The organism is Arsukibacterium indicum, from assembly GCF_019100565.1.
Lineage (GTDB): Bacteria > Pseudomonadota > Gammaproteobacteria > Enterobacterales > Alteromonadaceae > Alishewanella > Alishewanella indicum.
The window spans coordinates 518,039-560,383 of the sequence record NZ_JAHRID010000003.1 but is presented as its reverse complement, the minus strand read 5'-3'; the positions used below and the strand labels follow the sequence as shown (position 1 = coordinate 560,383).

At 49.4% G+C, this 42,345-nt stretch carries 40 protein-coding genes (1 of these 40 running past the window's edge); 14 read left to right on the top strand and 26 right to left on the bottom strand.

Annotated features, from left to right (window positions below; genetic code table 11):
• Positions 1 to 61 precede the first annotated feature (61 nt).
• The 5 genes from KQY15_RS09765 to KQY15_RS09745 all read right to left on the bottom strand — a co-directional run bounded on the left by KQY15_RS09765 (position 62) and on the right by KQY15_RS09745 (position 4,379).
• A complete protein-coding gene (locus KQY15_RS09765) occupies positions 62 to 919 on the bottom strand; it encodes an AAA family ATPase (RefSeq protein ID WP_217668993.1) in 858 nt (285 codons plus the stop codon).
• Positions 920 to 973: 54 nt separating this feature from the next.
• Complete coding sequence (locus tag KQY15_RS09760; protein WP_217668992.1) at positions 974 to 1,507, bottom strand: HEPN domain-containing protein; 534 nt, start codon at positions 1,505 to 1,507, stop codon at positions 974 to 976.
• A 152-nt stretch (positions 1,508 to 1,659) separates the two neighbouring features.
• Entirely contained in the window at positions 1,660 to 2,496 is an 837-nt protein-coding gene (locus KQY15_RS09755) for a DUF3037 domain-containing protein (RefSeq protein ID WP_217668991.1), read from the bottom strand.
• The gene (locus KQY15_RS09750) at positions 2,493 to 3,212 is read right to left on the bottom strand and encodes a HipA family kinase (protein WP_217668990.1); all 720 of its coding nucleotides are present in this window, start codon (positions 3,210 to 3,212) and stop codon (positions 2,493 to 2,495) included. The genes KQY15_RS09755 and KQY15_RS09750 overlap by 4 nt, the downstream gene beginning before the upstream one ends.
• Positions 3,213 to 3,341: 129 nt before the next feature.
• On the bottom strand, positions 3,342 to 4,379 hold the full coding sequence (locus tag KQY15_RS09745; protein ID WP_254795584.1) for an alpha/beta fold hydrolase: 1,038 nt from the start codon (positions 4,377 to 4,379) through the stop codon (positions 3,342 to 3,344).
• A gap of 245 nt (positions 4,380 to 4,624) precedes the next feature.
• Between KQY15_RS09745 and KQY15_RS09740 the strand changes: the two genes are divergently transcribed.
• From KQY15_RS09740 to yjjX, 3 genes are all read left to right on the top strand, one after another.
• Complete coding sequence (locus tag KQY15_RS09740; protein ID WP_217668989.1) at positions 4,625 to 5,536, top strand: hypothetical protein; 912 nt, start codon at positions 4,625 to 4,627, stop codon at positions 5,534 to 5,536.
• Positions 5,533 to 6,132: a DUF1240 domain-containing protein gene (locus tag KQY15_RS09735; RefSeq protein ID WP_217668988.1), complete on the top strand. Its 600-nt coding sequence runs from the start codon at positions 5,533 to 5,535 to the stop codon at positions 6,130 to 6,132. Before KQY15_RS09740 ends, KQY15_RS09735 begins: the two co-directional genes overlap by 4 nt.
• Before the next feature lie 74 nt (positions 6,133 to 6,206).
• On the top strand, positions 6,207 to 6,719 hold the full coding sequence (yjjX, locus tag KQY15_RS09730) for an inosine/xanthosine triphosphatase (RefSeq protein ID WP_217668987.1): 513 nt from the start codon (positions 6,207 to 6,209) through the stop codon (positions 6,717 to 6,719).
• Here the strand turns inward: yjjX and KQY15_RS09725 are convergent.
• From KQY15_RS09725 to KQY15_RS09705, 5 genes are all read right to left on the bottom strand, one after another.
• Positions 6,716 to 7,585, bottom strand: a complete 870-nt coding sequence (locus KQY15_RS09725; protein WP_217668986.1) for a DUF6999 family protein — start codon at positions 7,583 to 7,585, stop codon at positions 6,716 to 6,718. The genes yjjX and KQY15_RS09725 overlap by 4 nt on opposite strands.
• A complete protein-coding gene (locus KQY15_RS09720) occupies positions 7,575 to 8,261 on the bottom strand; it encodes an iron-containing redox enzyme family protein (RefSeq protein ID WP_217668985.1) in 687 nt (228 codons plus the stop codon). The genes KQY15_RS09725 and KQY15_RS09720 overlap by 11 nt, the downstream gene beginning before the upstream one ends.
• The gene (locus KQY15_RS09715; protein ID WP_217668984.1) at positions 8,262 to 9,368 is read right to left on the bottom strand and encodes a beta-ketoacyl-ACP synthase III; all 1,107 of its coding nucleotides are present in this window, start codon (positions 9,366 to 9,368) and stop codon (positions 8,262 to 8,264) included.
• The gene (locus KQY15_RS09710) at positions 9,365 to 9,937 is read right to left on the bottom strand and encodes a diguanylate cyclase (RefSeq protein ID WP_217668983.1); all 573 of its coding nucleotides are present in this window, start codon (positions 9,935 to 9,937) and stop codon (positions 9,365 to 9,367) included. The genes KQY15_RS09715 and KQY15_RS09710 overlap by 4 nt, the downstream gene beginning before the upstream one ends.
• A 95-nt stretch (positions 9,938 to 10,032) precedes the next feature.
• Complete coding sequence (locus tag KQY15_RS09705; protein WP_217668982.1) at positions 10,033 to 11,349, bottom strand: APC family permease; 1,317 nt, start codon at positions 11,347 to 11,349, stop codon at positions 10,033 to 10,035.
• A gap of 173 nt (positions 11,350 to 11,522) precedes the next feature.
• Here KQY15_RS09705 and KQY15_RS09700 point away from each other — a divergent pair, with 173 nt between their 5' ends.
• Positions 11,523 to 11,897 (top strand): hypothetical protein, encoded by a 375-nt coding sequence (locus tag KQY15_RS09700; RefSeq protein ID WP_217668981.1) that lies wholly within the window; start codon positions 11,523 to 11,525, stop codon positions 11,895 to 11,897.
• A 73-nt stretch (positions 11,898 to 11,970) separates the two neighbouring features.
• On the opposite strand, the gene KQY15_RS09695 is transcribed toward KQY15_RS09700, so the two are convergent.
• The 3 genes from KQY15_RS09695 to KQY15_RS09685 form a co-directional block, all read right to left on the bottom strand.
• Positions 11,971 to 13,914: a S9 family peptidase gene (locus KQY15_RS09695; protein WP_217668980.1), complete on the bottom strand. Its 1,944-nt coding sequence runs from the start codon at positions 13,912 to 13,914 to the stop codon at positions 11,971 to 11,973.
• 102 nt (positions 13,915 to 14,016) lie between these two features.
• A complete protein-coding gene (locus KQY15_RS09690) occupies positions 14,017 to 14,265 on the bottom strand; it encodes a GNAT family N-acetyltransferase (RefSeq protein ID WP_217668979.1) in 249 nt (82 codons plus the stop codon).
• A 5-nt stretch (positions 14,266 to 14,270) separates the two neighbouring features.
• A complete protein-coding gene (locus KQY15_RS09685; protein ID WP_254795582.1) occupies positions 14,271 to 14,582 on the bottom strand; it encodes a hypothetical protein in 312 nt (103 codons plus the stop codon).
• A gap of 54 nt (positions 14,583 to 14,636) precedes the next feature.
• On the opposite strand from KQY15_RS09685, the gene KQY15_RS09680 reads away from it, so the two are divergent.
• On the top strand, positions 14,637 to 15,884 hold the full coding sequence (locus tag KQY15_RS09680; RefSeq protein WP_217668978.1) for an NRAMP family divalent metal transporter: 1,248 nt from the start codon (positions 14,637 to 14,639) through the stop codon (positions 15,882 to 15,884).
• A 14-nt stretch (positions 15,885 to 15,898) separates the two neighbouring features.
• On the opposite strand, the gene KQY15_RS09675 is transcribed toward KQY15_RS09680, so the two are convergent.
• The 3 genes from KQY15_RS09675 to KQY15_RS09665 are packed head-to-tail and all read right to left on the bottom strand — an operon-like array spanning position 15,899 to position 19,582.
• A complete protein-coding gene (locus KQY15_RS09675; RefSeq protein ID WP_217668977.1) occupies positions 15,899 to 17,320 on the bottom strand; it encodes a hypothetical protein in 1,422 nt (473 codons plus the stop codon).
• Positions 17,321 to 17,349: 29 nt separating this feature from the next.
• The gene (ilvN, locus tag KQY15_RS09670; RefSeq protein ID WP_217668976.1) at positions 17,350 to 17,841 is read right to left on the bottom strand and encodes an acetolactate synthase small subunit; all 492 of its coding nucleotides are present in this window, start codon (positions 17,839 to 17,841) and stop codon (positions 17,350 to 17,352) included.
• Between the two features lies 1 nt (position 17,842).
• Positions 17,843 to 19,582 (bottom strand): acetolactate synthase 3 large subunit, encoded by a 1,740-nt coding sequence (locus tag KQY15_RS09665; protein ID WP_217668975.1) that lies wholly within the window; start codon positions 19,580 to 19,582, stop codon positions 17,843 to 17,845.
• Positions 19,583 to 19,898: 316 nt separating this feature from the next.
• Between KQY15_RS09665 and KQY15_RS09660 the strand changes: the two genes are divergently transcribed.
• Positions 19,899 to 20,744 carry a tetratricopeptide repeat protein gene (locus KQY15_RS09660; protein WP_217668974.1) on the top strand — a complete coding sequence of 282 codons (846 nt, stop codon included), beginning with the start codon at positions 19,899 to 19,901 and terminating at the stop codon, positions 20,742 to 20,744.
• A 9-nt stretch (positions 20,745 to 20,753) separates the two neighbouring features.
• Positions 20,754 to 21,956 carry a methyltransferase gene (locus KQY15_RS09655; protein WP_217668973.1) on the top strand — a complete coding sequence of 401 codons (1,203 nt, stop codon included), beginning with the start codon at positions 20,754 to 20,756 and terminating at the stop codon, positions 21,954 to 21,956.
• Here KQY15_RS09655 and yihG (KQY15_RS09650) read toward each other — a convergent pair.
• The 3 genes from yihG (KQY15_RS09650) to speA form a co-directional block, all read right to left on the bottom strand.
• Complete coding sequence (yihG, locus tag KQY15_RS09650; RefSeq protein ID WP_217668972.1) at positions 21,953 to 22,900, bottom strand: 1-acylglycerol-3-phosphate O-acyltransferase, YihG family; 948 nt, start codon at positions 22,898 to 22,900, stop codon at positions 21,953 to 21,955. The two genes, KQY15_RS09655 and yihG (KQY15_RS09650), sit on opposite strands and share 4 nt — an antisense overlap.
• A complete protein-coding gene (yihG, locus tag KQY15_RS09645; RefSeq protein WP_217668971.1) occupies positions 22,900 to 23,793 on the bottom strand; it encodes a 1-acylglycerol-3-phosphate O-acyltransferase, YihG family in 894 nt (297 codons plus the stop codon). Before yihG (KQY15_RS09645) ends, yihG (KQY15_RS09650) begins: the two co-directional genes overlap by 1 nt.
• Before the next feature lie 110 nt (positions 23,794 to 23,903).
• Positions 23,904 to 25,790 carry a biosynthetic arginine decarboxylase gene (speA, locus tag KQY15_RS09640; protein ID WP_217668970.1) on the bottom strand — a complete coding sequence of 629 codons (1,887 nt, stop codon included), beginning with the start codon at positions 25,788 to 25,790 and terminating at the stop codon, positions 23,904 to 23,906.
• Between the two features lie 135 nt (positions 25,791 to 25,925).
• Between speA and speE the strand changes: the two genes are divergently transcribed.
• The 3 genes from speE (at position 25,926) to KQY15_RS09625 (ending at position 30,164) form a co-directional block, all read left to right on the top strand.
• Positions 25,926 to 26,789 (top strand): polyamine aminopropyltransferase, encoded by an 864-nt coding sequence (gene speE, locus KQY15_RS09635; protein WP_217668969.1) that lies wholly within the window; start codon positions 25,926 to 25,928, stop codon positions 26,787 to 26,789.
• Positions 26,790 to 26,912: 123 nt separating this feature from the next.
• Complete coding sequence (locus tag KQY15_RS09630) at positions 26,913 to 27,365, top strand: DUF4124 domain-containing protein (RefSeq protein WP_217668968.1); 453 nt, start codon at positions 26,913 to 26,915, stop codon at positions 27,363 to 27,365.
• A 213-nt stretch (positions 27,366 to 27,578) separates the two neighbouring features.
• Positions 27,579 to 30,164, top strand: a complete 2,586-nt coding sequence (locus tag KQY15_RS09625; RefSeq protein WP_217668967.1) for a TonB-dependent receptor plug domain-containing protein — start codon at positions 27,579 to 27,581, stop codon at positions 30,162 to 30,164.
• Positions 30,165 to 30,243: 79 nt separating this feature from the next.
• Here KQY15_RS09625 and KQY15_RS09620 read toward each other — a convergent pair whose 3' ends face one another.
• Positions 30,244 to 30,876: a YiaD family glycine zipper/OmpA-like lipoprotein gene (locus tag KQY15_RS09620; protein ID WP_217668966.1), complete on the bottom strand. Its 633-nt coding sequence runs from the start codon at positions 30,874 to 30,876 to the stop codon at positions 30,244 to 30,246.
• Between the two features lie 277 nt (positions 30,877 to 31,153).
• Between KQY15_RS09620 and KQY15_RS09615 the strand changes: the two genes are divergently transcribed.
• Together KQY15_RS09615 and proB are read left to right on the top strand one after the other, a co-directional pair.
• A complete protein-coding gene (locus tag KQY15_RS09615) occupies positions 31,154 to 31,615 on the top strand; it encodes a DUF4124 domain-containing protein (protein ID WP_254795581.1) in 462 nt (153 codons plus the stop codon).
• Between the two features lie 76 nt (positions 31,616 to 31,691).
• Positions 31,692 to 32,798 (top strand): glutamate 5-kinase, encoded by a 1,107-nt coding sequence (gene proB / locus KQY15_RS09610; RefSeq protein ID WP_217668964.1) that lies wholly within the window; start codon positions 31,692 to 31,694, stop codon positions 32,796 to 32,798.
• Here the strand turns inward: proB and KQY15_RS09605 are convergent.
• Positions 32,795 to 34,117, bottom strand: a complete 1,323-nt coding sequence (locus KQY15_RS09605; protein ID WP_217668963.1) for a coiled-coil domain-containing protein — start codon at positions 34,115 to 34,117, stop codon at positions 32,795 to 32,797. The two genes, proB and KQY15_RS09605, sit on opposite strands and share 4 nt — an antisense overlap.
• 178 nt (positions 34,118 to 34,295) lie before the next feature.
• On the opposite strand from KQY15_RS09605, the gene KQY15_RS09600 reads away from it, so the two are divergent.
• Together KQY15_RS09600 and KQY15_RS09595 are read left to right on the top strand one after the other, a co-directional pair.
• Positions 34,296 to 35,372, top strand: coding sequence for a glycerol-3-phosphate dehydrogenase/oxidase (locus KQY15_RS09600; RefSeq protein WP_217668962.1), 1,077 nt, complete (start codon positions 34,296 to 34,298; stop codon positions 35,370 to 35,372).
• Positions 35,373 to 35,462: 90 nt separating this feature from the next.
• On the top strand, positions 35,463 to 37,373 hold the full coding sequence (locus KQY15_RS09595; protein WP_217668961.1) for a methyl-accepting chemotaxis protein: 1,911 nt from the start codon (positions 35,463 to 35,465) through the stop codon (positions 37,371 to 37,373).
• 18 nt (positions 37,374 to 37,391) lie between these two features.
• Here KQY15_RS09595 and argA read toward each other — a convergent pair whose 3' ends face one another.
• The 5 genes from argA to KQY15_RS09570 form a co-directional block, all read right to left on the bottom strand.
• Positions 37,392 to 38,711 (bottom strand): amino-acid N-acetyltransferase, encoded by a 1,320-nt coding sequence (gene argA, locus KQY15_RS09590; protein WP_217668960.1) that lies wholly within the window; start codon positions 38,709 to 38,711, stop codon positions 37,392 to 37,394.
• A 140-nt stretch (positions 38,712 to 38,851) separates the two neighbouring features.
• On the bottom strand, positions 38,852 to 40,249 hold the full coding sequence (locus tag KQY15_RS09585; protein WP_217668959.1) for a glycoside hydrolase family 18 protein: 1,398 nt from the start codon (positions 40,247 to 40,249) through the stop codon (positions 38,852 to 38,854).
• Positions 40,250 to 40,441: 192 nt separating this feature from the next.
• Positions 40,442 to 41,590 carry a glutathionylspermidine synthase family protein gene (locus KQY15_RS09580; RefSeq protein ID WP_217668958.1) on the bottom strand — a complete coding sequence of 383 codons (1,149 nt, stop codon included), beginning with the start codon at positions 41,588 to 41,590 and terminating at the stop codon, positions 40,442 to 40,444.
• Positions 41,591 to 41,595: 5 nt separating this feature from the next.
• Positions 41,596 to 42,210, bottom strand: a complete 615-nt coding sequence (locus KQY15_RS09575; RefSeq protein ID WP_217668957.1) for a DUF1190 domain-containing protein — start codon at positions 42,208 to 42,210, stop codon at positions 41,596 to 41,598.
• Between the two features lie 10 nt (positions 42,211 to 42,220).
• Positions 42,221 to 42,345, bottom strand: partial view of a DUF350 domain-containing protein gene (locus KQY15_RS09570; RefSeq protein WP_254795580.1) — the final stretch only. The gene runs 304 nt beyond the window's last position; 125 of the gene's 429 nt are visible here — the last part of the coding sequence; its start codon lies off the right edge, out of view; it ends in the stop codon at positions 42,221 to 42,223.

The window sequence follows — 42,345 nt, the reverse complement described above, 5'->3', positions numbered from 1 at the left end:
TCATAGTGTCACCTAATCATCTATGAGGTGTATGATAACACCTCTAATCAGGTGGCCAAATTTAGTGTGCCACTACAAAAGCTATTTCAGGTTCTTCAAATCCCCAAATGAAGAAAGCTGATTTTTTAGATGCATAATAATGAAGTGCAGATGCAATATATCTTGCTTGCAAGCCATCCCCTCTGAATCTCAATGGGATATCGCCGTGTGAAGTAGTTGTTGAAATAATAAATGATTGAAACAGCGCACTTATGGAACTGGGCGGTCTAATATTGGTATCTACACTAGTAGCTCTTTCGAAGTCGCTTTTCAAATCATAAATTTGATCACTAATGCTTGAAGCCAGACTCGATGCGCTTCCGGTTAATCCTTCGTCATCACTAACCGAATTATGTAGCAAATTTTCTTGGAGTTTTACGAGTAAGTTTTTGAAGTAGTTTCTGTCTTTTATAGCAGGAACGTATTCAAATACTATTTTATTAAGAAATTTCGTTAAATTGCTTTGAGCTGAAGATAGTGTATTAGGGATTTTTTTCTGCTTTTCTAAAGCAGCCAGGTTGTCTTTTTGGTCATGTGTCTTACTCTCCCGATGCCATTTTCTCTCGACCGTAAAAAACTCAGGGAGGCTGTTTTTATAAGATTTTGGTCTTATAAACTCTATGGATATGCTTATGAATTGTTTGCCTTTTATACTCTCTGATCGTACTTCAGAAAGTCTTTTGTTTGAGAAGTTCTCATAGAAATCGAAACCGGAGTCATAATCAGTAATTCCATTAAAAAATAAATTTAGAGCTTTGATAACATTTGATTTGCCGACATCATTCCTTCCGGAGAAAATGTTTAAGTTTCTACAGTCAATAACTTTGGTTGAATGTATTGATCTGAAGTACTTTATTTCGATCTTTTTTATCAATTTCAATTTATTAGATCTCTATAATAAGAAAAAAACATATTCAAAATACGAAGTGATTATCTAAAAACAAATTAAATCAGTAACTTTAACTAATTCCCTAAAAAATCTAACCGCCTTATCCAAATCATCTTTCTTTACCAAGTGCGCTTTCTGTGGGTTACCACTTTCACATGCGCTGTGCACTGCGTCGCCGCGTTTAGACAACCAATGATTGAGCTGCTGCCGGGCTTGTGCGGGTTCGGTATTGGCCCATTTCCAATGTTCGGTAATATCACACCGCAAAAATTCCTTGGAAAGTTGGCGCACCTTATCGCCACTGGGGTTATTCAGCCTTTTAATCTCAGCTTCAAATTTCTGCTGAATAAAATCACCGGCAAAGCTACCTTGAATACCGTTAATCTTTTTAATCAGTAACTCATGCAGGTAGGTCTCGATATAGCTTTCCCACGCGGTGGTGGTCATGACTAAAGCTGCACGTTTCAGCACTTCATATTGCTGACGGTGTTCTTGTGATTCAAGATTGTCAAACAGCTGAATCAGCTTGGCGACATCCTGCATTCCGGTTTCAAAAATGGCATAAGCTCGGCTGGTCATAACTTCCTTTTACTACTGCAGGCAGGTAGTCCTTTATTGTTTAATTACCTTAACCTAAGCGAAGTAAGAAATAATTCAAAGCATTTTTTGGTACATTGGTAAGCAAGATGTAGCAAGGCCCCAAATTTCGGGGCCCACGAACTGGAGGGGGATTATTGAAGTTTAAAACTATCGGCTACTAAAGCTTGTTTGGCAAAGCGGCTGATACCGGCTTTGTCTTTATGATCCAGGGTTTGTGCGCCAAAAGCTGCCAGTTCGCGCTCTACTTCTTTAAAGGCGCCAAGCAGTTTGCTGTCGTTTAGGTTTGGACCTTGTAAAGGCAACAAAATATTGTCTGTTTGCAGCACATTATGATTTACCAGGCGCCGGAATCGACCAAGCCATTGTTCAGCATGGTCAAACACGCGAATAGCGGTTTGGTGGCGAAAGGCTAATGGCCTAATCACAAAAATATCGTTGGTTTTTGCTACCAGCGGCAATGTAACTTCGATAAAGTTATCGTGAATTTTACCCTGCTTAAAATGCGTTAGCTTTTCAGCTTTTAACTGCTGGCGTATAACTTTAACCATCAGGCTTTCCTGATACTCTTCGGTAATGAAGGTACGATGCACCAGGCGCTCAAATAATTGCTCAATAACAGCTGCAGGTTTTTGTTCCAGATATAAAGAGCGCAGCTCTGAGTAGCGCACCAGCGTTTCTCTTGGCCGAACTACTTCCTGCATCTGCTGTGCTAGCTCTTTTGGTGTGAGACGTGTTACGTAGGTTTGTAACCGCAGCAACTCTTGTTCTACCGTTTGCAGCGTCGCTTTGTAAAGTTTGCCTTCAAGATCTTCAAAAAAATCGGTAACGCGGGCAAAGCAGCCAGGTGCCAGTCGAAAATCGAATAAGCCTAATTCAGGAGCGCACAGTACTATGCCGACGTTAGCAAACTCGCCCGTCTCAACATGCGGTAAAAACCGTACAATTGCATACTGATAAAGTGTTTTCATATCAGTACCTCCCAAAATTCATCGCTATTAAACAAAGATAGTGCGTTGTTTATTTCTGCCAGATGCCCCGGCGCTTCTTCCAACCATGCGGCCGGTAAAGTCGCAGCATACTGGGCAAGCCCTTGCAACGCAATCGCTAGTTTCGCGCTGTAATGCGTGCGCCAAAGCGCATCATGTTGTTCACTGAACCAGGCATTGTAAGCCAAATGGACGTTCGCATTACTATTAAAATTATAGCTGCTGTCAAATGCAAGGTTGTGGTCCAGCACCACATATTGATTGGAACTTGCCCGATAAAATAAGTTCGGGTTGCCACCGTTTTCTGTCATGGCGCGGTCTTCATTTCTAATCCAGTAATCAAACAAAAAAAGATCTCGGGCGTAATGCGCTGGTATGTTAAGCACACTGGTTGGTGTTACTTCTAGCAAGTCAGGTATCAGTTCTGAAGCAAATACCATGCTATCACTTGCGCCTAAAACACGGCTGGCCGCGTCGTCAAAGCGCAGTATAGCTTGTGGCAAGAAAGCGCAGCAATGCGGTGGCAAGCTCAACTGTAAAGCTCTACCCAGAAATGCACAAACGGCTTCATTGATCAGACCTTTAGCCCCAGCCTGTGGTCCCTTTATATAATAACGCTTGTCGTCAGATAAGCGACATAAATAGGGTTCAGTTCTGCCCTGACTGGCTTTTTGCTGAATTTCGATCACTTCAAGCACCGGAACCCTCCATGCGAATTATTCTGAATTCCTGGACTAAAAAACAGCTTTTAACTTAGTCAGTTAGTGTTGCTATAGCAAGTGGTTTGAGTTTTAGCCAAACGAGTTCAGTTAAGGAGGCCAGCTGATTTATTGCGTTTCCGCTGCCAACGCCTGCAACAACGTCTGATGAAAACGCTCGGGTGCCTGAATATGGGGCGAATGGCCTAAATCGGCAAAGCGGATAAGGTTTGCGTTAGGAATGGCCGCGGCAGCAACCGGGCCGAGTTTGGCGTAATTACCCAGGGTAGATCGTAACGCTTCTGGTGCTGCATCTTTGCCTATCGCAGTATTGTCTTGATCGCCGATCAGCAATATCACCGGCATTTTCAGTTGCGGGAATTCGTAAACTACCGGCTGGGTAAAGATCATATCGGCGGTAAGTGCTGAGTTCCAGGCGACCTGCTCGCGGCCTTCGCCGCGGAACATACCGGCCTGCATTTGTACCCAGGGCTCAAAATCATCGCGCCACTGACCGGCATAGTAGGTATTACGCTGGTAATTGCGAATGCCATTGGCAGAGGTGTTCAATGCGCGCTGATACCACTCGTCAATGGTCCGATAAGGCACACCCAGTGCTTTCCAGTCTTCCAGGCCAATACGGTTCACCATAACCAGCGTGTCTGTGATGTCCGGATATTGTAGTGCAAAACGGGTGGCCAGCATGCCGCCCATTGAGTGGCCCATTACCGCGACGTTATTAATTTTCAGCTGGTCCAGCAGTGCTTTGGTATTCGCCGCCAACTGATGGAAACTAAACTGATACTGCTGGGGTTTAGACGATTTACAAAAGCCTATCTGATCAGGTGCTATAACCCGGTAGCCCGCTGCACTCAGCGCTTTAATGCTGCCACCCCAGGTCGCGGCGCAAAAGTTTTTGCCGTGCATGAGTACAATGGTTTTACCATTAGCCGTACCTGCCGCGGCAGGCACATCTAAAAAAGCCATTTCCAGTTTTTGTTGCTGGCTCTGCAATTCAAAATATTGCACCGGGTAAGGATAAGTGAAACCCTCCAGCCGCGGGCCATAAACAGGCTGCCCGCTTGCCTCTGGCTTAGCGCCGTTAACCGGCCAGGCGCTGACAAATAGTAAGGCGATAAAACCTAATAAAAAGCTGCAGTATTTCAAACCAAACTCCTGTTAATTAGCTCTGTTTAAACGGGCATACCAAACATCAACCATAGTTCAATTTACTAACCTCTTCTGGCAACAACAGACACAACGCCGATAGTAAGCGGTGAACTGTTGCAAAAATGGTTATAACTTTGCGGCTGCAATACCTGACGAAGCTTAATTTTAGTATTGCGAAATCTAAAATGAGATGCTTTAATAACGTTTTATTAATATATGCAACGATCAGGGACGACACTATCATGATGCGACCACACCCGCATACCAGCCGCACTCAGCTTGAAACGGCTTTTAATGAAAATCAACATGATATTTATGTACAGGATTGCCGTGAGTTAGTTGAACTTTGGGTGGCTGAGCAAAGAAGTAAAGGGAAGAGCCAACAACAGATTGAATCTTCTTTCGAGCAAATTACTGGCGTCAAACTAATTGAAGCTCTTGAACAAGCGGGCCGAGCATTTGGCTCAAATATGATTTCTGCTGCAACAGATAGCAAAATGTTGGTAGCGCTGGCGGGTGAAATGAAACGCTCTGGTAGTATACTTGGCCGATACTACATCGATACTCGTGGTGGCAAACAATATGTTATTTTCAAAGGTAGGCCAGGACTTCGGAGAATTCTTACCGGTACCCGCTATTTGGCTACAAATACTAAAGTGATGAAGATTGGTGTTGGCGGTCAGGCACTACGCGCATCAGCCAGAGGCGGTTTCATCGTCTCTGTGATTTTCTCTGTTACACTCAACTCAGTAGATTGGGTGCTGAATGATGAATTTCGTTGGACTAATTGGATTGCAAATGTCAGCACAGATATCGTCAAAGCGGTTATCTCCGGTGCTGCGGGCTATGCTGCAGGAATGTATTTTGCGGGTAGTGCAGCCACCATTGCTATTCTGCCGCTGGGTGCAGCAATAGTGGCGGGTATTCTAGTAGCCGGGGCGTTATATGCGTTAGACAACCATTTTGGCATCACCAAAGCAATTATTGACCATTTGGAGCGTGCAGAAAGGAATGTAAAGAACGATTTCCGTGACGGTGTTTATTACATTATTCAATCAACAGGTCATGCTGTGCGTCGGCAATTAGAATCACATGTTCGTAGCTATATCTCTGGCTTACTGCGCAGGTTTAATGGCATTCCGGTAGTACGATGAATCAACAATCTATATTTAAAGACATTATTGCCTTGTTTTTTTTCGGCATTCTGCTGATTGCGTGCACTTGGACACTACTTTACTCGCTGCAAACCCAATTAGCTGAGATTAGTAGCATCAAGCCCCTTATCGTACTAAGTAGCTTTCATGGTTATTTACCAGGTGCTCTGCTGGCTCTGGTGTTTATGCTTGGCTATGCCGCAAACCGACTGTGGCGCGCACTTAGGCAGCAACGGTTATCTGCTGACAATGGTAAGATCACTGCAATAGGCGTGTTAGCGGGTTTAGGCTTAGCATTTATTGGTAGTTTCGTTATTAACGCGTATTGGGATAGTAGGGCAGAATATGCAGGTTACCAGCCTTGCCCTTCGCTTACGTTGTTAACCAATCGGGTCACGATGCAAGCCTGGACTAAGAACGAAGCCTTATGTTTCGATAACGATGTAAGGCGGATTATCGTTCGCGGCACTGCAGATGAGACAGCGCAAGTAGCACAACATCTAAACGCAAGGGAAAAACAGCGAGACGCTAAAATGCAGTTTTTGCAAAAGGAGAATGAATTGAAGCAGCGTAAGGCTTCAGCAAAAGGTAGTTGAGTTGGTTTGAATAGTTGAGTTAGCCACACTGGCATGTTACATAACGGCTATCTTAACCAAAACATACTTTTATTATGTGGACTATTGCTGTGGCGTCGGCCAACCCGGCCAAAATTAATGCGGTAAAACAATGCTTTAAAAGCAACTTTCCCGAGCAAACTATTAAAGTCAGCGGCTATGCGGTGGCCTCGGGTGTTGCCGAGCAACCGCTAACCAGTGCTGAAACCTTACTTGGTGCGCAAAACCGCTTACAGGCACTGAAGCTGCAAATCGCAGCTGATTATTATGTGGCAATTGAAGCCGGCCTGGATATTGATATGACCTTTGCCTGGATGCTGATTGAGCATAACGGCAAACTTGGTAAAGCACGGTCAGCCAGTCTGATGTTGCCGCCGGAGGCGCTGCATTTGCTGGCAGAGGGCTTGCAACTGGGTGATGCCATGGACCAGCTATTTGGTACCACTAATATTAAGCAAGCCGGTGGTGCTATTGGCCTGCTGACCCACAACCACTTAAGCAGGGCCAGCGTGTATCAGCAAGCGCTGACCCTGGCGCTGATCCCGTTTTTAAACCCACAGCGTTTTTAATTTTCTGAAGAAGCAAGCTGATTGTGAGCTTTCAGCCGGCGTTGTTCCAGATAGGCATACAACTGTTCAGTGAAAAAACCGTGCATTAAAAAGCGCTGGCCTAAATTCCATGGCCCGACCAAATAATGCGGGTATTTGTTATAGGCCATTTCGGCCAGTTTGGGCTCGCCGATTAAATCGCCAATCCTAATGGCAATAGACTGATCAAGGTTAAAGCCATTAATGGCATCGCGGTATTGTTCACGGGTTAACAATAAACAGAATAAACACATAAACAACGCATGGGCACTTTCGAAATCGAGCCATTGGCTGCGTTTTTCTTTTAGCTGAAACTGTTCCATATCAACCGGTTGCCAGTGCTGCCAGTTAAGCTCGTCTGCTTTTAACGGCTGTGCCGGATGGTGCCAGCTGCCCAGCTCGCCAAATAAGCGGAACAGCTCCTGATCATGCTCAACAAAGCTGGCTTGTTGCATATCACTAATGCTTTTCGGATAAAGTTGTACCGGGTTGAATTCGGTATTGGGGCTGTTGGCCGCCAGAAAATTTAATACATTCGATTCGGTTGCGTAATGGCGCAGGATCAGCAAATTCGCTTCTTTACTGACAAAATGGGTGCAAAACCAGCAAATCAGCTTTTGTAAGCTAGTGTGGGCGCTGAATTGCGGTAACGGCAGCCGTTTAAAAAACCAGATAATATGCAGCAAAATGCCGAAAATAAACTGCAGTAACGGCCGCACTCCCCAGCGCAGAGGGTTTTGTAAGTCTTTCAGCCATAAATCCAGCGCTGCCTGCTCAATTGGCAACGAATTATCGTTGGCAATGGCCTTGAGGTAAGCGCTGGGCTCAGATTTTCGGCTAGTATTCATTATCAACCTCTTCCAGTTGCAGGCAATACAGCCTGGCAGTAACCCGGGCGGTGCGCACTATGGCGGCAAGTTGCGACGGATTCTGGCAAAGCCTGTCGAGCAACTGATACAGTTTTTGTAAGTGATCATCATCATTGGCACCGTGGTAACGCATAAAGCGGGTAAAGCTGCCATCACCACCGGTACTTTTGTCGATTTGGGCTGCCCAGTCGCTGGCCATTTTCTGGCCTAAGCCTTCAATTATCCACATGGCGCCCACTAAATCGACCGGGTTGCTCTGACTGGCCCGGTACATAAGAAAACCATGTAAGGCTTCGGTACCAATATTACGCGCTGCTTTTTGAATATCGGTAAGCGCGCCACCAGCAGCAACATAGTCCTGCTCCAGCATTTCATAGTCGCGGTGCTCTTCGCGGGCGTGGCCGATAATGACTGAGCGCACATCGCTATAGTCGCGATCAAAACTGGATGCGCAGCGGCTGATCCAACGTGAGCCTTCAATTACCTGCTGACGCCAGTTTATTAGTAACTGGCAATAATCGGCTTTACTGAACTGGCCCCGGTCTAATCGCTGCAACAAAGGCACCCGGCCAAGCTGGCGTTCAAATTCAAACCAGACCCGCATTAATGCCTGTAAGCATTGCTGGCCCTGCGGGCTTAATACCTGCTCTGTCATTTACGCCTCCACCACGGTTAACTGCATATAGGCATTATTAAAACGACCACTTTCCGGCACCATACACAAGATAGTGTCACCCACCTGATGTGGCTGGCTGCGGCGAAACTCGTCCAGCATAATAAAAATAGACGCGCAGCCGGTGTTACCACGGCTATACAGGTTGCTGTACCATTTATCTTCAGCAATTCCAACGCCGGCGCGTTGCATCATATCGAAAATTTTGCCGCGAAAATAATGCGACGAATAATGACACAATACATGGTCAACCTGAGCAGGTTGCACCCGGCCTTCGCTGATCAAGCGCAAATAGCCATCGACCCCCAGCTTAACGATATTTTCTAGCAGTCGCACATCCTGCCGGATAAGCAAAGCACCAGCCGCTTCGGCCTCAGCATAGGTGGCATAATCCTGCCAGCTACGGCTATCGCTGCTGTTGCCGGGGTAACCCACGCTCATACAAACCGGGTAGGCATCGGCATGGGAAAAACTGCGGATCCAATCTACCCGGAAACATTTGCCCCGGGGTTGGTTCTCCAGTAGCAGCGCACCGGCGCCGTCAGACAGCATCCAGCGTAAAAACTCGGCATTAAAATCCAGCTCGCTACCGGCAGCCTCATAGCGGCTCGCTTTAAACAGGCGCGAGGTTAGCTCGCTGGCCACCACTAAGGCGTTAGTCTGTTCACCAGCTAACAGATTGGTATAGGCGGCTTTTAACGCCATCATGCTGCTGGAGCAAATGCCATGGCTGCTATGCAGTTCAATATCGCTCAGGCCAAGCTCGGCCTGCAGCATCGAGCCAAAACCGGGCAACACCACATCGCCCTGACTGGTAGCGGCGCTAAGCATTTTTATCTGTCGTTTACCGAGAAAGCTCTCACTTAAGCAATGCTCGGCCGCTTTCGCTGCCATGCCGGCATTGGAAATAGTGGTGTTGTGGTTGGCATCAATAGCATAGTGGCGGGTTTTAATACCATTTGACTGCAGAATACGCCGCTTTAAACGACTGGGTTTGCCGTGCACTAAACCCAGTAGTGGCTCCATCTGATCATTAGTTATCGGCGGGCCAGGTAAAAAATGGCCGCTACAGGTAATAAACACGCTCATAGTTTTACCTGCGGATGCTTTAACGCAGTAAATAAACAGCGCAGGTTTTCTTCCAGATACGGCAGTACACAGACCACCGCCATAAAGCCCAGATAATAAGGCAGGTAAGTATCACCACCATGAGCATAGGGCATTCGTTGCAGGGTGAACTCACCCTGCCAGTCAAAGCTTATCAGCTTTATAAAAACCGGGTAGTTAATAACAATGATCAGCAGCAACATATACAACGGCAGGGTCGCCAGATAGTTATGAGCATGCATTTCCCATACACTGATATGACGCTTGGGCGCTGCATAATGCACATCGTAATGGGCTACGGCTTCATGTGCCAGCCAGGCCACAATGCAAATCAACATAATCAGCACATTAACCTGAAATAGCAGGCATAACAGGATCGGCACCGCCATCTGAATACCCATTAATGAGTGGATAAGCGATTCACGCAGGCCTGAAGTGTATTCAATGCGGGTGGCCCGGTGGCAGCACCAGTCAACAAAACCGGCAATACCCCACAGCGGTAAAAACACATACAGCATAAGCTGAATTAATAACTGGCTGGTTTGCAACACCACACTCCTGTTGCTGTGAAAGACTGCCGGTTACTATATCTTAAGGTTAATGGTTTGTAGATTACTTTATAAAGCCGCTACCTAACCTGTAGAGGCTATTTTCCGGGCTTGGCCTGCCAGCGCGCCAGAAAGTAAAGCGCGGTGCCCAGTAGCACAAACAATGCTGTCGCCAGCAACGAAGACACACTCACCTGTAACGCCAGCCAGCCACAGGCGGCCAGGCCCAGCAGCGGAATGGTATAGCCCAGTGGCAGCACAAAGCTGTCGCTTGCAGCCAGTTTTGGCCGCAGCACCGGCACGGCGGCGCAGGTAAGACCGTATAACAGTATGCGCGACACCACAGTCGCGGCAGCCAGCCATAAAAACGAGCCATATAAGGTTAACAACATCGCTAGCACGCCAAAAAATATAATGGAATTAGCCGGGGTTAAAAAACGGGGCTGGACGGCAGCAAACCAGCGTGGCAGGCTGCCATCTTCAGCCAGCGCGAAGCTGGCACGGGGGGTTGAGAATATGGCGCCGAGTAAGTTAGCGGCCACCGACGCCACCACTCCCAGCATCAACACAACCGCACCCGCCTGTCCGTAAAAACTGGCGGCGACATCCAGCAGTGGGCTGCTGGAGTCGGCAATATTGGGTACCGCCGCTACACTGACCAGCTGAATGCCAACATAGAGTAAGGTAACCAGCAGCAAGCCCAGGAGCAGCGCCCTTGGCATATCACGCGCCGGGTTTTTTGCTTCCCCGGCCGGCACCACAACTGATTCAAAGCCGACAAAAGCGTAAATCAGCAGTAAGGTCGCGCCGCCGATATCATAGGGGCTACTGAACACATTGGCCGGATTAAAGGTTGGCAATATCTGACCGCCCAGATAAGCCGTGCCGGCCACTACCAGTAACAGTAAAACAGCAAATTTTAGCACGGTCAGCAGTGCTAACGAGCGCATCGCGCGCACCGAGCCGATAACATTTAGCAGGGTCAGGCAGCTGATGATAATAACGAGCAGAATGCTGCGATTAATACCGGCCGTGGCGGCCGGCCAGAAGTAAGCAATACTGTCGACCAACAAAACCGTATTGGCAGCAAAAGACACCAGCCGGGCAATGTAATACAACCATCCCGCCTGAAACCCAATAAATGGGCCGAAGGCCGCAGTGCCATATCGCACCGGGCCACCACTACCGCGAAAGTAACTGGCCAGTTCGGCCATACAAAGCAGAATGGGCAGAATAAGCAGGGCACAGAACAGATAAATCAGCGGGCTGTATTCGCCGGCTAGTTTTGCGGCGCCACCTGGTAAGCCGAAAATGCCGGCGCCGATTAAGCCATTTACCACCAGCAGCCAAAGGCCGACCAGGCTCAGGTGACGGGGCAGGGTATTGGCAATGGCAGCTGTTTTCAGATCAGGCATAGCATTTATCCAATGTGGGTAAGCCCCTACTATAAAGTGATTAAACGCATACTGCACAGTTTTGTTTGCTATGCGCGCCAGCGCATCGATCAGACCAAATACCAGACGTCGTCTATACTTAGTAATCCGACAGCGCCGTTCAAACCACTATTGAGTTTACCAACGGAGGTAATATGGACTTTTTTTCAAACCAGAATACAAGTAAAGATACCGTTCGCCGTGGCTTAAAAACGGCCAGAGGCACCTGGCATAACGCAATCGATAACGTAACAGACAAAGCCGCACCCGCGTTCAGAAGGATGTCTGGCAGAGCATCTAATGTTGCTGACAAAATGGCAGATGGCGCCCATCATGCTGTTGACGTTATCTCTCATAAGGGCGAGCAGTTGCACGGTCTGCAACAGCAGCTGGTTTCAGGCACCCGCAACACAATAAGAAACCGGCCATTACTGGCGGTGGGTATTGCCGTTGCCGGTGGCGTGCTTCTAAGCTGGTGGTTAAGCCGTCGACAGCATCAACACCAGGAAAAGTACACAGATGAGCAATAATGAAGGTATTGGATGCTGTGAATCAGGCCGCAATAATGCGGCCTGTTTTATAAAAATACCTCCCCAGAGTTTGTTACAGATATTGTTTTAAAAATGCCAGATAGGCTTTTTGTGCTTTGATTCTGTTGCTCTTTTTCAAAAAGCCGTGGCCTTCATCATCAAATAACACATATTCTACCGGCACATTATTGGCGCGAATGGCCGCAACCATTTCATCGCTTTCCACCTGCAGTACCCGCGGGTCGTTGGCGCCTTGCACCACCAGAACCGGCTTTTTCACCTTGTCACCATGAAATACCGGCGATATCCGGCGCAGCCGCTCGCCATCTACTGCCGGGTCACCAAGTTCAGCATAAAGCGCTTCGCGAAATGACTCCCACCACGGCGGAATGCTTTCCAGAGTGCGAACCCAGTTGGTTACCCCGAATATGTTAATTCCTGCTTCAAACTCATCGGTAAAAGCCATCGCCGCCATGGTCAGGTAGCCGCCGTAGCTGCCGCCTATCACGCCAATACGCTCGCCGGCAACCCAATCAAGCTGTTGCAGGTATTTTTTGCCATACACAATATCTTGTAAATCATCTTCGCCATGGCGCAGGTCGTCCAGGTGATAAAAGGTTTTACCGTAGCCTGATGAGCCCCGGTTATTAACTGATAACACCGCATAACCATGGTTAACCAGATGCTGAATCATCGGACTGTAGCCGGTGCGTGACTGGCCACCCGGGCCACCGTGGATCCAGATTAATGCCGGCACTTTGGCATCAGCGCTCGCCTGATGAGGCTTATATAACAAGGCCGGTATGGTCAAATCATCAAAGCTGTTGAACCGTACTACCTCACTTTGCACCAGATGTTGCTCGTTAATACTGCTGGCCAGGGCCTGAGTTAACCGCCTGGCCTCTGGGCTGCCCAATTGCCAGACATAGAGATTTGACGGGCTGTTATCGGCATTTAAATAAAAGCTCATATATTTACTGTCATCAGAGAACGACACGCCGCGTAAGTCACCGGCCGGTAGTTTGGGTAGTTTCAGGGCTTTACCATTTTTAAGGTTGGTAATATTAATTACCGTAGAGGCATCGGCATTAACGCCTTGTACCCGGTATTGTTTGTCTTCACTGAAGTAAATAAAACTGATATCCCAGTCGGCCTGGCTGTAAGGCGTCGTGGCGCCAGTTTGCAGGTCGTAATGATAGGCCGCGACAAATTCGCTGTTGCCATTGGCGCCAAACAACAGAGCGCTGTTATCGGGAGTGAAACCATAAATCTGATGTGCAATATTGCCCTGATGTTCAGTAATCAACATCGGGCTGGGGTTGGTGCTGCTAAGGTCAACCAGAAACAGATTATTGTCGGCGTTATTGCGCTCTTTGCTCAGTGCCAGATAGCGACCATCCTTGCTGACATCGCTGATACTGTAACCATCGTCATTCTGATAGACCAGCTTGCGGCTGTAATCCTTACCATTGTAATGATAAAGGTCAAAAAAACGCGGGTCCCGCTCATTAGTGGCAATATAAAAACTGCCATCGTTATGCCAGCCGGCAAAATACGCTTTCAGTTTATCGCCGGGGGTCAGATCCCGTACAGTGCCGTCAATTTCACGCAGATAAACATGGTTTAGCTCGTTGCCGCCCTGATCTGCGGTATACAGCAGCCGGTCGTCATTGGGAAACCAGCTGACCGGGAAGGCCGGATCGGTGGTAGACTGGGTTAACGGCTGCCAGTTGCTGCCATCCATACTGACCCGGTACAGGTTAAACACACCCGTTTCATCTGAGGCAACCAGCATCGCGCTGGCATCATGATTAATATCATTACCAAAATAGGTTTTGGTAGCAAAAAACTGCTCGGCACTGTACTGGGGGACGTTGACCGTAGCTGCCTGAGAGGCGCCACCTTGGCTGGAGGACGAAGCAGATTCGACGTTAGCGGTTTCGGTAGTACTATTGCAACCACTAAGCATGGCACTGGTTAGCATGGCAACCAGCGCGAAGTTAACGCGTGATAACATAAAGATTCCTTTTTAACGTTATGAAAAGTCATCACGACTGCGTTGCTGTGACGGGTAAAACCATATTTTTATTTAGTAAGACTTTACTGCACCTGCCGGTGGTTAGTCTAAAAATTTTTTAACATACCAGCAGCTGGCGTGAATCGTTAAATGCTGCTCTCTGGCCCAGGCAAGGCCGTGGCGTACCAGCTTTTCGGCCAGGCCTTTGCCACGCAACTCCGGCGGCACAAAGGTATTGGTAAAGTTTATTGTGTTACCGGCTAACTGATAATCGAGCAGCGCCTGCTCACCATCGCCCGCCAGCACAAAACGCTGGTTCCAGGCCTGATGAATAATTTCGTCAGTTGTCATCGTTATCACTCCTCCAGCCAGGGCGTTTTTGGCAGCAAATTAAGGTGGCTGACGTAGCGTGCTAAATTAAAACTTTGCTGACGTTCAATTACATCGACCATTTCCGGTGCCAGCGCACAGGCAATCAACGCAATAGCATCATCATAGCTGTTGCCAGTCATCCGCAAGCGCATCAAGGTCGCTTTTACTTCAGTGGGATAGTTGTCGGCCAGCTGGTTTTCAACCACTTCAAATAACATGGCCTGATCAAGCTGTTCATCCTGCATGTTGTTACCTTTTACCTGTTGAGCTGCGCAGTAAAACTGTTGCTGCATCATTAATTTGCTTAGGCTAAGCTAGCCGTAAATAAATAACAATAAGCAGTGTAGACTATGCAGGCGCAGCAACAAGGCTGGCGTGGCCGGATTCAGGCATTAGGGCCGGGTATTTTAATGGCAACCGCAGCGATTGGTGGTTCCCATCTGGTGGCTTCCACTCAGGCCGGCGCGCTATTTGGTTGGCAACTTATCTGGCTGATATTGCTGGTAAATATCCTGAAATATCCGTTCTTTCGCTTTGGTGTGCAGTACACCCTTGAGCACAATGAAAGCTTGCTGCAGGGCTATCAGCGCAAGGGTAAAGCATATTTTTATAGTTTCATTGGTTTAAATATTATTGCCGCCGTGGTTAATACCGCCGGCGTGTTATTGCTAACTGCCAGTTTGCTGCATTATGCCCTGCCATGGCCGGTAGCCGTACCGCTGTTATGTACACTTATTCTGGTGGTATGTCTGGCAATTTTACTGCTGGGCCATTACCGGGCGCTGGATAACGTGGCCAAGCTGATCATGTTATTGCTGACCATTACTACTATCGCAGCTGTCATTATTGCTGCGGGAAATGGCATGAATGCGCCGGCTGACTTTGTCGGTCCCTCGCCCTGGCAACTGGTGACCCTGGGTTTTCTGGTAGCGCTAATGGGCTGGATGCCGGCGCCGATTGAAATTTCTGCGATCAGCTCGCTGTGGCTCAAAGCTAAGCTGCGTCAGCAGGCTATAAGCAGAAAGCAAGGGCTATTCGACTTCAATCTGGGCTACTGGTTAACCGCAGCGCTGGCTTTGGTGTTTGTCAGTCTTGGTGCCTTGGTGCAATACGGCTCAGAGCAGGAGATTGCGCTGGCCGGTGCCGCCTTTGCCCAGCAGCTGATAGGCATGTACGCCACAACCATTGGCGACTGGGCAAGGCCGCTGGTGGCGCTTATAGCCTTTTTATGTATGTTTGGCACCACCCTGACGGTGCTGGATGGGTATGCCCGTACCTTAAATGAATCTTTTACCCTGCTCGGCTGGCAAAACCCTGCAAATCATCACACGCAGAATATCTGGTTGCTGGCACAGGCGGCCAGTGGCATGGCATTAATTTTGTTTTTCAGTGCTGCGCTCGGCCCGCTACTTACCTTTGCCATGACTCTGGCTTTTTTAACCACACCGGTATTTGCCTGGCTGAATTACAGCCTGATGGCTGGTAAAAATGTTAGCAGCCTGAGCTTGCCGCTAAAGCTGCTAAGCTGGGCCGGTTTGCTTTATCTGGCAGGTTTTGCAGTGCTTTATCTGAGTTGGTTAGTAGGGCTGTTTGCCTGAGCCGTCGAATGGTTTCAATACCAGCGGATATGCAGACTGTCGATCAGGTCCTCGTTATTATAAGTGGCTTTTATTTCACTGTGATCACCATACAGAGTAAGTTGGCTCAGGCTGTCGAATGTGTCAGGGAAGCGCATTATAAAAGCCTCTCTGGTTGTCGGCAGCTCGAGTAATGTCAGCTGTTGCTGAATCTCCCGCACCGCATAATCATTTACGATATTGGTTATTGTCAGCCCCACTATCTGCTGATCATTGAAGCTCAGCGCTAACGCCGGGCTTAACACAGCAAGTTCATTGCCGTCACGTAAGCGGATCCGGTTAAAAAACGCGATATCCGGCAGGGCGAGCGGCCCTTCAGCAGCTGAAGTGGCAAGCGTTGCCAGTTTATCTTTCAGAAATAGCAGCGAGGCGGCTTCTGGCAATTTAAGCTGTATCTGGCTGGCTGAAAAAGTGCTTGCGGTCAGGCTAACGTCTACTAATTGCAAGTGGTTGCTGTTAGTTTTCACGTCCAGATATGGCGCAAACTGCATAATAAGCTGGTTATGGTCGTGTTGCAGGGTGAACCGATACTGATCTAAAGCTATCAGCTGGTCCTGATATGTGGCTTTAATCTCAGTTAAGCTGGCACGACGGCTGAAAGCGTTATCCAGACGCCATTCGAGTTGCTGAAAGCGCGGGTTCTCAACCATACGCTTCTTAATCTCGGCCGACAGAATGTTATTCTTCTGGCTAAAAGCAATAGCGGCATTGCCGGCAAACAAAACCTGATGCTCCAGGCCATATATCCAGGCCGTGTCATTATTTTGCAGTGTCAGCTCAGCGTCAGGCATGCCAAATAATGCTTGTATTTGCGGTGGGCTCATACCAATCTTCGCGCCATAGAATCCCTGTTGCAGCGAAATTGTATTGGCCAGCGGCGGCGCTTCGATATTGTCGGGCAGCGCTTTGGCTGGTATCGCAATCGTAAACTGCATGGTGGTGGCAACTGCAGGCTGGCTGGTTGATGCTTGCTTAACACCGGCACTGTTATAAGGCGTGTAAACGGTAGGTAAGCTCTGGTCTTCCTGACACAATGAAATTAATTCGGCGGCTACCCGGAACCTCACTTCGGCGCCAGCATGTCTGATAGTCCTTAGCGATTCACTATTGCTCATAACACCCTGCACATCCGTTAAAATAACAGCTTCTGCGCCGGCATCAGCGGCTTGCTGGCGAATTTTAACGATAGCATTTTGCCGTAAGGTCTGTTTGGCAGCCTCGACATCATCATCCCGGGCTACAGTTTTATCTGTGGCCTCAGCTTGCTTTATTACCTGATAATCGCACTTAGGATAGCTGTTTAATACCGGCGGCAAACCAGCATCTGCATGGCAAACACTGCCAATGGTTGTGTTCAGGGCTACGCCAACAAAGAAAAGTACGCTGGCTGAGTGCATTGGTGTTATCCTTCTGAGCTATAACCTGGTTATAACGCCAGGGTTTTTTCACCGCGGGCAATACCCGATACACCGCTGCGTACCACTTCCAAAATAGCTGTGCCGCTTAATGCCTGAATAAAGGCATCCAGTTTATCGCTGGTACCCACCAACTGCACCGTGTAGGTAGTGGCGGTAACATCGATGATCTGGCCACGGAAAATATCAGCGCAGCGTTTTACTTCATCACGCTGGGCGCCACTGGCTTTTACCTTAACCAGCATCAGCTCGCGCTCCAGATGGGGTGCATCATTCAGGTCAGTCAGCTTTACTACTTCAATCAGCTTGTGCAGCTGCTTGGTAATTTGCTCTATCACCTGATCATTACCATGGGTTACCAGGGTCAGGCGCGATAAGGTCGCGTCTTCAGTGGGCGCCACGGTCAGTGAGTCAATGTTGTAGCCACGCTGGGCAAACAAGCCTACCAGTCGTGCCAGGGCGCCTGATTCGTTTTCCAGCAGCACAGAAATTATATGTCGCATGTTAGGTCCTCTCTGTTTTGCTTAAAAACATCTCATTCATCGCCCCACCCGGAATTTGCATCGGGTACACGTGTTCTTTCGGGTCAATATGAATATCCAGGAATACCAATTGATCCTTCAGGGCAAAAGCCCGCTCCAGTGCCGGAACAAGCTGTTCCGGTTCGGTTACCCGAATGCCGACATGGCCATAGGCTTCTGCCAGTTTGACAAAGTCGGGTAGCGAATCCATGTACGAGCTGGCATAACGTGACTCGTAATTCATATCCTGCCACTGCTTAACCATGCCTAAATAGCCGTTATTCAGGTTGATGATTTTCACCCCCAAACCATATTGTTTGCAGGTAGACAGCTCCTGAATATTCATTTGAATAGAGCCTTCGCCGGTTACACATACTACGTCAGCATCGGGGTAATTCAGTTTTACCCCCATCGCTGCCGGCAGGCCAAAGCCCATGGTGCCAAGGCCTCCGGAATTGATCCAGCGGTTAGGTTTATTAAAACCATAATACTGAGCGGCAAACATCTGGTGCTGGCCGACATCACTGCAGACATAAGCATTGCCTTTGGTGATTTTACTCAGCTGTTCAATAACATACTGCGGTTTCAGTAACGGTGCAGCGTTGTCGTAACGGCCACCATGCATGGCGCGCCAGTCATCTATTTGCTGCCACCATTTCTTTAAAGCTGCACTGTCCAGCTTCTTTTTCTTTTGCTTCAGCAGCGCCAGCATTTCCGTTAACACTGGCTGCACCAGCCCTACAATCGGAATATGGGCATTAATGGTTTTACTGATGCTGGCCGGGTCGATATCAATATGGATAATAGTGGCATCAGGGCAGAATTTTTTAGTGTTGTTGGTTACCCGGTCGTCAAAGCGGGCACCCACAGCCAGAATAAGATCGGCATGATGCATCGTCTGGTTCGCTTCATAGCTGCCATGCATACCCAGCATCCCGATAAACTGCTTATCGCCGGATGGGTAACAACCCAGGCCCATCAGGGTGTTGGTAACCGGTAAATTAAGCATTTGGGCCAATTCGGTCAGCTCAACCGAGGCGCCACCCATTATTACCCCGCCACCGGCGTACAAAATCGGTTTTTTCGCCGCCAACAGCGCCGTAATAGCTTTTTTAATCTGGCCGCTATGACCTTTCAGTTTGGGCTGATAGGAGCGCAGTTTTACTTCGCAGGGGTAATGATACGGAAAAGTCTGGCTGGGGATGGTCATATCCTTCGGGATATCAATCACCACCGGCCCTGGCCGGCCGCTTTGTGCAATGTAAAAGGCTTTCTTGATGATTGCCGGAATATCCTCCGGCCGGCGCACTGACATATTGTGTTTACAAATCGGCCGGGAAATACCCAACATGTCGGTTTCCTGAAAGGCATCGTCTCCAATTAAATGGCTCATCACCTGTCCGGTTAACACCACCATCGGAATAGAGTCCATATAGGCAGTGGCAATGCCCGTTACGGCATTGGTGGCGCCGGGGCCTGAGGTTACCAGCACTACGCCGGCTTTGCCGCTGGCCCGGGCGTAGGCATCGGCCATGTGGGTGGCTGCCTGCTCGTGGCGCACCAGTACGTGCTTTACTTTGGTTTGCTGAAACAGGGCATCATAAATATGCAGTACAGCGCCACCAGGATAGCCATAAAGGTATTCTACTCCTTCATCGGCCAGCGCCCGGATAACCATAGCGGCACCCGATAACATCTCGGTTTGTTTTGTTTGGCTTGTCATGGTGTTGTCTCATAGTTTTTATAGCAAAAGCGAATGGTCAACGCCGAATAACCGGCATTGGCCCAATAATCTGCAGCGCGCACTGTGGCACTACCTGTTTGCTACGTGGACGGGTTGTTAACTATGGCGTTCTTGTTGTTGCTTCTTATGAAGTCGTATTATCTGAACGCCCTGATAATTTACGGGATGTCAGCGCCAATGTCGATGCTTTTGTCGATGGTTTTTTCGGATTTGCCGCCGGTTACCGTTACCTTGTAAAATGGCAGCTGCGGCCACATAGTAATGCCATTACGGCGAAATACAGGACCAGTCAGTTATGCAAAGCCCGATCATTGATGTCACCATCCAGAATGTCCGCGAGGTACTGGAGCAATCGAAAAACCAACTGGTAATATTTCAGTTCCATTCGGCCCGCAGTGAAGGCTGTCAGCAGTTAACGCCTGTGTTAACCGCAATAGTACAAAAGTACCCGCAGCAACTATTACTGGCCCGGGTAGATTGCGACCAGCAACAGGATTTAGCCATGCAGTTTGGTGTGCAGTCGTTGCCAACGGTAATGTTGATTAAAGACGGCCGGCCGGTAGATGGCTTTGCCGGTGTTGAAACCGAGCAAGCGATTATGGCGCGATTGCAGCCTTATTTACCCAAGCCGGAAGATGAGCTGATAGCCCGGGCGCAGCAGTTTCTGGCCGAACAAAACCCGGCTGAAGCATATCCGTTGTTTAAGCAGGCGGTCGATATCGCGCCAGAGCGTGCCGACCTGAAAGTCTGGCTTGCGGATACAGCCATCAGCCTTGGTCAGTTACCGCAGGCCCAGGCTTTACTGGCAGAAGTAAAGCTGGCCGATCAGGACAGCGTATATAAAGCGGTGCTGGCAAAATTGGAACTGGCGCTGGAAGCGGCCGATACCCCGGAAATCCGGGCTCTGGAGCAACAACTGGCGGCCAGCCCTGATGACAACAACCTTAAAGAGCAATTAGCCGTGCAGTATCAGGCAGCACAACGCAGTGAAGAGGCTTTGGCGCTGTTACTGGGTATTTTGCGACAGGATTTAAACTACGGTGACAGTAAAAAACTGTTTCTGGATATTCTGGCTGCCTTACCTAAGGGCGATGCTGTTGCCAGCCAGTACCGGCGTAAGTTATACAGCTTGCTGTATTAGCTGCTACCGGTGACTAACAACTCTGCACTGCAACAGGCGTTTAACCACTGCAGTACCTTACTTAAGCAGTACCAGGAGTACTGGCAACTGGTGCCTTTTGCCTGCCAGCAATTACCCTGGCATAATCCGGCGCTGGTGGAAAAGCTCATGGGTCTGCCAGAGGAAGCGCTGGCAGAGATTGACCAGGACCCGGCCTTACAACAACAATATTTTGCAGACTTTTTCAGTGGTTTGTTTGAGCTCGACACCTATCTGCGAGCCACCGGTAACACCCTGACCGACAACGAGGTAAAACCTATACCTTTCTGGCTGGCCAACGGCATTGGCGGCCGTAAATTAGAGCAGATCAACGCTTTTGCCCGGCGACTGCCAGCAAGTTCGCTGCCAATGCTGGAATGGTGCGCAGGTAAAGGCCACCTGGGGCGCTTACTGGCCTGGCAGTTTCAGCGGCCGGTAACCAGTATCGAGTGGCAGCAGCAACTGTGCGCTGATGGTAGTGCCCTGGCCAGCCAGTTTCATATCCCGCAACGCTTTGTTCATGCTGATGTGCTAACAGCGCAAGGCAGTGCTGTGCTGGCAGCGCAGCAGCAGGTACTGGCGCTGCATGCCTGTGGCCAGCTGCATATTCAGTTGCTGCAACAGGCGGTTGCGGCCGGTTGCCGGCAGTTGCATATTGTTCCCTGCTGTTACCATCTGATTCACGAACAGTGCTATCAGCCATTATCAGCACTGGCAAAGCAGCATGACCTAGTGCTGAGTCAACATGATTTAAAGCTGGCAGTGCAGGGCCAGGTAACGGCCGGCGCCCGGGTTGAAAAGCTAAGGCATACCGAAGTGCAGTGGCGCCTGGCTTATCAGGCTCTGCGCACAGACCTGACCGGTGATAACCGTTACCAGCCATTGTCGTCAGTTGGTAAGCACTGGTTCAGTGGTGATTTTGCTGATTTTGGCCGCTGGGCCGCTCAGCAACATCAGCTGCAACTGCCTGCAGCACCTGACTGGCATCACTATTTGCTGCAAGGTGCCAAACATGCAGCACTGGTAAGGCGAATTGAACTGGTAAGGCATTTGTTCCGGCGACCGCTGGAGCTTTGGCTGGTATTGGACCGCGCGCTATACCTGCAACAGCATGGTTATCAGGTTACCCTGGCCGCGTTTTGCGATTATCAGGTAACACCACGCAACCTGCTGCTGCAGGCAGAGCGCTGTTAAAGCTGTTGGCCTGGGCGCAAAGCTTGTTGCTGTGCGGTAGTGGTTTGCTGCTCTTGCTGATAAAACGCCTGAATATACTGATCTTTAGCCTGCCAGCGCTGATTCAACCAAAGCTGAAAGCGCTCGCGAAATGCCGGATCATTGAAGTAGTCGCCAATTACCTGTTCATCAACTGCCAGCACATCTGCTTTAATCACAATTCTTTTCAGGCGGCCCATCAGCATGTCAAGCGCAACATGCTGCTGGTTATCCGGATAAATCAAGGTTAAATCCAGAATAGCATTAAACTGTTCACCCATGCTGGCCAGGGTAAAGGCAATTCCGCCGGCTTTTGGCGGCAGCAAATACTGAAACGGACTCTTTCTGGCCAGGCGTTTTTGTTCCGTGCAGCGGCTACCTTCAACAAAATTAATAATGGTGGTGGGCACCGTTAAAAATTTGGCGCACGATTTACGGGTGGTGGCGATATCCTTGCCTTTTAAATGCGGGTATTTAGCCAGCGTTGCTGCACTGTAACGCTTCATATAGGGCATATCGAGCGCCCAGCATCCAGTTCCGAGGAACGGGATCCATTTTAACTGATCTTTTAAGAAAAACTTGGGTTCTGGAATAAGGGGATGGGCAAAGCCACTAACCACCGGAATATCCAGCCAGCTTTTGTGATTAGCAATCAGCAGATACCAGCTTTCCCTGTCAAGCGTCTGCTCGCCACTGATTTGCCAGTTAACGTCATTAAAAAGGTTAATCAGGCCGGTATTCACCATAGTCCAGCCGCGAAAACAGCTGCGGCCAGCCATCGCCAGCACTCTGTGCGCACCTTTAAACGGCAGTAGCAGTTTAAAGATGCCTATAGGGGTAACAATAATACCCCAGAACGCCAGGTTCAGCGCAAAACAACTAAAGCTGACAGGTAACAGTAACCAACCGGGTAAAAAGCTTAACATCAGGCTACTCCTTTTTGCGCTAATGCGGCCAACTCCTGATCTTTATGCTGCCATAACTGGTTTACCCACTGTTGAAAGTGCTCGCGGTAAACCGGATCGTTATAGTCGCCAATCAAATCGTTGGTGATCGGTAATACGTTAATGTTGACAGTTATATCACGAACTTTACCGGAAATATAATCCCAGAAACTGGGGATGCCCTGCGGATAATAGATGGTCACATCCAGCATTTTATGCAGCTGATTGCCCATGGCACCGAGCACGAACGCCACGCCACCGGCTTTCGGTTTTAACAGCCGGCTGAACGGTGATTGCTGCTGATCATGCTTTTCTTTGGTGAAGCGGGTACCTTCGACAAAATTCATAATAGTGGACGGTTTAAACTGAAACTTCCGGCAAGCGCGGCGGGTGGTTTCAATGTCTTTTCCTTTTAAATGCGGATTTTTCTGCAGAAAGCTTTTGCTGTAGCGCTTCATAAACGGGAAATCGAGCGCCCACCAGCATATGCCCAGCAGTGGCACATATATCAGTTCTTTTTTCAGGAAGAACTTAATAAAAGGAATTTTGCGGTTAAAAATGTTCTGTAAAACCAGAATGTCTGCCCACGACTGATGGTTGGCCAGGATAAGGTACCAGTCTTTGCGGGATAACTGCTCCAGCCCCTGGACGTTCCAGTGGATCCGGGTAAACAGCGCGGTGGTAAAATTATTAACGCTAATCCAGGCAACGGCACAGGCGTCCAGCAGGTAGGTCATCCAGCTTTGCCAGCGGCTGACAGGAGGTAGCTTTAATATGGCTAATATTGTTACCGGCACAAACCAGAACAAAGTATTGAGGAAATACAGTATTACTGATAATACGCCGACAATCGGCTTTGGTAGAAACGATAACATAGCGCACCTGATTATTTAGTGTAGCCGGTAACAGCCACAGGAAATAAGCCTGAGACAAACAGAGCAGCCCTGGGCTGCTCTGTACTTGTCCGATCAGTGGCTATTCTAGCTTAATCTTCGAAATAGGTATAACCATATACGCCGGATTTAAGCTCATCCAGCAAGGCGTCTTTCTGCACAGCCGTCATATCCAGTTTAGCAAGCTGCTTAGTATATGATCTCAGCAGCTTATCAGCATCAAACTGGACGTAGCGCAGCACATCGGCCACCGTATCACCTTTAATAATATTGGTTAACTTATAACCGCCATCATCCGTCAGCTCAACATGCACAGAGTCGGTATCACCGAACAGGTTATGCAAATCACCTAAGATTTCCTGATAGGCGCCAACCATAAACATGCCCAGTAAATACTGTTCATCTTCTTTGTATACCGGTAGTGGCAAGCTGGATTCGATACCATTGCCATCGGCGTAACTTTTAAGCTGGCCGTCAGAGTCACAGGTTATATCCTGAATAATTGCCCGGTGATCCAGCGGCTCTTTCATCCTTTCCAGCGGCATTACCGGAAACAGCTGGTCGATACCCCAGGCATCTGGCATTGACTGAAACAGCGAGAAGTTAACGAATAATTTATCAGCAAGTTTCTCGTTCAGTTCATCATGAATTGCCCGGTGTGAGCGCGCAGATAAATCCAGGTTGGCCCGTACTTTGTTAATGGTGGCAAAGTAAATCTGCTCCAGCAGCGACCAGTCCTGCAGCGTCAATAAACCATGGACATACTGGGCATGCGCATCGGTAAAGTAGTGAATAGCATCGTGATAGGCTTCAATGGCTGAGCGTGGCGTCACGTTTTGATAGGCATCCCATAGGCCTAAAATAACGGTCGGCGCATCTTCGCTTGGCTCGGGCAGATTTACCAGACCGGGTGCCCGTTCAATATCAATAGCGTCGGTAACCAGTACTGCGTGGTGCGCGGTCATCGCCCGGCCTGATTCAGTAATAATATTCGGGTGGGGTAAGTCGTACTCGTCACACACTTCCTTTAAACCAGTTACCACATTACGGGCATATTCCATCATGGTGTAGTTCATTGAGCATGCTGAGCGTGACTTTGAGCCTTCGTAGTCGACCCCTAAACCGCCACCAACATCCACCGTGGTAATAGGCACGCCCAGTGTGCGCAACTCAGCGTAGTGACGGGCACATTCGCGAATGGCGTTATGAATATCGCGGATATTGGCAATTTGCGACCCAATATGAAAATGCACTAACTGCAGCAGGTCGAGCTTGCCGGCAGCGCGTAGCACATCAATCGCCTGCAGTACCTGGGTAGCCGTTAAACCAAACTTACCCTTCTCACCACCGGTGTTTTGCCACTTACCTTTACCAACTGAATTTAAGCGAATTCGGATACCGATACGGGGAGCGGCGCCTAAATTATCAATTTCCCGTAACAGGGTTTTTAATTCAGACAGTTTTTCCACTACGACATAGACAGTGTGGCCCATCATCTGGCCAATGGTCGCCAGCCTGAGAAATTCGCTGTCTTTGTAGCCGTTGCAGACAATCTGCAGTGGTTTTTCGGTAACACCCAGAATGGCCATCAGTTCGGGCTTACTACCCGCTTCCAGACCAACTTTGCCGCTTTCATGGCTGATCAGGCGTTTGACCACCGAAAACTGCTGGTTAACTTTAATCGGATAAACAGCCGTGTACTGGCCCTGATAATCTTTTTCAGCTTTGGCATTTCTGAACGACTTGATCAGGGTATCAACCCGGTGCTGCAATATATCGGTAAAACGCACCAGTACCGGCAGGGTCAGGCCTTCTTCTTTAAAGCGGTTAGTCAGCTCCGGAAAGCTGATCCCCGCTTTACTGTGATCCTGATCCGGATAGGCAATTAAGTTGCCATCCTGATTCACGTCAAAGTAGCCTTCACTCCATACAGCAACGTTATAAATAGAACGTGCCTTTTCAATACCCCAATCAGCCATTACGGTTCCTTAAAAATTTCTCTGTCAGATAGTGTAAAGCCTATGCCATTACGCTGCAGCAAAAAACGATAAAAATTTGTTTGTTGCCGCCCATACAGGCAAAATATGCGACCTATACGTTAAAGGGGAATGAAAATGTCAGTATTTGATGACAAAAAGTGGCTGACCGAAGTTTTTGCTGACAGTGGCAGCGTCTTTGGTCTGGCGATTACCAGAAAACTGGATGAAGTGCAGTCGCCGTTCCAGAAAATTGCGATGTATGAAACCAGTCATTTCGGTAATTTAATGGTGATTGATGATGTGATAATGCTCAGCAGCCGCGATAACTTTTTGTATCATGAAATGCTGAGTCATCCGGTACTGTTTACTCACCCGGATCCAAAAAACGTGGTAATTATCGGTGGTGGCGACTGCGGTACGCTGCGTGAAGTATTGAAACACCCCGGTGTCGAGACAGTCACCCAGATTGATATCGACGAACAGGTTACCCGGATGGCAGAAAAGTATTTTCCGGAGTTGTGTGCATCAAATAATGACCCGCGGGCAACCCTGCAGTTTGCTGATGGTATAAAGTTTATGCGTGAAGCGCCGGCAGGCTCGGTTGATGTAATTATTGTCGACTCTACCGATCCTATTGGTCCGGGAGAGGGGCTGTTTAACCGGGCGTTTTATGCCAGCTGCCTGCAGGCGCTGCGTTCAGGCGGAATTCTGGTACAACAAAGTGAATCGCCGTTAATTCATATGCCGTTGTTATCAGCAATGCGCCAGGCGATGAGCGATGCGGGCTTCGCTGCCCTGCAAACGCTTAACTTCCCGCAGATGGTGTATCCGTCAGGCTGGTGGACTTGTACACTGGCACGCAAAGATGCCGCTTTTAACGGGTTTCGGGAAGCTGATGCCCAACAGGCCCCATTTGCAACAGAATACTATAACGTTGACATTCATAAAGCCGCAGGCGCCTTGCCAAACTTTATGAAAAAAGCCCTGCAAACCAATTAAGTGGAAGTTCAAAGTAGACTGTACAGAGAACGGCCAGCGAAACGTAAAAATAAATAAAACACAAAGCTTGCTTAATTGGCAAGCCTTTTGTACATTTATTGCTCATAAAAAGGGTGAAGTAATATGAGATACTTGTCGTTATTATTTTTTGGGGCGTTTTCAGCGCAGGCGACGGTGTATAAATGCGAAACCAATGGCGTTGTCGAGTTTAGCCAGTTTCCATGCGCAAAGGATGCTGAAGCAGTTGATATGCGGCCGGTAGGCACGGCACTGTCGGGTACACCTGGTGAGTTTAAACAACAGGTTGATGCAGTAAAACGGAAAAGTCGCTTTGTCGAGTTTCAGATAGCAAAGCTTGAGCAGGAAAAAAGCTTGTTGCTTGAAGAGCTTAAAGCTGAACAATATAAACTCAGACGCAGTTTCCCGCGGGCAGAAGAAGTTACCGCAATTGCTCAGAAAATCGAACGTACCGAACAACGTTTTGCTGAGCGTATCAGCGCTGAACGTGCTACTTTGCGTGGTTTACAGGCACAGGCAGTAACGCTTGAGCGGCAATACGCGCAAGCAGGAAATTAATATTCAGTATTAGATTCAGCATTTTCAAAGCGAATTGTTTAACAAAAAGGCTCCGCAACGCGGAGCCTTTTTGTATTTATCGCGTTATAAAAGCTTTCTGAATTGTCTCAAGGGTTAATTTAAACCGACCTGTGTTAATTTGCTGTTTTTTATGCTAAACCATGGTTGCAGACTAAGTTGTAGTACGCAACGCAAATAACAATAAGGAAGCATATGAAAACGTTATTTAAATTTTCCCTCTGTGCGCTGGCAGTAAACTCTCTGGTTTATAGTGAAATCAGTGCGGCGCAACAAAACTCAGAGCAAGCAACTTCGCAACAGGTTGAGCGAATCGAAGTTACTGGCTCCCGCATTAAACGCAATGATTTGGAAGGTGCCGCTCCTATTGCTGTAATTGGCCGTGATGAAATTGCAAAGTCAGGTTTTGCCAATTTACAGCAGTTGCTGGAGCGCACGCCGGTTGCAGGTACCGGTACTTTCTCTACCCGGGGTAATAATCAGGATTCTACCGCTAACGGTGGTGCGGCGATCAGTTTACGTGGCTTTGGTTCAGATGCCACACTTGTGCTAATTAATGGCCGGCGGGTAGCGGTAAGTGCTTTTGCAGAAAACATTGCGAACTCTTTTGTCGACATTAATAGTATTCCGGTTGCGGCAATTGAGCGGATTGAAATACTGAAAGATGGCGCATCAGCGGTTTATGGTTCAGATGCCGTTGCCGGTGTTGTTAACATTATTTTACGCAAAGACTTTGACGGTGCAGAGCTCAGTGTCAGCCACGGCGGTACGACCGGGCCCTCGTATGATGAAACCTCAGCAAGTCTGGTATGGGGCACAGAAACAGATGATGCCAATGCCACCCTGATCCTGGATTACTTTAAAAATACCGTCATCACCGGAGCGGAAATGGGCCGGTTTGGTACAGCGAATCAGGCGCCTTATGGCGGCCTGGATTTACGCTCTTCGCGGGGCTTTCCCGGCAACTTTATTGTAAATGGCGAAACCCGGATTGATCCTGGGTGTCCGGCGGATCAGGCATTTGGTCAAACCTGCGTATTCGATTACGGGCCCTTTGGTATGGTTGTGCCGGCAGCAGAACGGGTTGGTGCTATTTTTCAGGGTAGTCAGCAGCTGACAACAAATTTGCAGGGCTATGTTGAGCTTGCTGTGCAACATAACCGTTCGCAGGCATCAGGTGCGGCAACACCGCTGGATGGTGATGCCGGTTTAACGGTGCCAGCGTCTCACCCAAACAATCCCTTTGGTGAAGATATTGCAATAAACCGCTTTCGCACGGTAGATGCGGGCCCCAGGGTTTGGGATATTGAGTCTGACTCTCTGCGCCTGGTGGTCGGTTTACGCGGCCAGTTACAAAACTGGGACTGGGACCTATCTGCGCAGAAAGGCCGCAGTGAGTCTATGCAGACAGGTAGTAAGCAGCAAGGCTGGGTGCGGACAGACTTCCTGCAGGAGCAAATTAATCTGGGCAATTATAACCCGTTCGGTGGTGTTTATAATTCAGCTGAAGTAATTGACGCAATAACCACCTCGCTGGTTCGGCGTGGTGAGTCGCATATTACGGCATACGACGCCAGCATTAGCGGCGAAGCCTTTGCTTTAGGTGACCAGATGGTGTCGTTGGCTGCCGGTGTGGAATATCGCGAGGAAGATGCATTTGATCAGCCAGATGATCAATTTCAACGCGGGCTGATTTTCGGTACGGAGTCGGTCTCTGCCCAGGCAGCCCGGGATCAATATGCGGCATATCTTGAACTGTTAGTGCCGGTATCTGATCAGCTGGAATTTACTGTGGCGGGTCGCTATGACCACTACAGTGATTTTGGTTCAACCACCAACCCTCAACTCACGATGAAATGGCGACCAAGGGATAACTTCACCCTGCGGGCGTCTTTTGGTCAGGGCTTCAGGGCGCCATCCCTGGCTCAGATTGGTTTAGGACCATCTCAGGAATCGGTGTTTTTTACCGATACCTTCCGTTGTCCGACCGCGGATCCAACTAACCCGGCATGTGCCGCTACCGACTATACCATCGTTTTTGTTGGCAGCGAGGGGCTGAAACCTGAGGAATCAGAAACATTTAATGTTGGCGCTGTCTGGCAGGTTAATGATCAGTTTGATGTTACCGTCGATATCTGGAGTATTACTCAGGACAATAAAATTGATAAAAATGATTTTGAGAACGTCTATAACGCCGAGTGTAATAATCAGAACAGCACCGTTTGTGTCCGCTTAGACCCCTTGCCAGGACAAACGCTTGGTGAATTGTCCAGACTGTTTAACAGCTATGTTAATGTCAGTTCGCAGGAAGCAACAGGTTTAGACCTATCAACATCTTACCTTCTGGGGTTACAGAATATGGGGCAGGTAAGGTTTAACCTTGACTGGTCGTATATCAGTAAATTTGAGAAAAATGGTATTGATTACGCCGGTGAATATAACTATCCGCAACATCGCTGGTTGGCAGCCGCAGACTGGAGTCACGGGGATTGGGGAGTGGTGACCAGCCTGAGTTATATAGGTGAATTTGAAGACTACGCTGCACCAAGTGACGTTGAAAGCACCTCGACGCGGTCGATCAGCGCTCAAATGCTGTTAGATGTGCAGCTAAGGTACAGTCTGAACGAGAAAACCCAACTGGTGCTGGGCATGAATAATGCGCTGGATGAAGATCCACCATTTGCTATAGGTGATGGTGACGCCGACTTATATGGCTATGCATCAAGGGTTCACAACCCCCGAGGTCAGTTTATTTACGGCAAAGTGAGCTATCGCTTTTAGTCGACACTAAAAAATTTCAGTCCTGAACTAAAACAGCGCCAAATGGCGCTGTTTTCTTTATGTCGGTTAGCCTGGACAGCTATTCAACAATTGGCTCAATATGAATTTCTACCCGGCGGTTTTGCGCCCGGTTGGCGTCTGACGTGTTGGGTACTGCCGGATAGTTCGGGCCGTAGCCCTGAGTTTCTAACCGGATAGATTGCACATTTTGCGCCATTAAATAGTTTTTCACGGCGTCTGCCCGCGCCATTGACAGGTTCATATTGTACTGATACGGACCGGTATCGTCGGTATGGCCGGCAATCACCAACATGGTTTTTTCATATTCGCGCAGTACTTTGGCGATATCATTAAAAACCGGATATAAATTCGATTTAATGTCAGAGCGGTTAATATCAAAGGTTAGCTGGGCCGGAATGTCCAGTTTCAATATATCGCCTTCGCGAATAACTCTTACACCAGAGCCGCTCAGTTCTTCGCGCATCGCTTTTTCCTGATTGTCCATGTAGCTACCGACAGCGGCGCCAGCCAGGGCGCCAACAGCGGCGCCAATCACCAGCCGTTTATCTTTATGGTTGCCGGTAGCTTTACCTGCAATAGCACCGGCTACGGCACCAATGGCGGCACCTCTGGTTGCGTTAGACTGGTTAGCACAGCCAGCCAGCACCAGGCTGGCGACAAGGGTTGTAACTGCAAAAGACATCAATTTCATAACAAGCTCCTTAAAATTACAGGTTGAGCATAGCACCGTTCTCTGAATTGCTGCTGAACTTAATAATTTGCTTAAGTGGGTGTACTTTCTTTACGTTTTAACTTTTCAGCACTTGTAGACTTAATGTAAATAGAATTCCCTTTTCCCGTATTATTGGGTAAGGTAAGCAGGTTTTGGGTGGCAAGAATGGCTGCCTGCTGTTTAGGGATAATCAGGACGTATTTTAATGATAACTATAATTCGTTGTTTTTGCTTTCTATTAGTTTTGGGATGGGCAATGCAAGTCCACGCAAGTGTGTTTAAGTGCACTGCAGCTGATGGCAGCGTCGTTTTTCAGGGCTCGCCTTGCGTTAGCGGAGATGAAGCGCAAATTAACATGCTGTTCGGTGAGCGTGAAGCGCAGAAGCCGCTGGCGTTGCTGGCGGGTAGCTGGTGTGAACTGGGTACGTCTAAGGTACTTGACGGCACGGTTTACCGCGATGAAACGCTGAGCAAAACCTGGGTATTTGCTGAAAATAAAATGACGCAGCATATTCAGCAAGGCCAGCGCCATGACACCTTTAATTACAATATCCGCCAGCAAACGGGCAATTTTGTCATTGATCATCCCGCGTTTGGCAGTGGCCAGGTAAGTTGGCATGTGCGCCGGTATACCGAGCAGGAACTGGTCATCGCCGCTTACGGTAACTTTACGCATTTAACTGCAGGTGAGTGTGACGTTGCTATGGTGCGTAATTAAGGTCCGTGCTTAAAAATTTATAGACATATAGACACCTGAATCGTAAGCTGCTGCCATTATTAAGCGGGAGTGTGTTATGGCTTTTACGTCATGGCGTCGTATCGTTATTAAAGTAGGCAGTGCCTTAATTGCGCCGGCCGCGCATGGGTGCTCTACCCGTTATTTGTTAACCATCGCCCGCTTTATTGCTGAATGCCGCCTGGCAGGTAAAGAGGTGGTACTGGTGTCTTCCGGCAGTGTAGCAGCCGGGCGCAACGCCATTGCCGCTAAGCAACAGCCTCTGCCAATTAACATAAAACAAGCCATGGCAGCAGTTGGTCAGAGCCGGATGATGGCTTGCTGGAGCCAGCTGTTCGACTTTGATTGTGCTCAGATCCTGCTTACCCATGACGACCTGCAACATCGCCGCCGTTACCTGAATATCGATAACACCCTGCGCACGCTGCTGGCTAACCAGGTGCTGCCGATTGTCAACGAGAACGACTCGGTGGCAACGGCAGAGCTGAAGCTGGGCGATAACGACAATCTGGCGGCACTGGTGGCAATAGTGGTGGATGCTGATGTGCTGGTAATTTGCTCAGACATTGACGGTTTGTACACGGCAAACCCCAGGCTGGTATCAGATGCCCGGCACATTAGCGAAGTCGCGGCAATTACCCCTGCGATTTACAGCATGGCCGGCGGCAGCCATCATGCTATTGGCACCGGCGGCATGTTGACTAAAATTCAGGCAGCAGAAAAAGCCACCAAAGCAGGTATCGACACCCTGATTATTAATGGTCAGGATGCCGGCAGCTTTGATCGCTTGCTGAATGACTTACCTGCTGGCACCCGTTTTGCCCGGCAGCAAGATCGGCTAAGTGCCAAAAAACATTGGATCCTCAATAGCTTAAAGCAGCATGGTATTGTTGAAGTGGATAAGGGTGCTGAGGCTGCACTGCGTAGTAAAGGCGCGTCGTTACTTGCCAGTGGCATTATCAGCAGCAAAGGCAGCTTTGACAAAGGCGATGCGGTACTAATCGTTGACCAGGCCCAGCAACCGCTGGCCAAAGGGATTTGCCAGTATAGTGCGCAGGAGTTAATGAAAATTGCTGGCTTGCACAGTAAAGATATCGCTGCGGTGCTGGGATACTGCCCCGGTGAAGAGGTAATACACCGCAACGATTTAGTGTTGCTGACTTAGTTGCCCGGCGCAGCTTCCAGCCGGGCTAATAACTGACTATGCTGGCCATACTGATTTTTTGCTTCACTTAGCTGACGCTGCAGGCTGTCCAGTTGCACTCTCAGCTCTGTCAACTGGCGGTTATTATCCTGCAACATTACCTGATGACTATTGCGTGCTTGCTGCAACTCTGCATCCAGTTTGGCCCGGGTGTCCTGCTGCTGTTGTGTCAGTTCGGCCCGCACCGTATTGCTCTGGCTGCTTTGCTGGTCGCTGAGCTCAGCTATCTGTTGCCGGTAAGCTGCATTTAAGGTATCCAGTGTGCTACGTCTGATTGCATTATGCTCATCTTCTTGCTTTTTCAGCTCAGCCAATTGTACCTGATATTGCTGTTCAATCTGCTGATAGGCTTGTCGCAGCTTTTCATCGGACTCTGCTTTGTAGACGGTATAATCGGCCCGGGCCATATTTTTACGGGCAGCGCTGGTGTCGGCGGAAAACTCATCACGTGTTTTGGTTCGCGCGGCGCTACGTGCTTCCCGGGCACGGGTGCGCTCTGCAGAAAAGTTAGCCCTTGCCAGCCGGTGCTCAGCATCCACTTCAGCCACTTTTTTATCATATTCCTGTTTAAACAGAGCGGTTTGTTGTTGTCGTTCAGCTTGTAACTGGCTGCTTAACTCACGGCTCTGGCTGCTAACCTGCTGCTGTAAATCAGCCCGTTGTTGCGAAAACTGCTGTTGTAAACTGGCCAATTGCTCTGCCGACAGCCGGGTTTTCTCCTGCAGCTCGCGGTTTAATTCGTTATAACGGGCGATACCTTTTGCCAGTTGTTCTTCATCTACCGCAATTTTCTGTTGCTGCTCCGTTAAACTTTGCTTAGCCTGTTTTAGCAGTTTTTTATAATCTGAACTGCCTTGCAGTACATGCTGCGGACTAAAGGCTGCTAAAGGTTTACCCGGCCGGAATTGAGGCACGGTTTGAATATCGAGCCGGCTGCGCCACTGACCTGCTTCCAGGCTGGAGTACGCAATACCGTGCAACTGAAATTGCTGTTTCTTTTTCTGAGCAACTTCCAGAATATCGGTCTGCAGTAAATTACCAACCCTATAGTGCAGGTTCTCCTTGGGTGCCATGCTGGCCACAATCCGGTATTGCCATACCGGTTCAACCTTACTGCCTGTCTCTTCGCTGGCTTCAACATTAAAGCCGGTCAGTTGCCAGCCAGCAGGAAGGTCTTTTTCCAGTTGCTGTTTAACAGCAGCCAGCTGTGGTGGCTCGCTGCAGCCAATCAGCATGGCTATCAGCAGGAGTATATAGCCACAATTTCGCCATGTTTTCATTGTTTATGCTCCGTCATCAGTTAATCTGTATCAGTAGATCAGCAGACACCAGGTTAGCTTTGGTTGCTAACAAGATGCCGGGCAGCCGTTACCACAAATTACAACGGACATTGACCTAGTTTAGTCAGTAAATTCCTGAGCCTACAAGTATCATTGTTAATAAGTTTAAGGAGCGTTAATGAAGCTGGCGATAGTGGGTGGAGGCATTAATGGCTTGTCCAGTGCCTGGCAATTGGCGCTGGCAGGTCATCAGGTAACGGTATTTGAGCGCGACACCCTGATGGCGGCCACCAGCAGTGCTTCTTCTAAATTACTGCATGGGGGGTTGCGATATCTGGAGCAAGGCGAGTTTCGTTTAGTACGGGAAGCATTGCAGGAGCGGCGCTGGTGGTTAAAAAAGGCGCCGCAGCTGACCCGGCGGTTACCCATTCTTTACCCGATATATAGCGACTCGCGCCGATCCCGCTGGCAACTGAAAATTGGCTTATGGCTATATGATGCCTTTGCCGGACGAAAGGGCATAGGCCGTCATCGCTGGCTGAATGCTGCACAGGCGCTGCGTTGCTCTGCCACGTTGAAAGCAGAAGGGCTGCTTGGCGCTTATTTATTTTTTGATGGCCAGATGGACGACCGTAAACTTGGTTTGTGGATGGCCGCGCAATGCAGCAAAGCGGGCGTTCAGCTTTCAGAACATAGCCCGGTTATACAGGTAAGCACCGATGGCCGCATTCTGCTTGAAAGCGGTTGGCAGCAATATGACCGGGTTATCAATGTGGCAGGGCCATGGAGCCAGCAGCTGCTGGCAAAGTCAGGCCTGGAGCAGCAGCCACTTGATCTGGTGCGTGGCAGCCATTTACTGTTGCCGCCAATAAGCCGGTATGGCCATATGCTGGAAGTGCCCGCTGAGGCACGCATTATTTTTGTGCTGCCTTATCAGGGGAATACCCTGTTAGGAACAACAGAGGTAAGACAACAGCTGGATGAGCCCATTGCCTGCTCGGCTGAAGAACGGGATTATTTACTGGCAACCTATAATCATTACTTCCAACCTGCCGCAAAGCCAGACGACGTGCTGGCCGATTTTGCCGGCGTACGGCCATTACTGGGCGGCAGCGAGAATGCCAGTAAGGCCAGCCGCGAATATCAGCTTAACTGGCAGGGACAGCTACTGACGGTTTCGGGTGGTAAATGGACCACTGCCCGCGCACTGGCCAGGCAGGTTCGGCAAGCTGTTTCCGAGAGTGCTACAGAGTAATTCTGCAATTTTTTTGTTGCGATAAAAGCTCGCATTGTCATCTGAATTCAGTATGATTTCTGCCATGAAAATAGCCATTACGGGGTTGGCATGGTTTCTTCTTTTAATAAGATGACAGTTAAACAGCAATTTGTGCTGGTATTGGTTCTACTGATATTACTCAGTTCAGTTTTAAGCGGTGTGCTCGCCTACCGTCAGGCGAAACAGCTGGTTGTTAACCGGATGCTGCAGCATGAAATGCCGGCGGTGGTGCGCCAGATTAGCCAGACTCTGGAAAGCCAGGTAAGCCAGATGACCACAGCAACCCGTCAGTTGGCTGAAAACCCTTATATTTTGCAATGGGCTGAGCAAGGTTTCTCTGGCCAGCAGGAAGCCTTACTCCTGCAGCAAATCCGCAATGTTAAAAATCAGCTTGGTCTTGACGCCGCTTCCTGGGCAGATAGGCAAACTGGCCGCTACTGGAATCAGGATGGTTTTCTGCGGGTACTGAATCAGCAGGAAGACGGCTGGTTTTTTGCGTTCAGGGATTCGGCAGCCGCCACCAACGTCAGTTTGTTCACTGAGCCTGGCGGCAAGGTACGGATGTTTGTTAATTATCAGCAGCTAAATGGCCGTGGCTTGTCGGGCATTGCCGTATCGCTGCAGCAAATGGTCGACTTTCTCAGCAAAGTGCGGATTGCCGATACGGGGCTGGCTTATCTGGCAGATGGAGATGGGAATATTGTTATTCACCCCGACACCAGTCTGATTGGCAAGCAAACCATGGCGCAGTTATACGGCAGTACCGTAACCGAAAAATTGGTAGCGGGAACGGTTTTGCGCACCCAGGTAACTGACGATTTATTACTGGTAAGTGTGCCGGTGCAGGGCACGGTATGGTCTGTGGTGGCGCAGGTGCCGCTGGCTGAAGTGCTGTCCCCGGTGCGGCAATTACGTAACACCTTGTTGTTAACAGGCTTAGCAGCCACGCTGATAGCGGGCTTACTGGCCTGGTTACTGGCCAGCTCTTTAACCCGCCGTCTGCATTCTGTGGCAGAAACCCTGCAAAACATTGGCGAGGGTGAAGGTGATTTACGGCAACGTTTGCCTGCAGATGGTGCGCTGGAGGTCAGGCAGATAGGTAGCGGCTTTAACAATTTCGTCGAAAAAATTCATGGTCTGATTACCCGGTTGCATCAGCAAAGTGAACAATTACAGCAGTCGGCTACTCAGGTAGATGACAGCGCCAGCAAAAACCGTGATTTGGCCCAGGATCAGCGCGACAAACTGGCCGGTATTGCCACTGCAATTGAAGAGTTGTCAAATACCATAAGCGCAGTGGCTGGAAATGCCGCAAAAGCAGCAGATACAGCAGAACATACAAATCAAAATGCCAGCAGGGGGCTTGCAGTAATCAGCAATACCAGCCAAAGCCTGCAAAAGCTTACTCTTGAAGTGGATCATATTGCCGCGGTAGTAACAACGCTTGCTAAAAACAGCGATAAAATCGGCGGCATTCTTAATGTTATCCGGGCTATTTCCGAACAAACTAACTTACTGGCATTAAACGCGGCAATAGAAGCTGCCCGGGCGGGTGAACATGGTCGTGGTTTTGCCGTGGTTGCCGACGAAGTTCGGCAGCTTGCCCAGCGCGCCGCCAACGCGACTGATGAGATTCAGCAGATGATTAATCAGTTACAGGCAGAGTCGCAGCAGGCAGTAGGTGCAGCTGAGCAAGGTAAACAACAGGCCAGCGAGAGTGCGCAGGCCATGCAGCAGGCGACGGCGGAATTACAGCACATTGTTGACGGTATCCGGGAGCTGGACCAGCTGAACCGGCAGGTAGCTACCGCTACGGATGAGCAGGCTGCGGTAGTGCAACATCTGGGGCAAAGTGTGCATAACGTTGCCCAGTTGGTTGACGAAAGCACCGGCTCAGCCACTAAACTGGCAGAGTTCAGTGTAAAACTGCGCCAGTTGTCGGGTGAGCTTAACCGGCTGATAGACCGGTTTATTGTATAGCCGCTTGGTTTAATAGCGTTACAGGGTTAACGCCAGGATCTTTGAGCGGCGCTGATAGTTGTATAGCTGCTTTTTCTGGCTGGGCAAATCGTCAACGGTAACCAGCTCAAAGCCCTGCTCTAAAAACCAGTGAATGCTGCGGGTGGTCAGGGCAAATACTTTGTCATAGCGACGCTGGCGGGCCTGCTGAATAATATGTTTCAACAGCAGGTAGCCGCGGTCGGCATCCCGGTAGTCGGGATGTACCGCCAGACAGGCAAATTCGCCCACGTTTTCATCAACAAACGGATAAAGTGCCGCACAGCCAATCACCAGGCCATCGCGCTCAATCAGGGTAAAGTAGTCAATCTCCATTTCCAGTTGCTCGCGCGAGCGGCGTACCAGCAAACCCTGTTGCTCCAGCGGGCGGATTAAATCCAGAATGCCGCCAATATCGCGAATGGTAGCGCGGCGTAACTTTTCAGCTGACTCGGTAACAATCTGGGTGCCGATACCGTCTCGGGAAAATAACTCCTGCAGTAAGGCACCGTCTTCATCATAACTGACTAAGTGGCAGCGTGGCACGCCACCACGGGTGGCAGTAATGGCTGCATGTAAAAACGCCAGGGTGCCAGGACACGCTGATTTGTTTTCCGAAAGTTCTTCTAAAATATTTTCGGCTTCATTTGGCATTAATTCAGCAATAATGTCGCCGTCTGGCTCAGTTATGCCGCCAACCTCGCTAAAACCAATCATTTTATCGGCTTTCAGCTTAATCGCGACCTGGGTGGCAATATCCTCGGCAGTTAAATTAAAGCTTTCACCGGTTACCGATGCGGCAATGGGCCCCATCAGCACAATGCCGTTGTGATCTAACTGACGGCGGATACCGTTAACATCAATCCGGCGCACTTTGCCACTATGATGATAATCAATGCCTTCGTCCACGCCCAGTGGCTGGGCTATGACAAAGTTACCACTTACCACGTTTATCTGAGCGCCCTGCATCGGGGTGTTGCTTAAACTCATCGATAAGCGGGCGGTAATATCCAGTTGCAGTGCTCCGGCTACCTGTTTAATCAGCTTGAACGAGTCGTCATCGGTTACTCTAACCCGGTTATGGTAAGTAGGCTCAAGTCCTGCTTGGCCCAGCGCCTGGTTAATTTGTGGTCTGGCGCCATACACCAGTACAATTTTAATTCCAAGGCTGTTTAGCAGTGCTATATCATTAATAATGCTGCGAAACCCTGGTTGGGTAATAGCTTCGCCGCCCAGCATTACCACGAAGGTTTTGCCACGGTGAGCATTAACATAGGGAGCTGACTGGCGAAATCCGGATACAAGTTCAGTAGTGCGCACGGGTAAGGGGCTTCCTTCTAGCTGAAAATTAACAATGTATAGTATAAAGATGGCAGCAAGCTGACAATTTGCCAACCTTCACTGCGCTAAAAGCGGTATTCTAGGGATAAAGTGGTTTTATATCCACTTTTTAAGCATATTTATTCCTTTTTGTGCGAGTGGTCTAAGCCTTGATGCATCGCGTTTAAAATATGACCATTGTCGCCCGCAAGCTCCCAGGCGAAAATGCCGCCCAGTTGATGTTGCAGAATATAGGCGCCTTTTGCGCGCACCGATCGCGGCGTATCCAGGCTTATCAGGGTATTGGTCGCCGGGTTCCAGATATAACTGGCCTTGGCATTATCATCCCAGCCAACAGTAAAACCATTAATACCGCTGGCCTCTGACCCGCCGATAAAATTGGCTTCAAGTTGCTTATAATTCAAAGATCCTGCCTCGCCCTCGCTGATGCTGGCTGTGGCAGAGCCGCTGAACGGATTATTGCCTTTTACGCCGTTAACATCCTGCCAGCCACGGCCATACATGGCCACGCCTAAGGTCACTTTGCCAGGTGGCACACCGCGCGAGAGTAAATACTGCACTGCTTCATCGGCACTGCGGCCGGTATTTGCTGCGGCTGCTGCAGCAAACAAGCCGGTATGATGCCCCATCAGCTTACTGCCGGCGCCGTAGTAGTCGTAGGTCATCAGGTTGATATAGTCCATATGCGGCGCTGCCTGTTCCCAGTCGATCAACCGTAATTTTTCCAAACCGCCTGACATTGCTGCGGCCAGTTCATACTCACGGCCGGTTTCTGCTGCAAGTTGGTTCAGGGCAAGCCGCAATTCACGCATTAAAATGGCAAACCCGGCACCATCCTGCGGGCTGCCAAGCCCGGCTGTGGCGCCGCCACCGCCGGGAAATTCCCAGTCGATATCAATACCGTCGAAAAAGTCGTAAGTACGGATAAAACCGATAATCGAATCGATAAATACGGCACGGGCGGCCGGCTCAGTGCCAATATCGTACAGCGGATCAGACAAGGTCCAGCCGCCAACCGACGGTAAAATTTTAAGATGTGGGTGCACCTGCTTTAAGCGGGACAGCTGGCCAAAAATGCCACGGTATGGCTGGCCTGAATGGTCGCCCGGGTAACTTTTCTCCAGCGCAGCAAACTTGTCGTGGATGACGACCGAATAGTCCGGTTTACCCGCACATTGGCGAACCAGCAGTGCGTGGCCCTGCGGATTAGCCGATTGCAGTGACGGGTTGTTACCACATACCGGAATAAAAGCGTAATACAGATGTGTCAGGTTTTGTGCTGGTATATCAGCAACCTGGAATCCGGGATTAACAGTACCCCATTCTGTAAAGTAAGCGCCCACCTTTTTACCACTGGTATGACTGAATGGCAGATTATGTGGTTTCAGCGCATGCGGCCAGCCAGATATGGCAGGATCGACGTCAGGGGCAGGGACTGACTGAGCATTGGCAGACAGCGAAAGGAAGCCGATGGCGCAAACTACTGGCTGAACAAGTTTCCTGGTCAGGTTGATCATCTTAATCCTGAGTTATCAAAATGTGATAGTAAACACTACCCTACGCCAAAAATGACAGCGTTGTCAAAGATTGAGATGGCTTTGACTGACAAGTTAGTTCTAGCCTGGTTTGGTGATTGGGGGTACTGAACGCAAAAACTGACTGAAAGCTGCCGCAATATTTACACTATCGCTTGCGGTAGGCTCATATATTCAATCGAGGATTATATGTGGTAAAAATCGTGAACTGTCTTTGGTTATCAGGCTGTTGTCTTCCCGGATACAAATGCCGGCAGCACTGTCACCTACCACCCAGCTGCCAATTAAGGTGTAGTTATCGCCAAACTCAGGCAGTGGCGCTAATGCCTGGCGAATATAACCGCTGTCGGTGTAAGGGCCATCTTCGGATAAACGCTGGCCGTCAGTGGTGACCAGTTCAATATTGGCGCCTTCGCGTGAAAACAGTGGCTTTTTAACCCAGCCTGGCTCTACTTGCTGCTTGTCAGCAAAAAACGCCGGCAATAAATTGGGGTGGCCCTGATATTTTTGCCACAATAGCGGCAAAATGCCTTTATTCGATAGCAGTAATTTCCAGCTTGGTTCCAGCCACTGGGTTTTACTGGTCAGAATGCTGCCGGCAAACTCTTCCTGCAGCATAAATTCCCATGGATACAGCTTAAATAAGCCATTGATTGGAAAGCCATCCATATCAACCAGTTGGCCTTCCATGTCACCCAGTTGTTCCAGCTGAATATAGCGGCAATTCAAACCAGCCTGCAGTGCGATGTCCATCAGGTAATCGACCGTGCCTTTATCTTCAATACTCTCTGTTACGCTGCTAAAGTAAAACGGCTGAGCCAGTGGCAACTGAGCAAATGCCTGCTCCAGTTTATCCTGCAACGAATTAAACTGGTCGCTACCCTGCGGCAGCTGACCGCGCATCAGCTGATCTTCCAGCCATACCCACTGGAAAAAGCCGGTTTCAAATAACGAGGTAGGGGTGTCGTAATTCAGCTCCAGCAGTTTTGCCGGGCTCTGGCCGTTGTAGCTGAAGTCCATCCGGCCGTATAAATGCGGCTCACCACTGCGCCAGCTGGCGGCGATGTAGTCCCAGAACCGTTCGGGAATAGCCAGTTGCTGCAGCAGCTGTTCGCTGGCCAGAATATCGGGTACCAGATCCAACGCCATCTGATGCAACTCTTCGGTCGGCGCTTCCAGGTCCTGCTCGATTTGTTGCAGGCTGAACTGGTAATAGGCACTTTCATCCCAGTAGGGTTCGTTGTCGATGGTATGAAATTCAAACCCGACACTGTTGGCAAAATCCTGCCAGCCCGGCCGCGGCGCAATGCTGTGACGTTTCACTGTAATCAGCCTCCGTAACTACGGGTAGCGCTGCGCTGAGCCGCCTGGGCACCAAAGCCACCACGCCTTGCAAGGGTTGCAGGCTTGGGCTGCACTGCAGACGGTCGGATGTTGGTAGTGCCGGGTTGGCTGGCCACGGCGGTGTTGGTAGCGGTACGAAAGGTATTACGGTCATCGCGAGACTTATATAATGGCTGGGTTGGTACCGTGTTGCGGCCCGTTGCTGCAGCAGTTTGCTGGTTTGCCGGCTGACCTGCTGCCGGCGCTAAGCCGCCACGGTTCAGCATCTGGCCCGCCATAAAGCCCATCATCATTGGCATAAAAAAACTGCCCTGCTGATGTTGCTCAGGTGCGGTTTCACACTGGCCGGCACCAAAGTCGGCTTCGCATTCCTGCTTATTAGCATAGCGCGGTGCCACTTTCGGGTGTAGTTGTGCTGCTTGTGCAAAAGCGGCCTGACATTGCTCGGGCGGGTTGTAAAAGGCGGCACACTCGTCAGGGGTACTGAATACCTGTGCTTCGACCTGCTTCTCGGCACAGCCGTTTAATGCCAGACCGGTTGCCGGGATCATAAAAATCAGCGCGGCTTTACGGCTGCGTTTGCTTTGGCGTACTGTCATATCCGGCTCCTTAATAACTCATACAGGCGGCATTTAATATACCAATAGTGATCGAGCAACCGGCAGAATAAATACCAGCAGCGAGTTCACCCTGGGTAATACGTTGGGGTAACTGTTTCAGGGCAGCATTGCTTA

Coding starts and splice junctions, on each gene's coding strand:
- KQY15_RS09760 (WP_217668992.1), bottom strand. CDS start 1,507: ATGACCAGCCGAGCTTATGCCATTTTTGAAACCGGAATGCAGGATGTC.
- KQY15_RS09755 (WP_217668991.1), bottom strand. CDS start 2,496: ATGAAAACACTTTATCAGTATGCAATTGTACGGTTTTTACCGCATGTT.
- KQY15_RS09740 (WP_217668989.1), top strand. CDS start 4,625: ATGATGCGACCACACCCGCATACCAGCCGCACTCAGCTTGAAACGGCT.
- KQY15_RS09735 (WP_217668988.1), top strand. CDS start 5,533: ATGAATCAACAATCTATATTTAAAGACATTATTGCCTTGTTTTTTTTC.
- yjjX (WP_217668987.1), top strand. CDS start 6,207: ATGTGGACTATTGCTGTGGCGTCGGCCAACCCGGCCAAAATTAATGCG.
- KQY15_RS09725 (WP_217668986.1), bottom strand. CDS start 7,585: ATGAATACTAGCCGAAAATCTGAGCCCAGCGCTTACCTCAAGGCCATT.
- KQY15_RS09720 (WP_217668985.1), bottom strand. CDS start 8,261: ATGACAGAGCAGGTATTAAGCCCGCAGGGCCAGCAATGCTTACAGGCA.
- KQY15_RS09715 (WP_217668984.1), bottom strand. CDS start 9,368: ATGAGCGTGTTTATTACCTGTAGCGGCCATTTTTTACCTGGCCCGCCG.
- KQY15_RS09705 (WP_217668982.1), bottom strand. CDS start 11,349: ATGCCTGATCTGAAAACAGCTGCCATTGCCAATACCCTGCCCCGTCAC.
- KQY15_RS09700 (WP_217668981.1), top strand. CDS start 11,523: ATGGACTTTTTTTCAAACCAGAATACAAGTAAAGATACCGTTCGCCGT.
- KQY15_RS09695 (WP_217668980.1), bottom strand. CDS start 13,914: ATGTTATCACGCGTTAACTTCGCGCTGGTTGCCATGCTAACCAGTGCC.
- KQY15_RS09690 (WP_217668979.1), bottom strand. CDS start 14,265: ATGACAACTGACGAAATTATTCATCAGGCCTGGAACCAGCGTTTTGTG.
- KQY15_RS09685 (WP_254795582.1), bottom strand. CDS start 14,582: ATGATGCAGCAACAGTTTTACTGCGCAGCTCAACAGGTAAAAGGTAAC.
- KQY15_RS09680 (WP_217668978.1), top strand. CDS start 14,637: ATGCAGGCGCAGCAACAAGGCTGGCGTGGCCGGATTCAGGCATTAGGG.
- KQY15_RS09675 (WP_217668977.1), bottom strand. CDS start 17,320: ATGCACTCAGCCAGCGTACTTTTCTTTGTTGGCGTAGCCCTGAACACA.
- ilvN (WP_217668976.1), bottom strand. CDS start 17,841: ATGCGACATATAATTTCTGTGCTGCTGGAAAACGAATCAGGCGCCCTG.
- KQY15_RS09665 (WP_217668975.1), bottom strand. CDS start 19,582: ATGACAAGCCAAACAAAACAAACCGAGATGTTATCGGGTGCCGCTATG.
- KQY15_RS09660 (WP_217668974.1), top strand. CDS start 19,899: ATGCAAAGCCCGATCATTGATGTCACCATCCAGAATGTCCGCGAGGTA.
- yihG (WP_217668972.1), bottom strand. CDS start 22,900: ATGTTAAGCTTTTTACCCGGTTGGTTACTGTTACCTGTCAGCTTTAGT.
- yihG (WP_217668971.1), bottom strand. CDS start 23,793: ATGTTATCGTTTCTACCAAAGCCGATTGTCGGCGTATTATCAGTAATA.
- speA (WP_217668970.1), bottom strand. CDS start 25,790: ATGGCTGATTGGGGTATTGAAAAGGCACGTTCTATTTATAACGTTGCT.
- speE (WP_217668969.1), top strand. CDS start 25,926: ATGTCAGTATTTGATGACAAAAAGTGGCTGACCGAAGTTTTTGCTGAC.
- KQY15_RS09630 (WP_217668968.1), top strand. CDS start 26,913: ATGAGATACTTGTCGTTATTATTTTTTGGGGCGTTTTCAGCGCAGGCG.
- KQY15_RS09625 (WP_217668967.1), top strand. CDS start 27,579: ATGAAAACGTTATTTAAATTTTCCCTCTGTGCGCTGGCAGTAAACTCT.
- KQY15_RS09620 (WP_217668966.1), bottom strand. CDS start 30,876: ATGAAATTGATGTCTTTTGCAGTTACAACCCTTGTCGCCAGCCTGGTG.
- KQY15_RS09615 (WP_254795581.1), top strand. CDS start 31,154: ATGCAAGTCCACGCAAGTGTGTTTAAGTGCACTGCAGCTGATGGCAGC.
- proB (WP_217668964.1), top strand. CDS start 31,692: ATGGCTTTTACGTCATGGCGTCGTATCGTTATTAAAGTAGGCAGTGCC.
- KQY15_RS09605 (WP_217668963.1), bottom strand. CDS start 34,117: ATGAAAACATGGCGAAATTGTGGCTATATACTCCTGCTGATAGCCATG.
- KQY15_RS09600 (WP_217668962.1), top strand. CDS start 34,296: ATGAAGCTGGCGATAGTGGGTGGAGGCATTAATGGCTTGTCCAGTGCC.
- KQY15_RS09595 (WP_217668961.1), top strand. CDS start 35,463: ATGGTTTCTTCTTTTAATAAGATGACAGTTAAACAGCAATTTGTGCTG.
- KQY15_RS09585 (WP_217668959.1), bottom strand. CDS start 40,249: ATGATCAACCTGACCAGGAAACTTGTTCAGCCAGTAGTTTGCGCCATC.
- KQY15_RS09575 (WP_217668957.1), bottom strand. CDS start 42,210: ATGACAGTACGCCAAAGCAAACGCAGCCGTAAAGCCGCGCTGATTTTT.